Here is a 57,671-nt window from a genome sequence, read left to right as displayed (position 1 = left end):
GCTAATGGTTCTTCTTTTTTTGATTTGTTATTCAAAAAAAGTTTCTAATTAGATTATAGAATTATAAATATGGTACACTAAGAATAGAAAGAATACGACTAGATTACAGAAGAGAAAGAGGAGAAGTACATGATGAAATTAGCATCTCCGAAACCATTTACATTTGAAGGTGGAGACCGCGCTGTTTTATTATTACATGGATTCACAGGGAACTCAGCTGACGTACGCATGCTAGGGCGTTTCTTAGAGAAGAAAGGCTATACTTGTCATGCGCCAATTTACAAAGGACACGGTGTACCACCAGAAGAGCTTGTTCATACAGGCCCTGAAGACTGGTGGAAAGATGTAATGAATGCCTACCAGCATTTAAAAGATCAAGGTTACGAGAAAATAGCTGCGGTTGGATTATCATTAGGCGGAGTATTCTCATTAAAACTTGCTTATACATTACCGATTTTAGGTGTTGTACCAATGTGTGCACCGATGTACATTAAAAGTGAAGAAATTATGTACCAAGGTATATTGGCATATGCCCGCGAATATAAAAAGCGTGAGCAAAAATCACCAGAACGAATTGAGCAGGAAATGTTTGAATTTAAACAGACACCAATGAATACATTAAAAGCATTACAGGAGTTGATTCGTGACGTACGCAATAATGTTGATATGATTTATGCTCCAACATTCGTTGTACAAGCACGTCATGATGAGATGATTAATACAGATAGTGCTAACATTATTTATAACGGTGTAGAATCTACGTTAAAAGACATTAAATGGTATGAAGACTCTACGCATGTCATTACACTTGATAAAGAACGTGATGTGCTACATGAGGATGTATATAACTTCTTGGAGCAACTAGATTGGTAAGGTCTAGTTGCCTCTTTTTTTCATAAGGGAATTTTTATCCCGCTATTTGTGGGCTAATAATCAGTGGGGACGGACAAAAAACCACTGGTTAAAGTTACACTTTATGAAAGCTGTAAAAAATCATTGGGAGATGATTAAAGTTTCACTTTATACATCCCCCATCTTTCGGATACACTAAATAATATAAGGGTTTAAAGGAGGTATTTCTGCTTGGAAGAAATCATGCAAGAACATATTGATAAGTTGTTATTATTTATGAGGGAAGAAGCGTATAAACCGTTAACGATACAAGAATTAGAATCGGCATTTGGAATCGAAGGCTCTGAGGGCTTTAAAGATTTTGTAAAGGCACTTGTAATGATGGAAGAGAAGGGGCTTGTTATCCGCACACGTAGTAACCGCTACGGTCTTCCAGAAAAAATGAATTTAGTACGCGGTAAATTAATTGGGCACGCACGTGGTTTTGCGTTCGTCGTTCCAGAAGAGAAGAAAACAGGAGATGATGATCTTTTCATCCCGCCGACAGAATTAAATGGTGCACTTCATGGTGATACAGTATTAGCACGTGTTAGCGCACAATCAAGTGGATCACGCCAAGAAGGCGCGATTGTTCGTATTTTAGAGCGTGGAACGAAGGAACTAGTTGGTACATATACAGAGTCAAAGAACTTTGGATTTGTTATACCTGATAATAAACGCTGGACAAGTGACATTTTTATCTTGAAAAGTGCATCTATGGGCGCTGTAGAAGGCCATAAAGTAGTTGTGAAAATTACGGGCTACCCAGAGAACCGTTTAAGCGCAGAAGGTGAAGTTATTCAAATTCTAGGTCATAAAAATGACCCAGGAGTAGATATTTTATCTGTCATTCATAAACATCATTTACCTTTAGCATTCCCTGAAGAAGTGATGGAGCATGCAAACAGTGTACCAGAAACGATTTCAGAAGAAGATATAAAAGATCGTCGTGATTTACGTGATCAAATGATTGTTACAATTGATGGTGCGGATGCGAAAGACTTAGATGACGCTGTTACAGTAACGAAGCTTGAGAACGGTAACTATAAGCTTGGCGTTCATATTGCGGATGTAAGTCATTACGTTCAAGAAGGTTCTCCAATTGATGTTGAAGCAGCAGAGAGAGCAACGAGTGTATATCTTGTAGACCGTGTAATTCCGATGATTCCACATCGTTTATCAAACGGTATTTGTTCATTAAATCCGAAAGTAGACCGTCTGACACTATCTTGTGAAATGGAAATCAACAATCTAGGTGATGTTGTAAAACACGAGATTTTCCAAAGTGTAATTAAAACGACAGAGCGTATGACGTATGCTGACGTAAGAAGCATTTTAGAAGATGAAGACGAAGCACTAATTGAACGTTACGAGCCGCTAGTACCAATGTTTAAAGAAATGGGGCAGTTAGCACAAATTTTACGTGAAAAACGTATGAGCCGTGGTGCGATTGACTTTGACTTTAAAGAAGCGAAAGTACTAGTAGATGAAGAAGGAAAACCGACTGATGTTGTAATGCGTGATCGTTCTGTATCAGAGAAGTTAATTGAAGAGTTTATGCTTGTTGCGAACGAAACAGTAGCGGAGCATTTCCACTGGATGAACGTACCGTTTATGTACCGTGTCCATGAAGATCCGAAAGAAGATAAGCTTGAGCGTTTCTTCGAGTTTGTAACAAACTTCGGATATGCAGTAAAGGGACGTGCGAATGAAATACACCCTCGTGCATTGCAGCAAATTCTTGAAATGGTTCAAGGTCAGCCGGAAGAAATAGTCATTTCAACAGTTATGCTTCGTTCTATGAAGCAAGCACGTTACGATTCGAACAGCTTAGGACATTTTGGTTTATCAACTGAGTTCTACACGCATTTCACATCGCCAATTCGTCGTTACCCAGATACGATTGTTCATAGATTGATTCGTGAATACATCATTAATGGTAAAGTAGACAACGAAACGCAAGCGAAATGGCGTGAAAACTTACCTGAGATTGCAGAGCACTCTTCTAATATGGAACGCCGCGCTGTTGAAGCAGAGCGTGAAACAGACGAAATGAAAAAAGCAGAGTATATGGTCGATAAGATCGGTGAAGAGTATGACGGTATGATTAGCTCTGTAACAAACTTCGGTTTATTCGTAGAGCTTCCAAATACAATTGAAGGTCTTGTACACGTTAGCTATTTAACAGATGATTACTACCGTTATGACGAAAAACATTTTGCGATGATTGGAGAACGTACAGGTAACGTATTCCGCATCGGTGACGAAATTACAATTCGTGTTATTAACGTAAATAAAGACGAGCGTGCAATCGACTTTGAAATCGTTGGCATGAAAGGCACACCTCGTCGTAAGTTCAAAGATCGTCCAGTTGTGATTGAACAGCCAAGAACAGGCAGAAAGAAACGCGGTGGACGTAGCGAACGTAGTAATGAGCGCGGTGGTGAACGCGGCACAGGAAGAAAGTTTGATCGTGGTGGACAAGGAAAAGGAAAAGCATCTGCATCTGCATCTGCATCCACATCCGCTAGTCAGCCAGGGAAAAAAGATGGTAATAGTAATGGTAAGAAGAAAAAAGGATTCTTTGAAAATGTACCAGGATTCAAGAAGAAAAAGAAAAAGCGCAAGTAAGAAAAGAGTGGCTTCGCCTTACATTCTGAGCGAGCCACTTTCGCTTTTTGTTGAATCCAGCTACAGTGGCTAGAATGTTCGGTGGCTTCGCTTCTTTCCAGGAGGCAAAGAGCGCCTCAAGGTCAGAAGCTCCATCCACCTCACATTCTGAGCGAGCCACTTTCGCTTTTTGTTGAATCCAGCTACAGTGGCTAGAATGTTTGGTGGCTTCGCTTCTTCCCAGGAGGCAAAGAACGCCTCAAGGTCAGAAGCTCCATCCACCTCACATTCTGAGCGAGCCACTTTCGCTTTTTGTTTACATTTGTTACAATAGTAAAAATAGAGGAGGGACGTTATATGCCAAAAGGTACAGGTAAGGTTATTGCGCAAAATAAAAAGGCATTTCATGATTATTTCATCGAAGAAACATACGAAGTAGGGCTTGTCCTTCAAGGAACGGAAATTAAGTCGATTCGCGCTGGACGCGTGAACTTGAAAGATGCGTTTGCACGTATACATAACGGTGAAGTATGGGTTCATAATATGCATATTAATACATATGAACAAGGGAATCGTTTCAATCACGATCCGCTACGTACAAGGAAGTTACTTCTTCATAAAAAAGAAATTGATAAGCTAGCAGGTTACGCAAAAGAAACAGGATATGCATTAGTTCCAGTTAGAATCTATTTGAAAAATGGATTTGCGAAAATGGCACTTGGTTTAGCAAAAGGTAAGAAGCAATATGATAAGCGTCACGATTTAAAAGAGAAAGAAGCTAAACGTGAAATTGCACGCGTGTTCCGTGATCGTCAAAAGATGTAATACAGATATTTACATTTGTAAAACGGCGCGCGTATGATATAATAACTTATGTAAGATTGTTGCACATTGAAAAACAGCTCTTAGTAGCTATCACGATATTTCTTCGTATGCTCCATTTTTATCATGGGGACGTTACGGATTCGACAGGGATAGTTCGAGCTTAGGTTGCGAGTCGAGGGGATCGGCCTCGTTAAAACGTCAAAGCCTATAATTGGCAAACAAAACAATCTTTCTTTAGCTGCTTAATTGCACTAAAGGTTCCTCCCTCCATCGTCCATGTGGTAGGGTAAGGGACTCAAACTAAGTGGACTACGCCGGAGTTCGCCGTCTGAGGGCGAAGGAAGAGAACAATCAGACTAGCAACTTGGAAGCCTGTCGATAGGCCGAAGAGTTCGCGAAATGCTAATATATCGACTACACTCGTAGAAGCTTAAGTGCCGATATTTTTGGACGTGGGTTCGACTCCCACCGTCTCCACCAATACATAACTGTTTGGTGGTTTTTTATTTTGTATGATATGAACCATAACTTTGCCAGAGTGGCGGGGGGATGGTTCTTTTTGTTTTGTGGTTTTATAAAATGCTTAAGTTGAGGACGGTACCCTTGAAACAGAAACTGAGGGAATAGTTATTGATAATAAGCAGCTAGATAATATAGTTGCTCTTAATGATTAAATAATATGTATTTAAATCTTCATATATTTTGTGTTTTTATCCATATCTATTGTAAGATTATATAGAGTTCTCCTAATAAGCTGTTATAATGGCTTTTTTTAGGGATTTAATATTTATAAATCTTAAATTATTTTTTGGAGATAACTTTTTATCCAACTAAGTTATATTGAAGTAGAGGTGAACCATCGGTGAAGCAGGTGTTAGTAATTAAGAATGAACGGTCTTTTGCAAAGAAAATCGTAAGCGGTCTAACGCAAGAGGGCTATTTCATTTTAAAACTTCACAATGAAAACCAAGGTTTAAATATAGTATATGAACAAGATTGGGATATTATCATATTGGATTGGGATTCATTAAGTATATCGGGACCAGAAATTTGTAGACAAATACGACTTGTTAAAACGACACCGATAATTATTGTGACCGACAATATTTCTAGCAAGGATTGTATAGCAGGGCTACAAGCAGGAGCAGATGATTATATTAGAAAACCATTTGTGAAAGAAGAATTAGTAGCGAGGGTTCAAGCTATTTTAAGGAGAAGTGACTGTATCCAGCAAAATGAGACAAACTTTTTTCAGTTTAAAGATCTCTTTGTTGATGCATCTAGCAATATTGTGAAAAAAGGTGGTAAAAATCTCACGCTTACTAAGCGCGAGTACGATTTACTTGTATTTTTAATCAAGAATAAAAATACAATATTGAGCCGTGAAATGCTTTTGAACCAGGTTTGGGGATATAACGTAGTAGTCAATCCCAATGTAGTGGATTTATATATTGGGTATGTAAGAAAAAAATTAAAGTGCGAGAAGAGAGATAGATATATTCAAACGATACATGGCAGGGGCTATTCAATGATTGAATGATAAAATAAGATAATAGGTAAAGTACAGTTTTTTCTATTAAACCTGATAATCAAATAGTTTCTGTGAAATATTAAAAGACGGAAACTATAAAAAGAAGATTGCTACCAGGCAATGGATTATGAAAAAATTAGCTATTCATGGGCATTTTTTTTGCAGTAGAAATCATGGTTTATAAGGTGCCCAATCTATTGATTAGTACGTGTGGGGGATGACTCTGGTGCGCATTAGATGAGACTGTATCTAATGTATGTTTAATTTTATTAACTCACACCATTCACAAGATTTTCACATAATTAATGACTATACTTATTAACAGGATGTTCAAATGAAAATGATTATCAATAGCAATTTAGATGCATAAAAGTTACTATCTAATTTAATCTATGGACGTTATCATTTTCAAACTAAATTACATTATAAGGAGTATACGTATGAAAAAAACTATGCTTTTAAAATTAGTAAGTATTCTAGCAATTTTCACTTTAATGTTAGTAGCTTGCTCAGATTCAAGTAAGGAAACTTCGAAAGCTAATAAAGGTGATAGTAGTGATAAGCCAAAAACGGTTGAAATCACTGATGCACATGGAACTGTTAAAGTCCCTGTAAATCCAAAAAATGTAGTTGCTTTAGATAATAGAACTTTTGAAACTTTAGCTGATTGGGGAATTAAATTAGCGGCTGCTCCAAAGGATGTAATGCCTGCAGATTCAGCATATGTAAAGGATAGCAAAGTTCAAAATATTGGAAATCACCGCGAACCAAATCTTGAAATTATTGCAGCGGCAAACCCTGAACTTGTAATCGTTGGTCAAAGATTTGCTGGCCATTACGAAGAAATCAAAAAATTAGTGCCAAATGCAGCTGTTATTGATCTTAATGTTGATGTTTCTGAGAAAGCTACTAAGCCTGGAGAAAACTTAGTAAAAGGACTTAAAGATTCTACAATTTCTTTAGGAAAAATCTTTGATAAAGATAAAGAGGCTAAAAAATTAGTAGCTGATTTTGATAAATCTATTGAAAATGTAAAATCTGCTTATAATGGAAAAGATAAAGTTATGAGTGTTATCGTTACTGGTGGGAATATTGGTTTTGCTGCTCCTCACTCTGGTCGCGTTTGGGGACCAATGTATGAGATTTTCGGTTGGACTCCAGCACTAGAAGTGTCTAATTCTACTGCAGGTCATAAAGGTGATGACGTTTCTGTTGAAGCTATTGCACAAACAAATCCTGATTGGCTTTTCGTATTAGATCGTGATGCTGCAACATCTGATGCTGCTACTTCAGCTCCTGCTCAAGATGTTATTTCTAAATCACCTGCTCTTCAAAACACAACTGCTGTTTCTAAAAAACAAGTTATTTATGCACCAGCAGATACTTACACAAATGAATCAATTGAGACTTATATAGAGTTATTTGGAAATATCGCAAAAACTTTAGCTAAGTAGTGTAAAGGAGTACGAAACAGTGTCAAAAAATATGATTTCTAGGGTTGAGAATATTTCTCAACCCCAGTTTTATAATCACAATAAAATATGGACAAAACCTTTTATAATAGCGATTATAGTTGTTATAATTTTAGGGATTATATCACTGTTTACTGGAGTTTATGATATACGTGGACAAGAGGACGGAATGGAGATGTTTTTCATCACTCGTGTTCCGAGAACAGTTGCATTAATGCTTACTGGAGCTGCAATGGCGATGGCAGGGCTCGTAATGCAATTAATTACACAGAATCGTTTTGTTGAACCTACTACAACGGGGACTATTGAATGGTCAGGCTTAGGCCTGCTTTTTGTATATTTATTATTTCCTGCCCCGACGTTAGTTCAAAGAATGACTGGTGCAATCATTTTTTCTTTTATAGGAACTATGATTTTCTTTCTATTTTTAAGAAGAGTTAAACTTCGTTCGTCTTTAATCGTCCCGATTATTGGATTGATGCTTGGAGCAGTTATTTCTGCAGTGTCTACTTTTTTGGGACTCCTTTTTCAAATGACGCAAAGTATTGAAACTTGGTTCGTAGGTTCATTTGCTACCGTTCAGGTGGGAAGATATGAATATTTATGGCTGATTGTTATCGTTACTTTGCTTATTTTTATGTATGCTAATAGATTGACTTTAGCTGGACTAGGAGAAGATGTCGCAACAAGCCTTGGAGTTAATTACAATAGAATTGTTCTTTTTGGGACTGGCCTTATCTCTGTTGCAGTTGGAATTGTTGCAGCTGTTATTGGAAACTTACCTTTCTTGGGATTAATTGTTCCAAACATTGTTTCAATGTTTAGGGGAGATGATCTTAGGAGTAATTTACCTTGGGTATGTGTGATCGGAATGGGGACAATAACTGCCTGTGACATCATTTCTCGAACAATTATAAAGCCTTTTGAAGTACCTGTTTCTTTAATACTTGCAACAGTGGGAGCAGTCGTATTTATTACTATTTTATTGAGAAAAAGAAAACCAAGGAGGCTGCGATGATCACATTAGACTATAGAAATAAAGAAAATGTCGAAATCGATTCTAGCCTTCATAATGAAAGTAGATCAGCTAGCGCTTTTCGTTCTAAGAAGGAGGCAAGACGTTATTGGATTGTACTGATAACATTGATCGCTTTAGGTCTCCTTTCTTCATATGGACTTTTAGTTTATAACAATCCAGTTCCGATAGATTCACCTTCTTTTATCCCAGTTGTTAAGAGAAGGATAATAGCCATTGTTGCGATGATTATTGCTGCAGTTTGCCATAGCTTGTCGACAGTTGCTTTCCAATCTATTACGAACAATAAGATTATTACTCCTTCGCTTTTAGGTTTCGAATCACTTTATTCAGCAATTCATACGAGTACAATATTCTTCTTTGGTGCTAGTGCATTAATAAACTTTAATGGAATTGGATCGTTTGTATTCCAAGTTGTTGTTATGGTCTTCATGAGTTTGATACTTTATGGATGGTTACTTTCCGGTAAATACGGGAATTTACAACTTATGCTTTTAGTTGGAATTATTATTGGTACCGGACTAAATTCTGTGTCAACTTTTATGAGAAAGCTACTTGCGCCTTCAGAGTTTGATATTTTACAAGCGAAATTATTTGGTTCTGTTAATCACGCAGATCCTGCATATTTTCCTATTGTAATTCCTATGATCATAATTGTAGCAGTATTAATTTTTGCTCATTCTAAGAATTTGAATGTTTTGTCACTAGGAAAGGATGTTGCTACTTCTTTTGGAGTTAAATATCAACCTAGTGTAATTTATACGCTTGTATTAGTTGCTATTTTGATGTCCATTTCAACAGCTCTAATTGGGCCACTTACTTTCTACGGCTTTTTAGTAGCAACTTTGAGTTATCAGGCGGCGTCAACTTATGATCATAGATATATTTTTCCAATGGCTTTTGCAATAGGATTTTTGATAATGACGAGTGCATACTTTTTAATGTATCATGTATTCCATGCTCAAGGTGTAGTTTCAGTTATTATTGAATTATTTGGTGGAATAATATTCTTAACTATAGTTTTAAGGAAGAGGGCTTTATGATAAAAATTGATAATGTTAAAAAGTTCTATACTGATAAGGTGAAAATAGGACCTTTGGATATTGAAATACCAAAAGCGGGCTTTACTTCTTTAATTGGACCAAATGGCGCTGGAAAGTCAACGACACTATTGATGATTGGAAGACTTTTAGATATGGATGAAGGCCAAATTCAGGTAGCAAATATGGATGTTTCTGAATCCAAATCAAAAGACTTAGCAAAAGTTTTGACTATATTGCGACAAGAGAATCATTTTGTAACTAGGCTTACTGTTAGACAATTAGTTGGATTTGGGCGCTTTCCTTATTCAAAGGGAAGATTAACTAAAGAGGATGAAGCTATTATTTCTAAATATATCGATTTTCTAGATTTAACTAATTTAGAGAATAGATATTTAGATGAGCTTTCTGGTGGTCAAAGACAAAGGGCATATGTAGCGATGGTATTGTGCCAAGAGACTGAATATGTACTTTTGGACGAGCCTCTGAACAACCTTGATGTTGCTCGTTCTGTTCAAATGATGGAGCATTTGAGACGTGCAGCTAATGAATTTGGAAGAACAATTTTGACTGTTATGCATGACATAAATTTTGCAGCCAAATATTCGGATAAAATTTGTGCTATGAAGGATGGACAAATTGCTGCTTTTGGAACAGTAGAAGAGGTTATGGACCCGGAAATTTTGACAGATATTTTTGAAACAAAAATAGAAATTATCAATGGTCCTTATGGGCCAATTGCTGTTTATTAGTTACAAAGTGTAAAAAATGAGTATGTCAAAAAATACTGTAGCTTGCGTAAATCATGCCAGCTACTCTAGTTGAAGTTGCTGTCTGTATTTTATAGGCAGCAGCTTTTTTTAATGCGGTTGCCCATGATAACTCTTAATATTTCTGGCTGCTCGTAACAGTCCTGCATGTATTTCATTACTTCCGGTCCTGCGATGCTTCCAACAATAAACTTGTAAATTACTCATGAAATGCAAAGAACGCTTCGTATTTTCAAGTATTTACCAAACGTAAAATTTATCTTTGTATAACTTTTTATAAGAATTCAGCTTGTTTTTTTTGTATGTAATATTGCATATAAGAGTGTATTGATAAAAGTGTAAGGGGTCACTATAATGAGGGCATAAAGATAAATCACATTTTCGTAGCAATAAAAAAGGAGGAAATAATATGGAAATCGCAATGGCAGTTTTGAAATTTGTAGGTGGCGTAATCCCGTTAATTCAAGAACTTTTGAAAGCATTTATGTAGGTTTATTAGTTAGCTATCATTTATCAATCATTATCATATCTTACTAAAAAAGAACGGGGTGATTTTTCTGAATATTAAGAAAAACACTAAAAGAAGAAAGTTCCTTGCGTGTTTATTAGTTAGTCTATGCACTATTAATTATTCATCTATTTCCTTCGCAGAAACACAAGCAGGTAATACAACTGATGTAACCAAAAATGCTAGTGGCATTGATACTGGTATAGCAAATCTTAAATATAATAATCAAGAGGTTTTAGCTGTAAATGGTGATAAGGTAGAGAGTTTTGTTCCGAAAGAAAGTATCAATTCAAATGGTAAATTTGTAGTAGTGGAACGCGAGAAAAAATCACTTACAACTTCACCAGTCGATATTTCGATTATTGATTCTGTGGTGAATCGTACGTATCCAGGAGCGGTACAACTTGCAAATAAAGCTTTTGCAGACAATCAACCGAGTTTATTAGTGGCTAAGAGAAAGCCTTTGAATATTAGTATAGACTTGCCTGGCATGAGAAAAGAAAATACAATTACTGTCCAAAATCCGACATATGGTAATGTGGCTGGAGCAGTAGATGATTTAGTATCTACTTGGAATGAAAAGTATTCTAAAACACATACGTTACCTGCAAGAATGCAGTATACAGAATCTATGGTTTATAGTAAATCACAAATCGCAAGTGCCCTTAACGTTAACGCTAAATATCTTGATAACAGTCTAAACATTGATTTTAATGCGGTTGCAAATGGAGAGAAAAAAGTGATGGTAGCGGCATATAAGCAAATATTTTATACCGTAAGTGCTGAACTACCTAACAATCCATCCGATCTTTTTGATAATAGTGTTACTTTTGGTGAGTTAACTCGTAAAGGTGTAAGTAATTCGGCTCCACCTGTTATGGTCTCAAATGTAGCTTATGGTAGAACTGTTTATGTAAAATTAGAAACAACATCTAAGAGCAAAGATGTACAAGCTGCTTTTAAAGCCTTACTTAAGAATAACAGCGTCGAAACGAATGGACAGTACAAAGATATTTTTGAAGAAAGTACCTTTACTGCTGTAGTATTAGGCGGAGATGCGAAAGAGCATAACAAGGTTGTTACTAAAGATTTCAATGAAATCCGAAATATCATTAAAGATAATGCTGAATTAAGTCTTAAAAATCCAGCATACCCAATTTCATATACAAGTACTTTTTTAAAAGATAATGCAACTGCTGCTGTTCATAACAATACAGATTATATCGAGACGACAACTACAGAATATTCAAGTGCTAAAATGACACTGGATCATTACGGTGCTTACGTTGCGCAATTTGATGTATCTTGGGATGAATTCACATTTGATCAAAATGGTAAAGAAGTACTAACACATAAAACATGGGATGGTAGCGGCAAAGACAAAACGGCTCATTACTCTACAGTTATCCCTCTTCCACCAAATTCAAAAAATATAAAAATCGTAGCAAGAGAATGTACTGGTCTTGCATGGGAATGGTGGAGAACAATTATTAATGAACAAAATGTTCCATTAACAAATGAAATAAAAGTTTCAATTGGAGGAACAACATTATACCCAACTGCTAGTATTAGTCATTAGGTATAAAAAGGCGCCCTGTAAGCAGGGCGCTTTTTTACTTAGTCACAAATTTTACTCTTTCCAAAACTGTTCCAATAGAATGACAAGCATGGTACCCACAAGTAATCCATTACTTAAAACATATTGTAAGGAAGAAGGAATTCCGCTAAATGCACTTTCTGGAAGAAACATTATTCCCAAACTGATTAATAATGAAATTCCTAATATTGTTAATCGGCGTTGATTTAATTCTTCACGTAAAATGGATTGAAATGAAATGCCTATTACTTGGACAAATGTTGCTAAAAGTGCGGCATTAGCAATAGGACCTGGTAGTAAGGATATAAAGTTTACAATTGAAGGAATAAAAGAAATTCCTGCTAATATAAGACTTGCTATAAGGAACGACTTCACTTTTCTTTGTCCTGTTAGTTGAATAAATCCTGCTGATGCAGGTAATGGTACAATTCCAATTGTAGAAAACAACGACGAGATAATATGCGATATACCTCCGGCCCACACGCCGCGGTTCAGTATTTGCTTTTCATTTTCTTTAGATAACGGAGCCACTTGTTTTACAGCCGAAATAGCAGCGATTGTATTTGCAACTAAAAGAAATGTAAATAAAGTTGCAGTTAGAGCCATTCCAATATCGAACCTAGGCATGCCCCAAGCGAATATCTCTGGTAACTTAACTAACGGTGTGTGTGAAGGCAGATGAGATGATTTTCCTAATACAGCATACAAAAGCCAACCACATGAAATTCCAAGTAACACAGCGTAACTTTTCATCCATCCTTTCCCTTTAATTGATAAGAAAGTAATAAGCGCAAAAACAAAGAGCGCAATAGTAGCCGTTGTATAATCAGGATGAGTTACAGCTCCTTGTAATCCCATCATTCCTTTTAGTAACACACCACTAAGCTGAAGAGATAATATTAAAAGAAAAGTTCCTGTAACTAAAGGGGTAAATAAACGCAAGGTTCGATGTACAAGCCCTGTTATACCAAGCGTGAAGAGTAATATACCTGCAATAATTAATCCGCCTTCTAAAAGTTGTAATACATCCTTTGCACTTTGTCCCTGATGCATAGCGACTTGTCCCAATATGACAAATATACTTACCCATGAACCGGCTGGCCCATCCGCTATGGGATAGCGATGCCCAAACCATGCTTGTATAAATGAACTTACTCCTACAACTAAAAAAGTTCGTTGCATTAATGTTGAGATATCTTCTATTGATAAATGGAATATGCCACCAATAATGATAGGCAATGCAATTGCATTTGCTAATAAAAACACAAACCACTGTAGAATACTAAAGCTCGTATCGACGTATTTTTTATTCATATTATTCTCCCTTGTATAAAAAGAATCTCATAGTAAAAATCCATCCTTTCTATACAGCTAGATTAAAAAGGATGGATTTTATAAATCTATAAAATCACTTTAATTATATAGATAGATTTTTAATTAATTACCATGTACGGAACGGTAAGAATTTCCCGTTAAGTGTAATCACGATACGAGGGTCGCCACCTTTTGGATCTTCTTGTGTGTCCACACCTAGATTGAAGTTAATTGCACTCATTACACCTTCGCCAGCTTTTTCTAGAATTAATTCTCTAAGAGTCGGTGCGTATTGTAACATCATTTCATATAATCGATATAAGATTGGGTCAGTAGGAGGCATTTGCATTACTTGACCTCTAAGTGGAACTACTGTTAATGCTTGAACTACTTCTTCATCTAATTCTAATAGTTTACCGATTTTTTCTGCTTCTGGACGTGTCATTGTAGCTTGTCCTAATAACGCTGTTACAACCCAAGTCTCAGAGTTTTCACTTACTTTTGAAATTTCTTCCCATGTTAAACCTTTTGCAATTTTTGCTTCCATAATTTTTTGTGTAGCTTCTTGTCTATTCATATCTAATAACTTCCCTTCATTTAAGTAATAATTAATTTTTCATACCATTTAATGCTTTATATCCATCAACTATTAAGTCTAATTTACCTGTGTGAGGATCAATAACTAAACCATGTACAGGAACATCTTTTGGAATAAGTGGATGATTTCTTACTAAATCAACATTAGCCTGAGTTGAACCGTTGACATCATCGAATCCAAATAACCATTTTTCAAAGTCAACACCAGCATATTCAATCGCTGATAAAATTTCTGGTGAAGCTACTCCACGATCTAATATTTTTTGAAGTGTTCCTTTTGGATTAGTTTGGCTCGCACCACATCTTTGGTGTCCGATAAGGAAGATTTCATCTGCATTTAGATCATATACTGATGCGACAACACTTTGCATAACACTATCGAAAGCAGAAGCAATTTTACCACCTGCATTTCTGATAACTTTTGCATCACCATCGTGTATATCTAAAGCTTTTGGAAGTAGCTCAATTAAACGAGCGTCCATGCAAGAAACAACAACCATACGTTTTTTAGGCAGTTTTGTCGCTTCACGAGGAGCGTATTCTTTATTTTCTACAAATTGTTCATTGAACGATAAAATCTCTTGTAATAACATATTTGTAACCTCCTTTAAATCTAGATGTATTTTTTTGTTGCGTCCTCTGTGTTATAAGTAAATATAACTGATAAACAATGTGATGTAAGAGGATAAACTAAGTATAGTGAATTGTATCGACAAGCAGAATAAGTTGGCGAAACACTTTCTGGCTTTCTACTTTCACGATGAAAGGATTGGTTTATATCATTGATCAAACAGATTTTGAGATACTGAAATTATTAGGAGAAAACTCAAGAATACAATGGAAAGAACTTGGTCAAAAAATACATATGACGGGGCAGGCTGTAGGAAATCGAATTCGAAGATTAGAGGATTTAGGGATTATTGAACAATATACAATCGCAATAAACCGAATCAAATTAGGACAAGTAGTGACTGCATTTGTTACTTTATTCGTAACAACAGCTAATCATCAAGAGTTTATGAATTTCTTTCAAAAAGAAGAAGGGATTTCTGAAGTAGACCGTATAAGTGGTGAGGGATGTTATTTATTAAAAACACATTTTGCTTCTAATGAAGAATTGGATAACTTTCTGGGGCGACTATTAAAGTATGGGAATTATCGTGTTAACTTATCAATAGGAAAGTTAAAATAAGATTTCTTTTTTTGAGGTTATAGTAACATTATTTGCTAAACCTTATTTGTATAGAGATAATAAAATTTTTATCTTAAATAGTCGGAGCCTTACTACAATTTATGTGTAGTAAGGCTTTTTAAAGCTGTTAAAAAAATGAGAGATATTATATTCAACAATCGTGCTGAATTGTTGAGGGGGATATAAGACAATTTTTTTCAAGGGAATCATAAATGATTTTTCTTTAAAAAAATCCTGCAGCTCAGTACAGGATTTGTAATCAAACGTTTTTAAAAGCTAAATTGTGGTTTTATATCACCTTTATAAGGCTCATGTTCAACGAATATAGTTATGTCTTTACCCACTTGGTCTTTACCAGTTCTTTTATACGTAAATTTCTTATTATTCAGTTCAGTAAGTTCAAGAGCCGCACCATATTTATTATTTCCAATTGAAACATGAGCTCTTATTTTATTTTCATGTACAACATCGAAGTAGCCATAATCACTGCGGCTTTGACCTGTTTCGCTATTGAAGAACTCGTATTTATTAGACTTGTCATCAAATTTTGCTAGACTTATAAAATTCGAATTAAACTGCGTTACATCATTACCGGCTTCATCTAATACCTTTGTTCCATGCCAAAGGGTTCCGCCTAAAATTTTATCTCCATCCACGTTTTTAACGATATCACCTGTAGTAGAGTTTAGCTGCTTATCCGGATCCGTGAAAGAAAGCTCTTTTTCTTTATATGGAACATGTTCAACGAAAACTTCTACATCTTTACCGTTAGCATCTTTCCCTATTCTTTTATAGGTAAATACATTTTTATTTAGCTTTGTCATGTTAACAACAGCTTGATACTTCATTGATTCTGAAATTAATATTCTTTTCTTCCCATCATTTGTGACAAAGAAAGTTCCTTTATCGCCACGGCTTGCACCAGTCTTAGCATCAAAAAATTCATATCTTCCTGACTTCGCATCATATTTTGCAAGACCAATGAAGTTTGCATTTTCTTTCGTTAAGTCATTTTTATCTTTGTCATACACTCTTGTACCTTGCCAATTTGTCTCGCTAAGAATATTAGCCATTTTTTGCCCTTTAGTTAACTTATTTTCCTTTTTAGTATCTTTCGCAGCTTGTTCTTGTTTTTGTTTACTATGATTTTCTTCAGCTTTCGTGCCAGCGCAACCTGTTAATGCTAATGTGAATCCTAGCAGTATGGATGATAGTACTTTTGTTTTTTTATTCATTTTTATCGTCTCCTTATTGTATGATTTTAGTTAGTACGGTTTGCGATTATAGTAGCAGTTCGTCCTTTTAAATTTTTGTTATATGAAAAGATTCAGGTGGGAGCAACGAACTTAGTTACTACGTTTATCATGTTAATCCCCGAGTATAAACTCCCTCTAAATAAATCATTAAAAAAAGATAAACTAATTCCTAAAAAATTTTCATATTTATAAAAAACAATCGCTGGCTTACTGGATGGCCCTTTCGAACGCTTATCAATTTTTTTCTGATACCTACGAGTAATCGAAAAATACATAGTAAAGGAAGAAGGAAAGCTGTTAACAGTAATGTAATTCTTAATAGAGTTAATTGAGTGTATTATAAAAGTTTTTAAGATGAATTGTAGGGGAAATGATGATCTTATAGAAGGTGATTCCTATAGGAAGGGGATGTCCATGTTTGATTCAACAGATTTTAAAATTATAAAGTTACTACAAGAAAACGCTAGAATGAACTGGAAGGAAATTGGAGAGATAGTACATTTGACTGGCCAGGCTGTTGGGAAACGAATTAATAAATTAGAAGAGGCGGGTGTCATTCAAAAATATACGATAGATATCGACAGGGCTAAGTTAGAAGGGTCTATTATGACGTTTGTTACACTATTTCTGCATGCACCACATTATCATAATCAAATTCAAACTTTTTTTGAAAAAACGGACTTAATTACTGAAATGTATCGTATAAGTGGCGATGGGTGTTATATCATGATTCTTCACACATCTTCGCACCAGCAATTAGAAGAGACTCTTGCAGATGTTTTACATTATGGTGATTATCGTATAAATACTGTCATTAAGACAATCGAAAAAAAGAAAGAATAAGAGATGTATTCTTTCTTTTTTTATATGGAACTGTAATTCTTTATTTGCTCTTGTTTATAAAACAGTTTGCCGACATGATTTTCGCATAAATATCACCAAACTCTAACGAACTCATGAACGATTGATGAGCGTGTACTGCGGGGATCAGATTTCCTTGAAATTCTAAATCTCTTGTTGTACAAGCATCTTCAATTACAACACATTGAAATCCTAAATCACTGGCAGCACGTACTGTTGCATCAATACATACATGAGTCATCATACCGCAAATGACTAGTTGATCTATTTTTTCTTTCTTTAATGTTTCAAATAAATTGGTTCTTAAAAAACTGTTAGGGTGATGTTTTTGTATGACTCTTTCGTTAGCAATTGGCTGTACATCATCATGAATTTGAACACCTACTGTTTCAGGTAAGAAGAAAGTAGCTCCTTCATTGTTCGCAATATGTTGTACGTGAATAACTGTTTTATGTTTTTCACGAAATACTTTCAAGACTTCTTTCGCTTTTTGTGCGGCTTTTTCAGGTTGATGTAATTCCATATTGCCGCCTTCAAAGTAATCATTTTGTATGTCGACTAATAGTAACGCTTCGTTCATCATTAATCCCCCCACAATTATTTATACAGCAAGTTATTTGTACTGTACCGTTATTATATAAATTGCAACTATGTGGAAGTAATAACGTCATGAAAAGATTTTGACGTATATGGTTTCATTGTGAAAAAGCTAAAGGATGCAAAGAAAAGATGGGGACAATTTGTTTGTGGTTTTTTGATTTAGAAACAGAAAGTGGATGGGGAAGTAGATATTAACTTAATGATGCATCTAAGCAAACGTACTATTAGATGAATCATTAAGTAACAAAGGAGCTGGGTATTTTCATGCGTTGTTATCTGTGTTTAGTGATAGCTTTTGTTGCTCTTTTAATTTTTCAGGAGTCACGTCATTTCCTAAAGGATCTAATATTTTTAATCCTGTAACAGTGGTGTTGATTTGACCGCGAATAATTTGAAGATACTCCTCGCGTAATTCTGTGCGCTCATTTAATTCTGTTTTTGTTAAACTTTCTTCTTTTTGTTTTTTAGCTAATTCATTAATTCGATTTAAAACTTCAAGCATTGTTTTCTCCGCCTTTCTTTTTTGTATTATTCGATTAGATTGTAGTTTTGCATTATGATTATGGTTGCTACCATCATAGTTTCGTTAATAGTGTTTATCGTACTTTTATTCCTAAAGTACGATAAACACTGTGATTAAAACTCGCCATTCCAAGACGTTACTTCATCTACAGTTAATCGTACTGTTGGGAATCCTGGCTCTTTTGCTTTGCCTAATGCAATCATTAAGACGTCAGTTATTAAATGCTTTGCGGAATTCTTCAACGTTATAGCCAAGCATTGGGACTGTATCGTATCCTCTCGCTTTTGCAGCAAGCATAAATATCCGAATGGTGAAGTAATCGTGAAAGAGGATGATCATATATGATTTAACATTTCTGTAAGTATAATTTTGCTATAATGAATAAGTACTTACACGAAGGGGAGCTAAAAGAGAAAATGAAGTCATTTAATATCGATCATTATATAGCTAGCGTTTTACAGTGGATATTAAATATAGCATTAATCATATTATCCATTGTTTTATCGATTTTTTTAATTAACGAAACAATTACTTTTATTCAATACATATTTTCAGCGAAGAAGTATACATCTTATAAATTAGTTGAGAGTATCATCGTCTATTTCCTATACTTCGAGTTCATCGCATTAATTATTAAGTATTTTAAGTCGAATTATCATTTTCCGTTACGTTATTTTATTTATATCGGAATTACGGCGTTAATTCGTTTAATTATTGTGTCTCATGAGGAACCAATGGAGACGTTATTATATGCGGGATCCATTCTTGTTTTAGTTATTGCTTTATACATATCGAATATGAGAGATTTGAGAAAAGAGTAGTGCAGACATAAGTTTGCACTACTTTTTGTACCTTGACCTTCAAGTTACTTGAAGGTTTACAATGTAATTAGGGCGTTTGAAATCGAAAAAAATTGAGAAATTAAGTGAAGAGGTAATTTTACTTGGAGGTTATAGAAATGAGTCAGGAATTGAAATTACGTCCTTTAGAACGGGAAGACTTAAAGTTTGTACACGAACTTAATAATAACGCGCATATTATGTCGTATTGGTTTGAAGAGCCTTATGAAGCATTTGTGGAGCTGCAGGATTTATACGATAAACATATACATGATCAAAGTGAGCGCCGATTTATCGTTGAGAAAGATAATGAGATGGTGGGATTAGTCGAATTAGTAGAAATCGATTATATTCACCGTAGAACTGAATTCCAAATTATTATTGATCCGAGTTACCAAGGTTACGGTTATGCAGCTGATGCAACGCGTTTAGCGATGGATTACGCTTTTTCCGTATTAAATATGCATAAAATATATTTAGTTGTCGATAAAGAGAATGAAAAAGCTGTACACGTTTATAAAAAGGTCGGATTTATAGTAGAAGGTGAGTTGCAAGATGAGTTTTTCGTTGATGGCAACTACCATAATGCGATAAGAATGTGTATGTTCCAAAAAGAATATTTTAGAGTGAAGAGGCTATAGACAATGATTGTCTATAGTCTTTTTATTATTCAAGTCAACAATTATTTATCGTAAAACGATAAATAATTGTTGACTTGAAATTCGTCGGGACTTATTATGAGGTTAGCAAAAGTAATTGTGAAATTAAAGGAGAATATATTATGAAAAATAAATTTTTATTAGCTATCGTACTAATATCGTTAGGAGTTACCTGTTTATTAATGCACGGTACAACTAGTAAAGTGGCGGATAATGGGCTTCTTGTAGAACCTTTCTTTTTCCTAGTACCAGTAAGCTACCTATTGTTCTTTAGTGGTATTGGTGTGTTGCTAGTTGGATTTATCACTTCAAAGTTGAAAAAACAGCAATAGATAAATGCTGTTAGTTTAGGAGTGGATTTTTGTGAAACAAAACGAATTGTCATTATGGTTAAAGTTAATTATCATTCTTTGCGGATGTTTTGGTTTATTGTTCTGCATATATATTGGGCCAGAAACGGGAAGAGCGGTATTGTTAGTTTCAGAAAATTTGAAGGGACTATATAAGCCTTTAGTACTGTTCATTTGGATCACAGGAATTCCATTTTTTAGCGCTTTATTTTTGCACTGGAAGACAAGTAGGAGCAGCGATTACAGTGGCCGGGGCACAGATGACAATTCAGGCAGTGCATCAGGCCATTCAAATGCAACAACAAGCACAAGTAGCACAAATGATGCAGAGCCAGTATATGTCGTATGCACAGCTTCCTGTGCAAAGTATACATTATGATGTGTATCCAGCTGGTTTATCCCGCATTAACGAGCAGTAAAACTCCCACCTCAAAATTCGGCAGGAGCAAAGAAGTTAGGTGGGAGATCAACTGCCCGTAAACGCCCGATTGGTGAAGGCTAATAATCAGTGGGTAAGAACAAAACCCCCACTGATTAAAGCTTCACTTTATTTTCCATTCCATATGGCGGGACATACTTCTTATGAAAGAAAGCGACTCAATAGAGTCGCTTTTTTATATTCCACCGAGCTTCATTCCAAGGAATGCGAATAGGATACCAATTATGTAAGTAGTACTTAAATATAAAAGGAATGTGTAAATTTTTTTGCGATTGAGAAGCTGAATGGACTCTAATTTAAGTGTCGAAAATGTGGTGAATGCGCCCATAAATCCAGTTCCTAATAATAATTGCCATCCTGTAGAGACTCCGTTGCCAATTATATACCCGAGTAAAAATGCTCCTGTTATATTAATAAGGAATGTAGCAATTGGAAAGGGTGTTTTATTTCTTTTTTTAAACCAATTGCTAATTGCAAATCGTGTAATCGCACCGAAAAACCCTCCAGTTGCCACTAATAAAGCTTCCATCATAAGTGATCACCTTCCGTAAGTGATTTCTTAATTAAGAAGTCACCTAGTGTATAGCCAAGTCCAGACATAATGAGACCGCCAAGTATGCTACATGATACATATAAGAAAGCCGTGCTCCATTCAGAATGATTGATTAATTGCACAGTTTCTACACTAAATGTTGAAAACGTCGTAAAGGAACCGATGAATCCAGTCCCGATGCCTGTGATAACCTCTGAAGGTAAGATGTTTAGCCGGGCGATATACGTAGTTAGCCATGCTAATAAGAAGCAGCCGGCTAAGTTAATGAGTAATGTAGCTAATGGAAAAGAATGATGCCAAAATGTATGAATAGTAAGACCTAAATAATAACGAGAAAGGGCTCCTAATATACCGGCTATACCGACGATAATATAAATCAAATTCCTCACCTCTTTAAATAGCTTGCTCAAAAAAATAGACTCCTACCAGTAGTTATACTGGTAGGAGTCATTAGCTAAGCAGCGGTTATGGCGAACTCCATCGCCTATGATTATTACATATAGTGTACTAAACATTGTGTTTAATTTCCAGTGGAGAAGTTTGTGCATTTTGTATTTATATAATAGTTTAAGATAAGGAATCCTTACTTATAAACTAAATATAGTGATATAAGGTTTTCAGTGTGATAAAATATTTCGTATGTCTGTCATTTTCTTTATTTAACTGAAAATAAAGAAAAGTAAAATCGTATGTTTTAGAAAAGGAGTCGTTTGTTTGAAAAAGTTATTAAAAATAGTACTTATATGTATTTTAGTAGGTGTGGGAGTTGTAGGTGGGTTTTTAGCTTATATGACACTTACAAAAGAACAGCCGGCTGATGTTATAAGCTTGAAGGTGGAAAACAATAAGGAGCGCGTAATTGCGCATGAAAATGAATTTAAAGTTACAACATTTAATATTGGATATGCTGGACTAGATAAGGATCAAGACTTCTTTATGGATGGGGGAAAAGGGTCTGGTTCAAGTAGTAAAGAACAAACGGAAACTAACTTAAAGAATATGCTTTCGTTTTTACAAAATGAGAATAGTGATTTTGCGCTATTACAAGAAGTAGATATAAAATCAATGCGATCATTTGATGTAAATGGGCATGAATTTTTGAAAAAAGGACTGCCTGATTATACTTCTTCGTTCGGAAAGAACTATGATACAAAATGGGTTCCTGTACCAATCACAAGTCCAATGGGATATGCTGAAGCTGGATTAAGTACATTTTCTAAATATACGGTTCAAACAGCGAAGAGATTTCAGCTTCCTGGAATGGAGCCGTGGCCAAAGCGTTTATTTGATTTAGACCGAGCGATTGTTGAACATAAAATTCCTGTTAATAATGGGAAATTTGTTAGACTCGTAAATTTACATTTGTCTGCTTATGATGAAGGCGGAAAAATTAGAAAGCAGCAAGTGGAGTATTTAAAAGAATATATGAACAAGCATTATAAAAATGGTGATTATGTAATAATGGGCGGAGACTGGAATCAATTAATTTCTAGCGCTCAGTTAAGTGATCCAAAGTTCGTGAAAGAGCGTCCTGAGTGGTTAGTAGAGTTACCAAAGGACTTTACTGATGGTGGCTTTAAGTGGGCTGTAGATCCGTCTGTTATGACTGTGAGAGATGATGTGAAGAAATATGTGGAAGGTGAAAATTTCGTCACGATTATTGATGGCTTTATCGTTTCACCGAATGTTGAAATTGTAAATGTACAAGGGAAAGATTTGAAGTTTGAAAATAGCGATCATAACCCAGTGAGTGCGGTATTCAAGCTGAAGTAATCGATACGTATGAGTAGAAGGTGGGGCTTCATATATGGAGTGGTTAAAGAGAACTTGTTTTTCTAACCTTGAGAAAGAATCACAGAAAAATCATTTATTGCTATTTATCACGATGTGTAGTTTCTTCCTTGGGATAATCGCGATTGGGTATTACGGATATATTTTTACAGAGAGAGCAATAGCATTTTGGATGTGTGGTATTTCTATCGTAGTATTTGGAACGCTGCTTACTTTTATAGAAAGTATGGAAGCAATGTATAAATACATCATGACATGTATGCTACTTATTATGTCTTTCATTATGGTACAAGCATTTAATGAAAGCCCAGCTGTATTTCAAATGGTCTATTTTACATTAGCGGTTTCACTTATTTATTTGAGTGAACGTCTTATTTTAATTCTTGGCGGGGTAGCAGTTGTTGTTACATTTATACTTTGTAGTTATTGGCCAAATCAATTTTTTGCGTATACAGCGTCATCTGAAGCTGCAAATTTCGCAAGCTTGTTAGCGATTGTAACGATTGCAATGTGGGGTGTAACGAAGATTGGTTCTAATCTGTTGACTCGTTTAAGTGATGAGAAGCAAGCGGTGATGAAGAAAGCTCAGGAGTTAGAAGAAACGCAAAGACTTATTGAGAGAACAGTTGTGAAACTAGATAGTAATTTCAATCATTTAAGACAAAATATGAATACATCAATGGAGTCAATGAGTGAAATTAACTTTGCTTTTGAAGAAGTAGCAGTGGGAACCCAATCGCAATCAGAGATGATGTCTCGTTCAGTAGAAGTATTGAATGATATGGAGGGAAATATTGAACAAATCATCTCTCAAGTAAGAAATGCTTCGATTCGTGTTGATGAAAGTTTAGAAATTTCAAAGGGTAGTGTAAGTACTTTAAGAAATTTTGAAGCTAACATGAGAAGTTTAAATGATGTTGTTTCACAATCAGGAACTATATTTAGAGAATTGATGACACAATCGAAACAAATTAATGAAATTGTAGATGTAATCACGAATATTTCAAGTCAGACGAGTTTGTTAGCTTTAAATGCAAATATTGAGGCTGCAAGGGCAGGCGAGCATGGAAAAGGTTTTGCTATTGTAGCGAATGAAGTATTAAAGCTTGCTGAAGAATCGAATCGTTCTGCGGGGAGAATTCAAGGGATTTTGAAGGAGTTTAGTAATCAAGCAAGTAAAGTAGAAGTGCAGGTAGAGAAGTCAGAAAGAGTACAAGAAGAATGTAACGAAATGTTAGCAAGTGTTTTGACGAATGTAACGGATTTAGGGAAGTTTATTGATGCGATTAATGATGTAATGAGGGAGATTGTTGGTCATCAAGAAAGTTTCCAAGCTAAAACGACGAATATCGTAAAGGACGTTACACATGCTTCTAACGTAATTCAACAAACTTCTGCAGCTACGGAAGAAGTGTTAGCGAGTGTTGAAGAAGAAAAGCATCGAAATGATACATCGGTGAAGACGTTACATACTGTTAGCGAGCAAGTGAAGTTGCTAGAAGATATTTTAGAAAAGTAATATCTCTTAAAAAGGGTACACCATGTGTGCTCTTTTTTCATTTAAATGAATACTTGATAGTAATTTAATTGCTTTTCTGCGCGTTTTCTGCCAAGCTTAAGGAGATAAACTGAGACTTTAATTAGTGGGGCTATACGCTACTGATTATTAGTTGAACCCCGCAAATAGCGGAATAAAATACTTCAAAGAAAGAATTATATAGGTGACGCATATGATCGAAGTTAAGACTTCTGAACTTAGTGATGGAGAATTTAATAGAGGGGTATTTGCAACTCGTGATATTAAAAAGGGTGAGTTGATTCACTCAGCACCAGTTATCTCTTATCCGAATGAACAGCATGAACACATTGAGAAAACGTTACTTGCTGACTACGCATTTGAGTATGGGGTAAATCATACGGCATTCCTGTTAGGATACGGCATGTTATTTAATCATGCATATAATCCGAATGCAACGTATGATATTGTCTTCGAGAATCATACGTTTAACTTCTTTGCTTACAAAGATATAAAAGCGGGAGAAGAGATTCTAATCAATTATAATGGTGAAGTTGATGACGATGAGCTATTATGGTTTGATAAGGAAAAAGAAGAGAACGAAAAATAAGTTAAAAAGTATAGAAAGGGCACATTCTGTGGGATGTGCTCTTTTTTATTGATGAAAATAAAGTAAAGATTACAAAAAAATACCACTTTTCTCTCGTATGGTATAGTAAGATATTGAAGGGTATTACTTTGAAAAACCTATATATTTTACAAATTGTTGTCTATATGGTTACATGTCAAGTTTAGTAGCCCATTTGGGTTGCTTTATTATGCGATATATATTTTAATATGAGTGGAACCTCTTATAATTTAAGAGGTTTATAGGTGTGCTTTATGTGCACTGTATTCACCACGTTAGCTGTTGTTTTGTAATGCATTTTTATGTGGGGATATTATGGACCCGTATATAGCGGGATAAAAAGATTATAGAAATAGAGGAATCGTAAAATGAATATGCACGAGGTTTATAAATATTTAAGTACAGTATTGCCTGAAGGTCATGTGAAGCAAGATGAAATGTTAAAGAATCATACGCATATTAAAGTGGGCGGGAAAGCGGATGTGTTCGTTTCTCCTACGAATTATGATGAAATTCAAGAAGTTATAAAGTATGCGAATCAATACAATATTCCAGTTACGTTTTTAGGAAACGGCTCTAATGTTATTATTAAAGACGGTGGTCTGCGCGGGATTACAGTAAGTTTAATTCATATTACAAATGTTACTGTAACAGGGACAGCGATTGTTGCGGGGTGTGGTGCAGCAATTATTGATGTGTCACGAATTGCATTAGATCACTGTTTAACAGGACTTGAGTTTGCTTGTGGTATACCAGGTTCAGTTGGCGGAGCGTTATATATGAATGCTGGTGCATATGGCGGTGAGGTTGCATATGTGCTAACAGAAGCTGTCGTAATGACAGGTGATGGAGAGCTACGTACTTTAACGAAAGATGCATTTGAATTTGGATATCGTAAGAGTGTATTTGCGAACAATCATTACATTATTCTTGAAGCGAGGTTTGAACTTGAAGAAGGTGTGCGTGAAGAGATTAAGGAAAAGATGGATGATTTAACGTATAAGCGTGAATCAAAACAACCTTTAGAGTATCCTTCATGTGGCAGTGTATTTAAGCGTCCACCAAATAATTTTGCGGGTAAGCTTATTCAAGAATCAGGACTGCAAGGTAAGCGAATTGGCGGAGTTGAAGTTTCTTTAAAACACGCTGGATTTATGGTGAATGTTGATAACGGAACTGCACAAGATTATATCGATTTAATTCATTTCGTACAAACAACTGTTGAAGAAAAATTCGGTGTGAAATTAGAGAGAGAAGTAAGGATTATTGGAGAAAATCTACAGTAATCTTTGAATAAAAAACGTATAAAAGTATGAATTATTTCGAAATAACATTTGGTTATTGTTGACAATTTGATTTGGATTCAATATAATGGCTAATAATTTAACAAATAAAATATACGTTGAAAGAGCCCAGTAGCAGTTTGTCACTGTTATCAAAGAGAGCTAGGGATTGCTGGAACCTAGCACAAACAAACTTGTGAATTACACTCTGGAGTATCTTAGGTAACGCTAAGCGGACTAGCAATCGATATTATTGCTAAGAGTGGTATGAATAGCTATGCTATTTATGCAAACTGGGTGGTAACACGGTGAATAATCGTCCCTATGTCTATTGTAGACATAGGGGCTTTTTTGTTTTCAAAAAAATAAAGGGGATGACAAAAGATGAATATTATTGATGAATTAGAATGGCGCGGTGCTGTGAATCAGCAGACAGATGAAGAAGGTTTACGTAAGTTAGTAGAAGAGAAAAAGATTTCACTATACTGCGGAGTTGATCCGACTGGTGATAGTATGCATATCGGACATTTGATTCCGTTTATGATGATGAAGAGATTCCAATTAGCTGGTCATCATCCGGTTATTTTAATTGGCGGGGCAACAGGAACAATTGGTGATCCAAGTGGACGTCAATCAGAGCGTCAACTGCAAACTTTAGAAGTGGTGCAGCATAATGTAGATGCGTTAACAGCGCAAATGAAAAAGCTATTTGACTTTGGCGGGAATAGCGAAGTGAAGATGGTAAATAACTATGACTGGACACATAAAATAAACATTATCGAGTTTTTACGTGATTACGGAAAAAACTTTAGCATAAATAGCATGTTAGCGAAAGATATTGTCGCAAGTCGTTTAGATACAGGGATTTCTTTCACAGAATTCACGTACCAAATCTTGCAAGCGATGGATTTTCATCATTTATACACAAAAGAAGATGTTCAATTGCAAATTGGTGGTAGTGATCAATGGGGAAATATTACGAGTGGTTTAGATTTAATTCGTAAGTTAGAAGGTCATGAAGCGAAAGTATTCGGATTAACGATTCCATTATTATTAAAATCAGATGGTACGAAGTTTGGTAAATCAGCAGGTGGTGCTATTTGGCTTGATCCGGAAAAGACAACACCGTTTGAATTTTACCAGTTCTGGGTGAATACAGATGACCGTGATGTAATTAAATACTTGAAATACTTTACGTTCTTAACGAAAGAGCGAATTGATGAATTAGCAGCGAAGGTAGAAACAGAGCCTCATAAACGTGAAGCACAAAAAGTATTAGCGGAAGAAATGACGAAATTCGTTCATGGAGAAGAAGCATTTTTACAGGCAGTGAAAATTACAGCAGCGTTATTTAGCGGAGATATTAAGTCGTTAACAGCTGATGAAATTGAACAAGGCTTTAAAGAGATGCCGACATTCCAATCTTCAAAAGAGACGAAAAATATCGTAGAGTGGCTAGTTGATTTAGGAATTGAACCTTCTAGACGTCAAGCGCGTGAAGATATTAATAATGGGGCTATATCTATGAATGGTGAAAAAGTAACGGATGTGGGTACAGATGTTACTGTAGAAAATTCATTTGATGGACGATTCATCATTATTCGTAAAGGGAAGAAGAACTACAGCTTAGTGGAATTAGGAGAATAGTTCTTGTGAAAGAGCGGAAGTAGGGAAGATATCTACTTCCGCTCTTTTCATATACACAATTTTGACATAAAAAAAGTCAGTATATTTTGATAATTAAAGAGGTTATATTATTCTTTTGTCGAATAAATAAGTTAGAGAAAATTACGGATAAAGTGAAACTTTAATCAGTGGGGGGTTTTGTACATCCCCACTGATTATCAGCCCGCAAATAGCGGGATAAAAATAGCCCGAACCATGCAGGGCATGATTCGGGCTTATATTCAGATTAGTATGCTAAGCTGAATAGACCTTTAATGTGTGATAAGTAACGAACGTTACTTGCTTCTTTCATTAATGATGCTGGTAAACCTTTAAGCGGAGTATTGCTTGCTCCGATTGTAGCAACAGCATCTTTACGTCCTAGACTAGCAAGTGTTCCAGAGTTGATAGGTGCGAACTCTTCGAATGCTTTGCCTTCTAGTGCTGCGTATAAGTTGTATCCAATTAACTCACCCATTTGCCAAGCGATTTGTGCAGTTGGTGGGTATGGACGACCGTCTGGAGAGAAGACAACAGCGCTGTCTCCAGCAACGAATACGTCTTTGTGAGAAGTAGATTGTAGATGTGCATCAACAGTTGCACGACCGCGGTTTACTTCAAGACCTGATTCACCAATTAATGGATTACCTTGTACGCCGCCTGTCCAAACGAATGTGTTAGCAACGATTTTTTGACCGTCTTTTAAGTCGATTTCATTACCAGCAACGTTTGTTACAGGAAGACCTGTTAAGAATGTAACACCGCGTGCTTCTAAGCTAGCAGTTGCACGTTCGATTAAGTGGTCTGGTAATACTGGAAGGATTTTTGGACCTGCTTCAACAAGAAGAAGTTTAACTTCTTTTGGATTTACGCCGTGGCTTTTTGCAAGTTTAGGCATAATGTCAGCAAGCTCACCAACTAGCTCAACGCCAGTTAATCCGCCACCACCGATTACGATTGTAGCATCAGCTTCGTTTTTCGTTTTAGCGTATTCACGAATACGGTCTTCAACGTGTTTGTAGATTTTGTTTGCATCAGCAGCAGATTTTAATACCATGCTGTTTTCTTCTAGTCCTGGAATACCGAAGTAAGCAGTTTTACTTCCTAAAGCAACTACAAGTGCATCGTAAGATAGCGTAGTGCCACCAGCTAGTTTGATTTCTTTGCTATCAACTGAGAATGACTCAACTGTTGCAATTTTAAGATCGATGTCTTTACCTTTGAAAAGCTTTGTAAGTGGCATTGCAATTGCTTGCTCAGCAACGTTACCAGCTGCAAGGCGGTGTAGTTCAGTGATGATTTGGTGCGTTGGGTATTGGTTAATCACTGTAACTTGTGCTTCTGATTTGCTGTAATATTTACGTACGTTTAAAGCGGCAAGAAGACCGCCATAACCAGCGCCTAAGATGACAATTTGTTTTGACATAGTATGATATCCCCCGTCTTTACTAATTGTTGTTATAAGTTAAATTATTTATTGTTACGTTCTGCACTAATTTGAAGGTATGCGTTCACAAAGCGGAACATTTTTTGTGCTTGTGGGTCTTTTAGTAATTTTAATAGACCGAACAGGCCGATAACTTCGTTGCTTTCATCAGCACGATCTTTCGCTTCGATAGCAGTTGCAGCCATGCTTTTCACTGTATCCTTTACAGGTTCTACAAGCTCTGTGATTGCACTAACAGTGTCGCTTTTTAATACTTCATCAGTAGCAACAGTTTGAGCGAAGTCATAAGACTTAGTTAAAATGTTAACAAGCTCAGTTAATTTTGGAAGCTGTTCTACTAGTGTTGTTAATGATTCTTGTACCTCAGGTTTTAACAACTGATCAAGTACATCAAGTTGTCCTTGGCTAGCAGAAATTTGTACAGTTTCTTGTTCTGGCTTTGTTTGAGTCATAGTTTCTGGCATCTCCAATTCTCCTTTACGATAGCAATACTCTTATTTTTGATAGATAAGATAGTAAACACTTGCGAAACTTTATACAAAGTTTCACAAAGCACAATAAAATGCCTTTAAATTTATGACAGCAAGTAAGCTGAAATCATAAATCCAAAACCATAATGTCCTACCTATTATTTATGAACTGTCCGATACATGGCTTGTCCGCATAATGGAAAGTTCCCTTATCGGAAAGTGTATATAATATATATCCTATATTATATACTATATACACGTATGTTAACATAAAAATGATTCCTAATTATTTGATATTGATTCTGTAACCTAGTACTGACAAGGCATGAAAGCGCATAAATTATTTTATCTATCTTAAAAATGTACATATATATAAAGAAAAAAAGGAGGAAATGGACAAATTTATGTTCATTTTTTCCTTTTTTTATTGTTCACCTTCTGTAATTAGCATTGATGTGTTACCGCTTTTTTCAAGGTGGCATTCGCCCCAAGTACAAAGAGAATCAAGAATGGATTCTAAAGACCAACCGTAGTCTGTAAGAGAATATTCTACTTTCGGTGGTACTTGATTGTATACCTTTCTTTGAATAACTCCGTCTTCTTCTAATTCGCGTAATTGCTGTGTTAACATCTTTTGTGTAATACCAGGCATGAGACGTTTTAATTCACTCGTTCTCTTTGTACCTTTCGTTAAGTGGCAAAGAATAACGACTTTCCATTTTCCGCCGATAACCTCTAAAGTCGCTTCAACGGGAATATTATATTTCTTCATATAAAAATCTCCTTTGATGAATGTAGATTTCAGTTCTCCAACAAAAGAAGCCAAATAATTTAAATGTTACTAAAAAGTACCTATAGCACTTTAAAGTACGTACTTTTTATTATGTTGAATATGTTCCATAATAGCATACGTAAGAGGGAAATGAGTAGTACGGTACTAAAAAGTGCCTATGTTACTTTTTGGTACCTATCGTACTTTAAAGTGCGTTCTTCAAAAAAAGAGTGAAGCCATTCATAATAGCATATATCAGCAGTAACATTATTTTTGTAGAAGATAAAAAGGCCTTTTTATCACACTATTATGATTGGATTTCTCGCATTAAGGAGGAGTTCAATTGAATTCATATACAGTATCTTCTTCAGCGGTACAGACGAATCGAAGAAGTATGTTTGCTTTATTAGCGCTAGCAATTAGTGCATTTGGAATTGGTACAACCGAATTTATTAGTGTCGGTTTATTACCATCTATTTCAGAGGATTTACATGTTTCTGTTACAACAGCGGGTTTAACCGTTTCTTTATATGCATTAGGGGTAGCGTTTGGTGCCCCAGTATTAACGTCATTAACAGCTAGTATGTCGCGAAAGACGTTATTAATGTGGATTATGATTATTTTCATTATTGGTAATGGAATTGCGGCAGTGGCAACAAGTTTTACTGTGTTGCTTATGGCGAGGGTTGTATCTGCGTTTGCACACGGCGTTTTTATGTCGATAGGATCCACAATTGCGGCTGCGCTTGTACCAGAGAATAAACGTGCAAGTGCAATTGCATTTATGTTTACTGGTTTAACTGTTGCGACGATTACAGGTGTACCAATTGGAACGTTTATTGGTCAACAATTTGGCTGGAGAGCATCTTTTATGGTGATTGTGGTCATTGGAATTGTTGCCTTAGTCGCAAACAGCATGTTAATTCCGTCTAACTTAAAAAAGGGTACACGAGTATCATTTCGTGATCAATTCAAACTTATCACGAACGGAAGACTCTTACTTGTTTTCGTCATTACTGCATTAGGATATGGAGGAACATTCGTAACATTTACGTATTTATCTCCGCTATTACAAGAAGTAACAGGATTTAAATCGAGTACCGTTACAATCATTTTGTTAGTGTACGGGATTGCAATTGCGATTGGGAATATGGTCGGCGGAAAATTATCGAATCATAATCCAATTCGTGCACTATTTTACATGTTCTTTATTCAAGCAATTGTATTATTCGTACTAACATTTACAGCGCCGTTTCAAGTGGCGGGGCTTATCACAATTATTTTTATGGGGCTATTCGCGTTTATGAATGTTCCAGGACTACAAGTGTATGTCGTTATATTGGCTGAGCGTTTCGTGCCGAGTGCCGTTGATATCGCATCAGCAATGAATATTGCAGCATTTAACGCAGGAATTGCTCTTGGGGCTTATTTGGGCGGTATTGTAACGAACTCGTTAGGATTAATTCATACAGCTTGGGTAGGCGGCATTATGGTAGTAGGCGCTGTTATTTTAACAGCTTGGAGTATGAACTTAGAAAAAAGAGATCAAGCAAAATAAAGGAGAGAAAAATATAATGAAAAATTTACAAAGTAAAACAACATTGCATAACGGTGTGGAAATGCCTTGGTTCGGTTTAGGTGTATTTAAAGTAGAAGATGGACCGGAACTTGTAGAGGCTGTGAAAGTAGCCATTAAAGAAGGATACCGTAGCATTGATACAGCTGCGATTTATGGAAATGAAAAAGCAGTTGGAGAAGGCATTCGCGCTGGTATAAAAGAAGCAGGAATTTCTCGAGAAGATTTATTCATTACTTCAAAAGTGTGGAACGCAGATCAAGGATATGAAACGACACTTGCTGCATACGAAGAGAGCTTAAAAAAATTAGAACTAGATTATTTAGATTTATATCTTGTCCATTGGCCTGTTGAAGGGAAATATAAAGATTCGTGGAGAGCGTTAGAAACACTTTATAAAGAAGAACGCGTGCGTGCAATTGGCGTAAGTAACTTCCAAATCCATCATCTGAAAGACGTACTGGAAGGTGCGGAAATTAAGCCGATGATTAACCAAGTAGAGTATCACCCGCGTTTAACGCAGAAAGAACTACAGGCTTTCTGTAAAGAACAAGGAATCCAAATGGAAGCATGGTCACCACTTATGCAAGGGCAATTATTAGATAATGAAACTTTACAAGAAGTTGCTGATAAGTACGGTAAAACAACAGCGCAAATCATTTTACGTTGGGATCTTCAAAATGAAGTTGTAACGATTCCGAAATCAACGAAAGAACAGCGTATTATTGCGAATGCTAATATATTCGACTTCGAATTAACAAAAGAAGATATGGAAAAGATTGATGCTTTAAATCAGAACCACCGCGTTGGTCCAGATCCTGATAACTTTGATTTCTAATAGAGGTAAGTTCAAAGGGTGCAAAAAAGTTTGCACTCTTTTTTGTTTTGTCTATGCATAAAAAACTTTTCTAACTAAATAATACATAGTAGTAAATTTGTTATTTTATAAGGGGTTGTAGACATGAATATAAAACGATCGTTCAAGCTAATGGCCGCTTTTTTGAGTGTTTTATTTGTATTTGCGAACTTATTATTCCCACTTCAAAAGGCATCCGCAGAGGTTATGGATCACACGAAGTATCAAATGGATTGGAGTTATAGTAAGTCAAAGAAAAAACCAATTCGAACAGAGCTTATTAAAACAGCAGATGGCAAAATTGCTTTTTGCTTAAATGTGGATTTGAAATCTCCGAGCGGCCAAGATTTACCTGAAATGGGTAAAGTAGATATTAACGTATACCGTGTACTATTAAACGGGTATCCGCAGAAGAGCCCACAAGAATTAGGTGTTTCCGATTGGAGAGAGGCACATTACGCAACGCAGCTTGCGGTGTGGAATGCGTTAAAACAAATTGATATTAACGATTTAGATTTCCGTAATAAAAATGTAGAAAAAGTAACGAAAGATATAGTTGCAAAAGCAAGCGCTAGTGAGGAACTACAAGAAATTACGATGAGTGTAGTACCATCAGAAGAACAAGAGGCAGTATTAAAAAATGAGTTTTTTGAAACAGGTTTATACACAGTGCAAACAAATGCAAAAAGTGGAACGTATAAAGTGCAAGCAACAGGTGCACCAGAAGGCGCGAAGTTCGTAAATGAAAAAGGCGAGGGAAAAACAGAATTTAATGTAGGAGAAAAGTTCCGCATTTTAATTCCGAAACAAACACCATCGGGTGGATTTAGCTTTAAAGTATCAGGGAATTTAACGAAACTACAAGGAATTGCACATAAAGGAACACCGACAATTCAAAATGCAGTTGTATTATTAGAGCGTAGTGAAGAGAAAACAAGTCCAGAGTTGGCGGTAAGTTGGAAAAAAGCAAATGGTCATGATAATAAACCAAATAAACCCTATACACCAAATGAACCACATAAACCGAATCAAATTAAAAGATAGTGGAAAAAGCATTGGCGTTTGCCAGTGCTTTTTTCTTATCTGAGTAGAAGTTAAATTATATGTTAAAAATAATAAACGGGTATAGATAACATGAAAACAATATTGGGACAGTTTAAACTATATTTTAGAATAATATAAAATATGTTAAAATCCAAACGTTACGATTAATGGATTATATTCACAAAATTGTAACATTATTCTGATTGAAAATGCTATCAAACAAAATAGAAAGCGTGTAAAATTCAGTTGGAAAAACTACCTATAGATGGTCATATATGAATAAAATGTAAGTTTCTATTGTTTTTCACATTTTTAGATGTATAGATGACAAGACTGAAGTACATCTTTTACTATTCTCTTTTTATGTAGGAAGAGAACTCATCACAAGTAGAAAGAAGTGAGGAGGATACAATACATAAAAATTTTATAATGTAGGAAATTGAATACATTGAGAGGAATGCGGTAGTAATGGATACAGGTGCGCGAGGTGTTAGTCTATTCATTAAATGGTTTTATAAAAATAATAGGATTTTCAATTAAATGAATGTATAGGGTAGTTTGTCTAAAAAAAGGAATAGGGGACACAGATTATGTCAAAGAAGAAAAAGAGTAGGGTATTAGTAGCTGGAGTTTTTTTAGCTACGTTATTAACTCCGTATGGTCTTGAAGTGCCTAAGGTATATGCAGAGATGACGATTGAAGATAAGGAGAAACAGCAAGAAGAACGAGTGTATCAATTGCTGCCAAAAGGTGATGTAGAAGAGATACGTGAGTTGCATCAGCGTCGAATGAGTTTTTCTCCCTATGAACCAACTGGTATTTATGTAAAGCCAGGTGAAGAAGTAGTTATTCAAGTAGATGGGAATCAAAAGATTAAAGCTTATATTGGCACATATTCTTATGAAAAAGAAGAACCTAAACAATTCAATTTAAATCCTGGTGAAAATAAAATTTCTTCTCCGAATGGAGGGCTATTATACTTTTATAATTATCACAACACAGGAGAAGTAGTTGCTAAAGTAAAAAAAGGTGGTATACCAAATCCTTTATTTATTTTAGGTAAACATACGACAGAAGATTGGAAACGTATGTTGAAGGAATCACCGAATTCATATGCAATCGAGATGAAAGGGGAAAATAGTTTACTAACTATGCATCCTGAGACTGTGGCGGAACATTTGAAGCAAGAAGATCCAGCTGCGTTATTAAAGAAACATGATGAAATAATTAATATAGAACATAAGATATCTGGTTTATCAAAAGATGGTGTGGGTGTTGCGAATCAAGGCAAACATTCCATTCATTATGTTGAAGACTGGTATACGGACAATTATATGTATGCGACTTATTATCGAACAGCTTATAGTAAAGGGAATTTAGAGTCAGTACTAAATCTAGAAGAGTTAACTGCGGATGGATGGGGACCTTGGCATGAAGTGGGGCATCAACATCAACAGGACACTTGGTTATGGGAGGGGCTTGGAGAAGTAACCGTTAACATTTATTCTTTAGCAGTTCAAACTGCATTTGGACATAAAACAAGGTTAGAGCAAGAAAATCGTTATGAAGCCGCATTTGCTTATCTAGGTAAACCGAATGCGCAAGAGAAGATGAATGAATTCGAAAAATTAGTTATGTTTTGGCAGTTGCATTTAGCTTATGGAGACCAGTTCTATCCGAAATTACATCAAATGTATCGTGTGTTACATGATACAGAAATGCCTAAATCTGATGAAGAGAAAAAGCAGATGTTTATTTACATGACGTCAAAAGTAGCTGGGCAAAATTTAATTCCTTTCTTTGATAAATGGGGAATAATTCCAAATGATGATACTAGAGAGAAGATTGAAAAATTAAATTTACCAAAATTAGAAAAGGAAGTTTGGTTATCTACAGATAGCAATCCAATTCGTGAAAAACAAACTGAGTTATATGAAATTCCATATGGCGAGCCAAATAATGAAAAAATACAAAATGTAGTAATTGGTACTACATATGATGAGAAAAAAGCAAAAGAACTTGTACAGAATTTAGGAGAAGGTGTAAAAACAACAGGTGTGATTATGCAAGATAAGCCTGAAGTTGGAGAAAAAACTGTAAAAGTAGAAATTATAGATGAAAAAGGGAATAAAAATTTAATTCCTGTTGTAGTAAATGTTGGTTATGGTGATAGCTTAGTATTCAAAGGACTCAATTATAGTACTGATATTAAATCGATTGTAACACTGCAACACGATCAGAAAAAGTTTAGTGCGACAGCTGATTCTAATCAAGTGCATTATTATTTTAAAGAAGATGCGTATTTTGAATTCACATTACTAGATCCAAATGGAAATGAGAAAAAGAAAGCAACTGTAAAAGGTGTTGAAAATGCGGAAGAATTCGCAAAATCGATTAATGGGTTAGAGTTCGAGTATGGTGACGTTGTAAAAGTGTATCACGCAGAATCAGATCGCTTTAATTGGTATCAAAATAATAACTTTATCGGCCAAGGTAGGGCGAAGGTAGAGGAAGAATTATTATTTAAAGTAACAGAAAAGGGCTTTGAGAGAATGGAAGCTCAACAAGAAGTAACAGTAGTACCGCAAAAAGTAGTAATCGGAACAGATGCTGAAAGATTAGAAGCAAAAGATTTTGTTCAAGTGAAAGATGGAGAAGTAATCGGATTTGTAGAAAAACCGAATACAACAAAAATCGGTGAACAAAAAGTAAAAGTAGAAACGAAAGATCGTTTTGGAAATAAGAAAGTGACAGAAGTGCCATTGGAAGTAATGTATGGCGATAGTTTAGTCTTCCAAGGTGATGGTAATAAAACGCGTTCTGTCGTAACTGCGGATCATAATACGAAAAAGCTACAGGCAACATTTACGGATTCTAAAGTTCATTATCGTTTTGAGAATGAAAAATATATGGGAATCACGCTATATGATCAAAATGGAAATGAAAAGAAAGTTATTTCGGTAGAAGGGCAAGAGACTTCTGAAAGTTTTGCAGAACAGTTGAATGGTGTAGACTTCGCATATGGTGATGTTATTAAGGTATATCATGCAGAATCAAATCGATTAAAGTGGTATCAAAAGAATGAGTTTGTAGGTAACGGTAAAGGGAACGTGGAACAAGAGTTGTACTTTAAAATAACGGAAAAAGGTTTTGAAAAACTGGAAAGCTTACAAGAAGTAACAGCAGTACCACAAAAAGTGACAATCGGAACAGAAGCTGAAAAATTAGATGCAAAAAACTTTGTTCAAGTAAAAGGTGGAGAAGTAGTTGGTTTTGTGGAAAAACCTAGTACAACAAAAATCGGTGAGCAAAAAGTAAAAGTAGAGACGAAAGATCGTTTTGGGAATAAGACAATAACAGAAGTACCGATTGAAGTGACGTATGGAGATAGCCTGGTGTATCAAGGTGTGTCCAATGTTACACGTTCTATTGTTACGTTAAATCATGACGAAAAGAAATTACATGCAACATTTACGAATGATGTGATTCATTATCGTTTTGTGAACGAACAGTATTTAGGTTTTACGATTTATGATCAAAATGGAAATGAGAAAAAGCATATATCAGCAGACGGTCAAGAAACCTCAAAGAATTTTGCAGAACAAGTAAATGGTACTCCATTTGAGTATGGGGATGTTGTAAAAGTGTATCATGCAGAACCAAGTCGTCTGAAATGGTATAAAAAGAATGAGTTAGCAGAACAAGTAGCTTCAGCAGAAGTTGTATTTAAAATCACTCAAAGTGGATTAGAACTAGTAAAGGGGACATTGTAATAAAAAATGCGCGTAGATATTGGGTCTACGCGCATTTTTTTCTATTACTCAGCTTCAGAAACAACTGTGAAGCGTTCGTTTACATGTTTTGGATTTTCGATTTCATCAAGTGCTGCTACCGCAAAGTCTTCGTAACTTACGTAGCTATCACCTTTCGCATTAACAAGAAGGTTGTCTTTGCCAGCTGTATAAGAGCCAGTGCGTTTTCCTAATGCGAATAGTGCAGAAGGGCTAATGAATGTCCAAGTAATATCATTTGTTTGATTTAGGATTTCTAAGTTTTTACCTTGGTTTTGAGCTGTTGCAAGATATTCATTTGGGAATCCTGGTGTATCAAATACACGTGTTGTTTTCTCTTCGTCTACAAATAAGCTACCAGCGCCGCCAACAACAAGTAATTTTGTATTAGGTGCACCTTTCATAGCTTCGATAAGTACGTTTCCTGCATCTACGTGAAGGTGTTCTTGTCCGGCTGGAGCACCGAATGCATTTACAACTACATCGAATGCTTGTAGGTCGTTAGATGTAAGAGTGAATACATCTTTCTCTAAAATCTTTACATTTTCTTCTGTAATTTTTGCAGCGCTTCTTACGATTGCAGTTACTTCATGTCCGCGATCTAATGCTTCTTTTAAAATACGACTTCCTGCTTTACCAGTTGCTCCGATGATTCCGATTTTCATAATAAATCCCTCCAAAGTGTTTTGTTAAAGTGTATATCTGAAAGTAAATGAATTTGTTGTAATAAGGTTTGTTACAACTTGATGTAATCATTATAGTTACAGGTTGGTATTTTTGTCAATGGGGTAGTTTGTAGATTTACTTTTTGTTTTAGTATGCACAGTTAGAGGGAGGAGAGTCATAAAGATATTGTTACTTCGTGTCTGGCTAATATTTGGAAAATGCAAATTGTCGAAAAATGTTGATTTTTAAATGTTTTTTAAATATAATTCGTTTTATGGAGAAAAGGAGGGGTTAATTGTATGGATATTTTAGAGCAATTTGTTTCATCAACGAATACAATTCTTTGGTCATATATTCTTATTGCAATGTTAATTGGTTTAGGTCTTTATTTTTCTATTAAATTGAAATTCGTACAAATTACTCATTTAGGGGAAATGGTTCGATTAATGAGTGATGGATTAACTGGAAAGACACGTAAAAAGGGAAGTGTATCGTCATTCCAAGCATTTTGTATGAGTTCAGCAGCTCGTATTGGTATCGGGAACTTAGCTGGTGTAGCGCTAGCTATTTCTATGGGAGGACCTGGAGCTGTATTTTGGATGTGGGTTATTGCGATTATTGGGGCGTCTTCAAGTTTCGTAGAAAGTACGCTTGCGCAAATTTATAAAATAAAAGATGGCAGTGGCTTCCGTGGTGGTCCTGCTTATTATATGGAAAAAGGTTTAAATAAACGTTGGATGGGAATTTGGTTCTCTATCCTTATTACAATTAGTTACGGTTTAATTTTCAACTCAGTACAAGCAAATACAGTGACATTAGCATTTAAAAATGCATTTGGTATTGAGCGTTATGTTGTAGGGATTGTGCTTGCGGTATTGGTTGCGGTTATTATTTTTGGTGGTGTGAAAAGTATTGCGCGTATGTCAGAAATGATTGTTCCGCCGATGGCAATTATTTATATTGCAGTAGCTGTGTTCGTTGTTATTAAAAATTATTATTTAATACCGGATATGTTTACAGAAATCTTTAAAGGTGCATTCGGTTTAGATTCAGCTGTAGGTGGCGGTATTGGTGCTGCAATGAAGTTTGGTATTCAGCGCGGATTATTTGCGAATGAAGCAGGTATGGGTAGTGCGCCAAACGCGGCTGCAACAGCTGATGTAACGCATCCAGCTAAACAAGGATTTATTCAAACAATTGGAGTATTAGTGGATACATTCTTAGTATGTACATCAACAGCGTTTATCGTACTATGTTCTGGTGCGTATAAGGCAACAAATTTAGAAGGTATTGAATTAACGCAAGTCGCGCTAAGTTCACAAATCGGTTCGTGGGCAAGTAGCTTCTTAGCGATTATCATTTTCTTATTTGCTTTCAGCTCATTACTAGGAAACTATTATTATGGTGAAACGAATATTGAATTTATTAAACGAAGTAAAACTTGGTTAACGATTTATCGTATTGCGGTTGTAGGAATGGTACTATTCGGCTCTGTTGCGACGCTTCAAGTTGTATGGAATATGGCAGACTTATTTATGGGTCTAATGGTAATCACAAACTTAATTGCGATTACACTTCTTGGCCGATTTGCGTATGCTGCGTTGGCGGACTATGTGAAACAAAAGAAACAAGGAAAAGATCCGGTATTCAGTGCAGATTCTATTCCTGGTTTAACGAACACAGAGTGTTGGGATAAGCCGGCGGTAACAGATAAAGAAAAAGCAGTATAATAAAAAGGCGAGCATCGAGATGAATTCGATGCTCGCCTTTTTTGTTGTAGTAAATGATAAAAAGGGTGAGAGGTAATTATTAATATAATTTTTGTTTGTTCATTCCTCTCGTTATTTGTAGGGAACGTACTGTCTTAAAAGTATGACTGGTCGAATAGGATGAGTGATTGAGTATTGGATAAATGCACGTACTAGTTATATTTTCACGTAAAAAAACATGTATGTTAAGAACCTTCACGCATCCATGTAATGAAACCTAACATAAAGTTCTTGATTACTAAAAGTTTTTAGAATATAATTTTCTTATTGTCATGAAGAGGGGGAACGCAATGATGGATTTTTTAACTCAGGTTATTGGGGATATAAATAATGTTCTATGGTCATATATTATTATTGCGATGCTAATTGGACTTGGACTTTATTTTTCTTTCCGAGTAAAGTTTGTTCAAATACGTTACTTTGGAGAAATGATTCGCTTACTTGGGGATGGAGCGAGTTCAAAAACAAGAAAAGCGCAAAAAGAAAAAAGTGGTGTATCGTCATTCCAAGCATTTTGTATGAGTACAGCATCTCGTGTAGGAACTGGTAACTTAGCTGGTGTGGCAATTGCGATTTCAGCAGGAGGACCAGGAGCTGTATTTTGGATGTGGTTAATCGCGGTAATTGGAGGAGCTTCTGCATTTGTAGAGAGCACATTAGCGCAAATTTATAAAGTGAAAGATGGGAACGCATTCCGCGGTGGTCCAGCGTATTATATGGAAAAGGGTTTAAAGAAACGCTGGCTAGGAGTTGTCTTCTCTGTTCTAATAACAGTTAGTTTCGGATTAATTTTCAACGCAGTGCAGTCAAACACAGTAGCCGCGGCTTTTGATGGAGCATTTAACACAGATGGTAAGTTTGTAGGTCTGTTTATGGCTGGTTTACTTGCAATCATTATTTTTGGCGGGGTTAAGCGTATTGCACGTGCGGTTGAAATGATTGTTCCAGTAATGGCAATTATATATGTAGCAGTGGCATTATTCGTTGTTGTAACAAACATTACGGCAATTCCATATGTATTTAAAGAAATTTTCTTACATGCTTTCGGAATTAAAGAAGTAGTGGGCGGGGGATTAGGAGCTGCGATTTTACTAGGGGTAAAACGTGGATTATTCTCAAATGAAGCAGGTATGGGTAGTGCGCCAAACGCAGCTGCGACTGCAAACGTAACGCACCCAGTTAAACAAGGTTTCATTCAAACTTTAGGGGTATTTACAGATACATTATTAATTTGTAGTTGTACAGCATTTATCATTTTATTATCAGATGTGCCTGGAGCGGCTGATTTAAACGGAATTCAATTAACGCAACAAGCATTAAGTCAACATATCGGACCGTGGGCTTCTATATTTGTAGCAGTTGCAATCTTCTTGTTTGCATTTAGTTCATTAGTAGGTAACTACTACTATGGTGAAACAAATATTGAGTTTTTAAATGGAAGTAAAGTTTTACTAAATGTTTATCGAATCGCGGTACTTGGTATGGTTATGTTAGGTTCTGTAGCAACAATTCAAATTGTTTGGGACTTAGCAGATTTATTCATGGGTATCATGGCTATTATTAACTTAGTGGCGATTGTATTCCTTTCTAAGTATGCTTTCGCGGCATTATCAGATTACGTAAAACAAAAGAAACAAGGAAAAGATCCAGTCTTTTATGCGGAGTCTATTCCAGGTTTAAACAATACAGAGTGCTGGGATAAGCCAGCAGTAGCAGATAAAGAAAAAGCTGTATAATAAAAAGGAACGAGCATCAGAGAAATTTGATGCTCGTTTTTTTTATGGTGATAAACTAAAGGAAGAGGGAAAATACGAACATTAATGAGTGTTTTATAATAAAATGTATTTTTTTAAGAAAAGTGCGGATGTGAGTTATAATTTGTGTTAGAATGGAAAATGGCTTTGAGACAAGAGATTTTATGGTTTTTCATATCCGATTGAAGGTTTTGGAGGAGAAATGGAAAGTTCGGATTATTCCTTGTTTCGAGTAGTCAGACGTTCAACGTTAATGAAGAGTTAAATGGAGGATTTTATTAATGAAGTTTGTTATGTTTCTTGTAGGACTACTAGTTGTATTCGTACTCGGCTTTCTTATAAGTTCTGATCGTAAGAAAATCAAGTATAAACCAATCGCAATTATGCTTGTTATTCAGCTAGCGTTAACGTATTTCTTATTAAATACGCCAATTGGTTATATTTTAGTAAAAGGAATTTCAGATGGATTTGGAGCACTTCTTGGATATGCGGAATCTGGAATCGTTTTCGTATTTGGTGGTCTTGTTAATAAAGGAGAGGTTTCATTCTTCTTAACAGCTTTATTACCAATCGTATTCTTTGCAGTGTTAATCGGAATTCTGCAACACTTTAAAATTTTACCGATATTTATTCGTGCTATTGGTACTATGCTAAGTAAAGTAAATGGTTTAGGAAAATTAGAATCATATAATGCAGTAGCGGCCGCAATTGTTGGGCAAGCAGAAGTATTTATTACAGTAAAAGATCAATTAAGTAAAATCCCAAAACATCGTTTATATACACTATGTGCATCTTCCATGTCGACAGTATCGATGTCGATCGTTGGTTCTTATATGAAAATGATTGAACCAAAATATGTAGTAACAGCACTTGTATTAAATTTATTTAGTGGTTTCATTATTATTCATATTATTAATCCGTACGATATTACGGAAGAAGAAGATACACTGAAGTTAGAAAATAAGAAAAAACAGTCATTCTTTGAAATGTTAAGCGAATATATAATGCTTGGTTTCACGATTGCGATTACGGTAGCAGCAATGTTACTTGGTTTCGTAGCATTAATTACAGCAATCAATAGCTTGTTTGATTCAGTGTTCGGTATTACATTCCAAGCTATTTTAGGATATATTTTCTCTCCATTAGCATTCGTAATGGGTATCCCGCAAGCAGAAATGGTAACAGCGGGACAAATTATGGCAACAAAATTAGTATCAAACGAGTTTGTTGCGATGCTTGATCTAGGAAAAGTAGCTGGTGATTTATCAGCTCGTACAGTCGGTATTCTTTCTGTATTCCTTGTATCATTCGCGAACTTCTCATCTATCGGAATTATCGCAGGCGCAACGAAAGGGATCGATGAAAACCAATCAAACGTTGTTTCATCATTCGGATTACGACTTGTATACGGTGCGACATTAGTAAGTCTTTTATCCGCGATTATCGTTGGTGTTATGTTATAAAGTGAAACTTTAATCAGTGGGGGGCTTTATCCCCCGCTGATTATTAGCCTTCACCAATCGGGCTTTTACGGGCAGTTAATCACCCACCTAACTTCTTTGTTTTCGCTGAATTTTGAGGTGGGGATCTTACTGCCCGTTAAAGCGGGGTAAAAAGGGAGGCCCTAGCTCATAGCTAGGGCTATTTTTTATGGTGAATTTACATAAAAAAACCAATCGGTTAGGAATATATTAACATATAAAAATCTTTTAAAATTTATATTGCATTTCGATTAGATAACGCTTACAATTTGATTTGTAGGTGGTATCCATTTCAGACGTTAAATACGGTAGAGAAGAAGAGACTACCTGTTATAAATTGCAATTTATGCAAACGCTTACCTATTTTAGAAGACAGTTCAAAAAATTTTAGGGGTTCATATTTTTTAACATTAATGGTCAGACGTCATTCGTTATACGACTGATAACTCATGGAAGTGGAGGATTCACATATGAAGTTAGTAATGTTTCTAGTCGGTTTACTTGTAGTATTTGTACTAGGGTTCCTTATAAGTTCAGATCGTAAGAAAATTAAATATAAACCAATTGCAGTTATGCTTGTAATTCAATTGGTACTTGCGTATTTCTTACTAAATACAAAGGTCGGATTTGTATTAGTAAAAGGGATTGCAGATGGATTTGGCGCTATTTTAAAATTTGCGGAAGCAGGGGTTAATTTCGTATTTGGTGGTCTAGCAAATGATGGACAAGCACCATTCTTCTTAACAGTATTATTACCAATTATTTTCTTAGCAGTACTAATTGGAATCTTACAACATATTAAAGTTTTACCGATTATCATTCGTGCAGTCGGTTTCGTATTAAGTAAAATTAACGGTTTAGGAAAACTTGAATCATATAATGCAGTAGCAGCGGCAATTGTCGGCCAAGGTGAAGTATTTATTACAGTAAAAGATCAATTAAGCAAATTACCGAAAAATCGTTTATACACACTTTGTGCATCATCAATGTCAACAGTTTCGATGTCAATCGTTGGTTCTTATATGAAGATGATTGATCCAAAATATGTAGTAACAGCACTTGTACTAAACTTATTTAGTGGATTTATTATCATTCATATTATTAATCCGTATGATGTGAACGAAGAAGATGACATTTTAGAATTACAAGAAGATAAGAAACAAACATTCTTTGAAATGTTAGGCGAATATATTATGCTAGGTTTCTCTATCGCTGTAACAGTAGCGGCGATGTTAATCGGTTTCGTAGCATTAATTACAGCAATTAACGGTGTATTCGATTCAATTTTCGGAATCACATTCCAAAGCATTTTAGGATACATCTTCTCACCATTAGCATTCGTAATGGGTATTCCAACATCAGAGATGCTAACAGCAGGACAAATTATGGCGACGAAATTAGTAACAAACGAATTTGTTGCGATGCTTGATCTTGGAAAAGTAGCTGGCGATTTATCAGCTCGTACAGTAGGTATTTTATCAATCTTCCTTGTATCATTTGCGAACTTCTCATCTATCGGAATTATCGCAGGTGCAACGAAGAGTATCGATGGAAAACAAGCAAACGTTGTATCTTCATTCGGATTAAAACTTGTATACGGTGCAACGTTAGTAAGTATATTATCAGCGGTTATCGTTGGGGTTATGCTTTAATAAATAACAAAGAAGTCGTTTATCTCTCACTTCGGGGGATAAACGACTTTTTGTTTAACTTGCTTTATCCAAGTCCTTCTTAAACCGTGGTTTCTCTAAATAAGTTCCCAATCTCCACACATATTCCACAGGCCCCATTCGGTATTTCTGTAGCCAATAGGTACTAACGAATAATTGAATCGTATAAATTCCAATGGTTAAAAGAATACCGAAGAAATAGCCAATTTTACCGTATAAGCCAAATCCATATGCGTAAAAAATAGTTGTTGCGATAATAGATTGCGCTAAGTAATTACTAACCGACATTTTTCCCATGTTCGCCATGTATGTTAGTAAACGCGCTACCTTTTTGTAATGGAATAATAAAATAATCGTGCTTCCGTAAAAGAAGGTCATGGTTACTGGTGTAAGACTATCTTGTAACATAATTAAAATCGGATGCTTTACGAACATGGTTAAAATTTTGATTGTAAAAGAAAAAATACCAGTAATAAGCCAGATTTTTTTGACAGCAGGTATATGTTTATCAATCTCAAATAGCCATCCCTTTTTTCCTACGTACATGCCGAGTAAGAAGAGTGGAGACATAAAAATTAATGCGAAAATTGACAGGATAACTAATCCGAAGATACCGTTAATTCCCATGTAATCAAAAGGATTTTCAGTTAATCTAAAGTTGATATGATCCATATAGCTTCCAGTTTCATGAACTTTATGCTCTTTTTCAATATAAGGTGCGACATCATTGAATGTGTTTGATGTTGGTTCAGATTGATAAGATGCGAACATAATGAGTGCTAATAAAATGGATGCCCAAATGAGTAACGTTTTTGGTTTTCGATTGATGAACATCATTAAGAAAATCCCGACAATCCCGTAGGCAAATAAAATATCTCCCTCCCAAACAAAAGTGCCGTGAATGTAGCCTAGTAGTAAAAGAATGCTAATACGCCTTATATATGTAGGGAAAAACTTTTTTCCTTTTGCGATAATACTTTTTTGTAACAAAATAATGCTAAGCCCAAATAAAAAAGAGAATAGGGAAATAAAATTCTGTGTGCCGAAAAATTGAATAAACCAATTAGCACTTTCATCGAGTTTTCCGAAAATATAAGTGGGTTTTTCATTAGCGAATAACCCGAATTGAATTAATGTTATATTAACAAGTAAAATGCCAAATAAAGCGAAACCACGAATGGCGTCAACAAATTCTACACGTTGGTTCATTTTTTCTCTCCTCATATATTGTTTTATATTGAAAATAATACCATTTATTTACTGGTACTATTTCAAATACAAGGAAATTTAAGGTGATTTTAAGCTAGAGAGAAAATAAAAAAATCACCTTAATACATTCATTAAGGTGATTGAAATATTATTCAGCTGGTGGCGTAAATGTACGTTTCTCTAATTCAGCATCTAGCATAAATAATGCGTTTGAATCGCTTGTAATACGTTTTAATTTTTGGATGATGCTATCAAATGAAGCTTCTTCTTCTACTTGCTCGTCAACGAACCATTTTAAGAAGGTAATTGTTGCGTGTTCACGCTCATCCCAAGCGATATCAGATAAGTGATAAATGCGCTTCGTTACTTCACGCTCGTGCTCAAGTGCTACTTCAAAAGCATTCAATACAGACTCATATTCGTTATTAGGATGATCAAATCCAGTAATAATAGCGCGCTCGCCGCGGTCATTAATGTAGTTGTAAAGTTTCATTGCGTGGAAACGCTCTTCTTCAGCTTGTACAAGGAAAAAGTTAGCGAATCCATCGTAGCTTTCCGCTGTACAGTAAGCAGCCATTGCCATATAAGCGTGGGCAGAGTAAAATTCAAAATTCATTTGTTCATTTAGTGCGTCGTGCAATTTTTTAGATAACATAAAATCCCCCTTATTATTTTGACAAGAACATTATATCACAATTGATAATGTTCTCATTTAGATGTTTCGAATCTTTTTGAAAGCTTTGTAACGTGTGTTTCCATAATGTCTTGTAAATCCAAATCATATTTTTGTGAAAGAACAATAAGATTAGATAGTACATCACCAAGTTCTTCTTTTAGTTCTTGTTTTAGCTCTTCTTGTGTTTTCGTTTGTTCATCAGGGCGATCACGACCGATTTCAATTGCGCGAACAACGCGTGAAACTTCCCCAACTTCCTCAGTTAAGAAATTTAAGCGAATAAAGGAGTTGTACTGTGACCAGCTTCGTTTTTCGTAAAATTCCTCCACCCATCTTTGAAATGCGACGATATCCATTTCTTCCTCATCCCTTCAATATGTTGTACAATACTCATTGTATCATAACAATATATAGTTTCGGGGTGTAGGAATGAGAAAGATTTGTGTGTTTGCAGGTTCAAATTTAGGGGGAAGACCAGAATTTAAAGAGCAGGCAATAGAGTTAGGGAAAATGTTTGTTGAGAACGATTATGAGCTTGTATACGGCGGTTCATGCGTTGGATTAATGGGAGAAGTAGCAAACGAAGTTCTTCGTTTAGGTGGACGTGTAACAGGTGTTATGCCGCGTGGTTTATTCCGTGGTGAAATCGTTCATACAGGATTAACAGAATTAATTGAAGTAGAAACGATGCACGAACGTAAAGCAAAAATGGCAGAGCTTGCGGATGCTTTCATTGCATTACCAGGCGGATACGGAACATTTGAAGAGCTATTTGAAGTTGTATGTTGGTCACAAATTGGTATACATGATAAGCCAGTTGGTTTATTAAACATTAAAGACTTCTACGGACCAATTCTGCAAATGGTTGATCGCGCAGCTGAAGAAGGCTTTATGAACCCGTCGAATAAAGAGTTGATTGTTTCAGCTGAGACGGCAGCTAAATTAATTCATGAAATACAAAATTACGAGCGTCCTGTTTTGGGAACTAAGTGGAAGCAGTTATCATAGTACATTTTTATAGTGGATTTTGGAAACACATGTCTTTTTATCGCAAAAAGACATGTGTTTTTAATTTGGTTAAATATATTGATAGTGAGATGTGAAATCGTTCCAAGAGGGGAAGTAGATGGAGGTATGTTTTGCTGATTTAAAAAAGAACATCTGAATAAAAGGTGAGTAAGAAATTATTGAGTGATATAGAATTGTTCCGTTAAAGGGTCAGATTGTGGAAGATGGCGAATGTTTTTTATGAAGTTAATAGAGGTTTTTCTAATCGGAATCAGAATAAATTTTATAAATCTAATCCTTTGGGAATTTTTAAGCAGCTATGTATCATAATCTAATCAGTAAAATGAAAATTGGAGGAGAAATGAGCATGGGGCGTTCGGTATTAAAAATGTATAACTACCACTTATGGGCAAATGAAGTTATTTTAAATCGCTTAAAAGAACTACCGCAAGACATTTTCCATAAGGAAGTTAAGAGTGGTTTTTCTTCGGTGGCAAAAGTAATGTCTCACATATACCTCACAGATTTAGCCTGGCTTGAGATTATTTCTGGTAAAAGTATGAGTGATGCAATGGTACACACAGACCAATTGAAAGAACAGCTAGAAACAAAAAATATTGAGGAAATGGAAACTAGTTTTTATGAATTATCTAAACGATATAAAGAACTTTTAAGTAGTCAACAAGATTATGAAAAAGTGTTTGAGGTTGATAATCCGTATGCTGGGCTCCTGGATACGACGGTTTCTGAAACAATAATACACGTCGTCACCCACGGAGCATATCACCGTGGGAATATAGCCACAATGTTGCGGCAAATGGGGCATACCTCTGTTATGCAAGATTTTGGACTATTTCTATATTCAAAATGAATTCTTTTTATTTACCATAGAATATGGATTGTATGATGTTTTTGGGGACTGCTTTTATTAGTGGTTTAAGCTTAATTATGTATTAGAGAAAAAAGGCATTCCATATTATTTCGGAATGCCTTTATCATTTTGATTACTTTGTTTTTTATACAGGTACCAGCCACCCCAACCGCCACCAATAGCTACAACAACGAGGAAAGCATAGTCTTTAACCTCGACACGTATGTTGAAAATATTAGCTATAAGTAAGAGAATCCCAACTGTTATTAACGCAAAAAATGCTCTAATTAAGTAGTCTTTCAACTGAACCACTCCCGCCATTTAAGTAGTAAATGATGAATATGGAAAAGCTTTTTTGGATCTATTTTACTAAAGGGTGTTACCTATATTTTAACATAAAAGGGATTGTAATATATTGATAAAAGTAGTGGAGGGGAGTGCTATTATTGTCGTGATTTGTTGGTAAAGCGATATTCTTTGTCGAAACGTTGATATATCGTGAGTTGCGATCGATATAATTTTATGTATTATCAAGTGCGACCAATCAATAGAAAAAAGCGACTCTGAACGAGCCGCTTCCGCTTTAAGTGTTATCTAGCCCCAGCGGCTAGAATCTCCGGTCATTTCGCTCTCTCGCTCGAAGCAAAAAGCGCTTCAAGGTCGAGAGCTCCAATGTCCTGCGATTCTGAACGAGCCGCTTCCGCTTTTAGTTGATATCCAGCTCCAGCGGCTAGAATGTTCGGTGGCTTCGCTTTTTTCTGCGAGGCAAAGAGCGCCTCTACGTCAAAAGCTCCATCCCCCTCACATTCTGAGCGAGCCGCTTCCGCTTTTAATGATATCCAGCTCCAGCGGCTAGAATCTCCGGTCATTTCGCTCTCTCGCTCGAAGCAAAAAGCGCTTCAAGGTCGAGAGCTCCAATGTCCTGCGATTCTGAGCGAGCCGCTTCCGCTTTAAGTGATATCCAGCTCCAGCGGCTAGAATCTCCGGTCATTTCGCTCTCTCGCTCGAAGCAAAAAGCGCTTCAAGGTCGAGAGCTCCAATGTCCTGCGATTCTGAGCGAGCCGCTTCCGCTTTAAGTGATATCCAGCTCCAGCGGCTAGAATCTCCGGTCATTTCGCTCTCTCGCTCGAAGCAAAAAGCGCTTCAAGGTCGAGAGCTCCAATGTCCTGCGATTCTGAGCGAGCCGCTTCCGCTTTAAGTGATATCCAGCTCCAGCGGCTAGAATCTCCGGTCATTTCGCTCTCTCGCTCGAAGCAAAAAGCGCTTCAAGGTCGAGAGCTCCAATGTCCTGCGATTCTGAGCGAGCCGCTTCCGCTTTAAGTGGTATCCAGCTCCGGTGGCTAGCTCTTCGTGTCTAAGAACCTTCCACATAAGAAGGCAAAAAGCGCCTTCTATGTGAAAGAACCTTAGCCAGTCAGAGCTGAACGAGCCACCTCCGCTTTTAAATATATTATTGATTCAAGAATGCACGTAGCATCCAAGCGTGTTTTTCTAGTTCTGTGTAGATGCCTAGCAATAGGTCAGATGTCATTTCGTCGTCAGATTCTTGAGCGATTACCATGCCTTTTTTTAGTTCGACTAGCATCATTTCGTAGTCTTTCATGATTGCTTCGACCATCCCTTCTGCAGTTTCTCCGTAAGCTGCTTCTTGAATAGAAGATAGTTCTAAGTATTCTTTCATTGTTGCTACTGGTTTGCCGCCAATTGCTAAAATACGTTCTGCGATTTCATCGATGTGAGTAGCTGATTCTGTGTAAAGCTCTTCAAATTTTTCATGTAGTGTGAAGAATTGAGGTCCTTTTACGTACCAATGGAAGTTGTGTAGTTTTGTAAATAAAACGCTCCAGTTTGCTACTTGTTTGTTTAATGCTTCGATTACTTGTGTATTCATTATGATCAATCTCCTCTTGAGTTATTATTTTATATGAATTACTAATTTATAATTATTATAATCTAGTAATTTGTATAAATCAACCCTTTTGCTGGAATTAATTTGAACAAATTATGAACTGTTGTAAATAAAAAATCCCTATTACTATGAAGTAATAGGGATTTTTTATTATATAGCTCCAGCGGCTAGAATATTCGGTGGCTTCGCTTTTTCCTACGAGCCTCTTCCGCTTTTAGTTGTTATCCAACTTGTTTCTTCTCTTCTAAATCTTGCCCATCCCAACACTCTGTATTCTTTAAGCCAGGGATAGAACTTGCAATGAAAACAGGATCTTTTCCTTGTTTCTTTTGTTTTATATAGTCTACTAATGCCGCATAGGCGAACTTGCTAAGGAATGAGATGGCAATTAAGTTTGTAAATACCATTAGTCCCATAAAGAAATCAGCTAAACTCCAAACCGTTTGAAGGGCAGCGATAGATCCGAAGAACACCATTCCGACAACTGCAACACGATAAATCAGTAACCATGTTTTGCTTTCTTTAATGAATGCGATATTTGTTTCACCATAATAGTAGTTTCCTAGTAAAGAACTGAAAGCGAATAGGAAAATAATAATCGCTAAGAAAGTGCTTGCCCACGGTCCAATTTGTGAACTTAATGCTTGTTGTGTTAATTCAATACCTTCTAAATTAGATCCTTTGTAAAGTCCAGAACATAATACGATAAACGCTGTTGATGTACATACTAAGAATGTATCTACGAAAACACCTAATGCTTGAACAAGTCCTTGTTTTACAGGGTGAGATACATCTGATGTTGCTGCTGCATTAGGAGAGCTACCCATACCTGCTTCTGTCGCGAATAAACCGCGCTGAATTCCGAATTTGATTGCTGCTCCAATACCACCAGCGATAGCTTGGTCTAAACCAAATGCGCTGTTAAATATTTCTGTAAAAATGCTTGGTAACATAGTGAAGTTGTTAATTACGACAAAAACAGCTACGCCGATATAAATGATTGCCATTGGAGGAACAATCATTTCTGTAATACGTGAAATGCTCTTGATACCACCAAAAATAATAACTGCAACTAATAAAGCTAATAGAGCTCCTACGATCGTTCGCTCTAGTCCAAAAGCATTTTCAAATGCTATTGTTACCGTGTTTGCTTGTACAGAATTGAAAATTAATCCGTACGCAACTGTAATAAGAAGTGAAAACCAAACACCCATCCAGCGTTTGTTTAACCCTTTTTCCATGTAATACGCTGGTCCACCACGGAATCTGCTTCCATCTTTTACTTTATAAATTTGCGCGAGCGTACATTCTACGAAACTAGTAGCTGCTCCAAGGATAGCGATAAACCACATCCAAAATATTGCGCCAGGTCCACCCATTGAAATGGCTAATGCTACACCAGCTAAGTTTCCGATACCGATACGTGCCGCTGCACTTAAGCAAAATGCTTGGAATGGAGAGATGCTATCTTTCTTTTTTTCTTTTCGATTAAATCCTTTACTAATTAAACTGACCATCTCACGGAAATGAGTAATTTGGACAAATTTTAATTTGAAAGAGAAATAAAGACCGAAGCCGATTAACATTGCAATAAGAATATATGACCATAAAATATTATTCGTTACCTCAAGGAATCTGCTAAAGATATCAACCATATAATACACTTCCTTTTTTTCATAATAAGAAAATTATATGCAAAAAATATACCAGAATCAATTTTTCTAAAAAATCATGTTACTTAAACGTGCTTTGTGTTATGATTATGTTACATCGTAATATTTTTAGAATTATTTACATTTTAAAAAACTAAATTTAAAGCGAAAAAGAGGGGATAATTTGAAAGAAGAATCTTTATTGAAAGTAAGTCTTAAGAGTTTGAAAATAAGAAGTAATTTATTTTTTATCATTACATCTTTAAGTATCTTTTTAGGAGCCACTTATTATTACAATAAAAGATTTCCAAGTCATAGGTATCCTGAATGGTTAGAATTTCTAAAATTGATTGGATGAACAAAAGACAGAAAAACAGAAAATTAAAATAAAGAAGTTATGGAGGAGCTAAATATGAATATTAGAGAAAGTGAACTTCCGGGTATTGGTTATAAATTTCAAATCGTTACGAAAGGTAACGAAAAGATGGTGATCGTCATTCATGATGATGGGCGTAGAGAAATGTATCATTTTGATTCAGATCATGAAGAAAGCATCTCAAGTATTTCATTACGTGACTCAGAGGCGAGACAAATTGCAGCAATATTAGGTGGAATGGTATACAAACCTAGAGCATTAGAAAATGTTGAGATGGTCTTTGAAGGTTTAGCAATTGAGTGGTTTAAAGTGGAGAATGCAGCTCCGGCAATCGGAAAAACAATTGGCGACCTTGAAATAAGAAAAACATATAGCGTAACGATAATTGCAGTTATGAAAAAGAATATGAAAAAGCTATTTAATCCAGGTCCAGACACGGTGATTGAAGAAGGAGATATGCTTGTAGTTTCTGGTGAGAGAGAAGAAATTAAAAAGATTATTAATGAATTACTTTCGAATAGGGGGACTGACTAGATGGATACTTTAATTTTTGAAGTTGGTACAGCTTTAGTTTTAGTAGCAATTGCGGCGGTAATTGCTGGAAAGTTTAAATTCTCAGTAATTCCTTTTCTAATCGTTCTTGGCATGTTAGTAGGTCCGCACGCGCCGACAATAGGTGTTATCGATCTCAAATTTATTGAAAGTGCAAGTGTGATATCCTTCCTTGGAAGGATTGGTGTTCTGTTCCTTCTTTTCTATCTGGGATTAGAGTTTTCGATGAAAAAACTAATTAAATCTGGACGTTCTATCGCGATTGGCGGAACAATCTATATTTTGATTAACTTTTCACTAGGATTATTATACGGATTTATAATGGGATTCCCGTTACTCGAAATCTTAATTATTGCGGGTATTATTACGATTTCTTCTAGTGCTATCGTTGCAAAGGTATTAGTTGATTTAAGAAGAACTGGTAATAATGAAACCGAATTAATTTTAGGAATTATTATGTTTGAAGATATATTCCTTGCTGTATATTTATCAGTAGTTTCTGGCTTAGTTCTTGGGGATCACGCTTCCTTCTTAGGTGCCCTTACTTCAATTGGAATTGCTTTAGGATATATGCTTCTATTCTTTATTGTGGCTAGAAAAGCAACGCCGTTATTAAATAGATTGCTCAATATTAGTTCAGATGAAATTTTTATTATTGTGGTATTTGCTTCGTTGTTCTTTATTGCAGGTTTTTCAGAAACAATTCACGTTGCAGAAGCAATCGGGGCACTTCTTTTAGGGTTAGTTTTCTCTGAGACAGAGCATAGTGATCGAATTGAACATCTTGTTGTCCCATTTAGAGACTTCTTCGGAGCTATCTTCTTCTTCAGTTTCGGATTAAGTATCGATCCGTTTTCATTGGGCGGAGCAATATGGTTAACGTTAGGTGCTGTACTTCTGACGATAATCGGAAACTTTGTAGCAGGGATGATTGCAGGAAGACAAGCTGGATTATCTCATAAAGCATCAACAAATATTGGATTAACAATCGTTTCAAGGGGAGAATTCTCAATCATTATGGCTAATATCGGTATCGCGGGTGGGTTAATGTCGGTATTGAAACCATTCTCAGCACTATACGTGCTTATACTATCGATCTTAGGTCCACTTCTGACGAAAGAGTCAAAGAATGTATATAAATTTTTAAATAAAATCTTTAAGTGGGATACGAAGACTAGATAAATTTTGAAAAAATAAAAGTACAAGATATTTACTGCTTGTACTTTTATTTTTTGCAATGAAAACAGTAAAGAGAGGTAAATGATGTTAGGAGAGTTGATTCATTCAGTTTTAGTTTTTCTAGAAGGACTTGGTTATTGGGGAATTATGCTGGGATTAATGATAGAGGTTATCCCAAGTGAAATCGTATTATCTTATGCAGGTTATTTAGTATCAACAGGAAGCATTACATTTTGGGGGGCTGTCGCGTTCGGTACAATTGGTGGTGTAATCGCACAACTATTCATTTATTGGATCGGTCGATACGGAGGAAGACCTGTTCTTGAGCGATATGGAAAATATATTTTGATTCAGAAGAAACATATTGATTATGCTGAAGCGTGGTTTAATCGTTATGGAACTGGTGTTATTTTTACAGCGCGTTTTATTCCTGTTGTGCGTCATGCTATTTCGATACCAGCGGGTATTGCGAAAATGTCACATGCTAAGTTTATTACGCTAACTACACTAGCTGTTATTCCATGGTCAATTGTATTTGTATATTTAGGTTTTAAATTAGGAACAGAGTGGGAAAGTATTAATAAAGTAGCTGGGCCATATGTGAAATACTTTGCACTTGCTGCTATTGTTTGTGCAATTGGTTATTTTATATTAAAAAAAATGATGAAAAAAAAGTGATTACGGAAAAAGAATCTATGCTGACATAGATTCTTTTTTATTGTCATTTTTTAAAGGATGAAAGTGTATGTTTAATATTTACCATATTGTGGCATATATATAGGAAAAGGGAGTTTAGGAAGGGGATTATTGAGAAATGGAACTCCAGTTTCAAAATGTATATCAACAAGTTGAGAATTGGTATGTGTTGGATTCGGAGCTTCCTTGGGATGTCAAAAAGTTAAGAAATGATTTGTTTTCTCTTATTGAAGTAAGTGCAACGCCAGTTATTTTTTGTGATACGTGTGATGCGAATCATGTACTTTTATCATTAGGAGAAGAAGAAGAGGAGTTTTTATTCCCAGTAGGTGGTTTTTATCATAAAGAAAAACAATTAATTTTCATTTGTATGTGGGAAGAGTATGAGCAAGTGCTCAAAACGCTATTGCATGAATTCAGGCATGCGATGCAGCATAAGGACGATGTACTATATGTTGGAAATGAACTATACGAAGAAAGATGGATCGAGAAAGATGCGAGGCATTTCGCGGAGAGGAAGCTAGATGAATATAAAAATAGAAATTTAATCTGAAGCATAGTGGAGGAAAATCACTGTGCTTTTATTTATTGCTAATTAAAAATAAGTAGTTGACCTTTAATAAGTTTAGTTCTAAACTAATAGTATCAAATGAGCGAGGTGATGGAATGAAAGCTGGGGAAAGACTTGGAGTACTATTATGGTTTCGTTTATCACGCTTTTATAATAGAAGTATTCGTGAGACGAATCAGCATTTGAAAAAGTGGAATGTATCTGCCGCTCAGTTTGATGTATTAGTTCAAATTGGAGGAAACGATCGTTTAACGCAGCAAGAACTTGGAAATAAGTTGTTTGTTACGAAAGGAAATATTACTCAACTTTTAAATAAGATGGAGCAACTAGATTGGATTCAGCGTGAACAAGAAGGCACTACGAAATATATTTCATTAACAGAAAAGGGAAAGGTTCTATATGAAGAAATAGTCCCGCCGCAAGAAACATTTCAAGCAGAGCAATTTGATAAGTTAAATAGAGAAGAACAAAAACAATTATTAGAATTGCTGAAGAAGTTGCAGTGATAAAATTAAAAATAAATATCTCGATTTCGAGATAATATGAGGTGAAGGATATGTTTAGAAAAGTTGATCATAAAAATATGGGAAGAGCAAATCACGGTTGGTTAAATACACATTTTCATTTTTCCTTTGCAAATTATTATAATCCAAACAACATGAATTTTGGAGCAGTACGTGTTATGAATGATGATTTAATAGCGCCACAAACTGGTTTTGATATGCATCCGCACCGTGATATGGAGATTATCTCTTACGTTATAGATGGTGAATTAACACATGAAGATAGTATGGGGAACCGCGGGACAATTGAGCGTGGGCATGTTCAATATATGAGTGCAGGTACTGGTGTATTTCACAGTGAGCATAACTTAGGAAGTGAAACATTACGTTTATTGCAAATTTGGATTTTACCAGACCGCGACGGTCATAAACCAAACTATGGTGAGTTTAAATTTGATTGGAGTAAACGTGAAAATGAGTGGTTCCATATGGTATCTCCTTCTGATGGAGATGCACCAATTCATATTCACCAAGATGCAAATTTATATTCTTTATCATTAGAAGCTGGTAAAGAAATTCATTTCCCTGTTAAAGAAGGACGTCAATTGTACATTGTACAAATTGAAGGTAGCAGCGTTGTAAACGGTGAAACACTCGTAATGCGTGATGCAGCGGAGGCTGTAGAAGAATATATTCGCATTCAAGCGAAAGAGAAGTCTCACTATTTAGCAATTGAAATGAAAATGCAATAAAGTGAGGCTTTAATCAGTGGTGGCTTTCCAGCATATAAATAGCGGAATGAAAAGTTATAGGAAAGAGGACATCGT

54 protein-coding genes, 1 other RNA gene, 1 pseudogene, 1 riboswitch and 1 other annotated feature are annotated in these 57,671 nt (G+C 35.7%); of the genes and pseudogenes, 37 read left to right on the top strand and 19 right to left on the bottom strand.

Features of this window, described 5'->3' with window-relative positions:
• Positions 1 to 132 precede the first annotated feature (132 nt).
• The 10 genes from LCF45_RS25160 (at position 133) to alo (ending at position 12,262) form a co-directional block, all read left to right on the top strand.
• Positions 133 to 873 carry an alpha/beta hydrolase gene (locus LCF45_RS25160; protein WP_162836430.1) on the top strand — a complete coding sequence of 247 codons (741 nt, stop codon included), beginning with the start codon at positions 133 to 135 and terminating at the stop codon, positions 871 to 873.
• A gap of 222 nt (positions 874 to 1,095) precedes the next feature.
• Positions 1,096 to 3,522 carry a ribonuclease R gene (gene rnr / locus LCF45_RS25155; protein WP_412838330.1) on the top strand — a complete coding sequence of 809 codons (2,427 nt, stop codon included), beginning with the start codon at positions 1,096 to 1,098 and terminating at the stop codon, positions 3,520 to 3,522.
• 336 nt (positions 3,523 to 3,858) lie between these two features.
• Entirely contained in the window at positions 3,859 to 4,326 is a 468-nt protein-coding gene (gene smpB, locus LCF45_RS25150; protein ID WP_002034685.1) for an SsrA-binding protein, read from the top strand.
• Positions 4,327 to 4,451: 125 nt separating this feature from the next.
• Positions 4,452 to 4,806, top strand: a transfer-messenger RNA (tmRNA) gene (gene ssrA, locus LCF45_RS25145).
• Between the two features lie 382 nt (positions 4,807 to 5,188).
• Complete coding sequence (locus tag LCF45_RS25140; RefSeq protein WP_002034688.1) at positions 5,189 to 5,866, top strand: response regulator transcription factor; 678 nt, start codon at positions 5,189 to 5,191, stop codon at positions 5,864 to 5,866.
• Between the two features lie 431 nt (positions 5,867 to 6,297).
• Positions 6,298 to 7,311, top strand: a complete 1,014-nt coding sequence (locus LCF45_RS25135) for a siderophore ABC transporter substrate-binding protein (RefSeq protein ID WP_044439325.1) — start codon at positions 6,298 to 6,300, stop codon at positions 7,309 to 7,311.
• Between the two features lie 19 nt (positions 7,312 to 7,330).
• The gene (locus tag LCF45_RS25130) at positions 7,331 to 8,347 is read left to right on the top strand and encodes an ABC transporter permease (protein WP_002166486.1); all 1,017 of its coding nucleotides are present in this window, start codon (positions 7,331 to 7,333) and stop codon (positions 8,345 to 8,347) included.
• A complete protein-coding gene (locus LCF45_RS25125; RefSeq protein WP_002089519.1) occupies positions 8,344 to 9,408 on the top strand; it encodes an iron chelate uptake ABC transporter family permease subunit in 1,065 nt (354 codons plus the stop codon). The genes LCF45_RS25130 and LCF45_RS25125 overlap by 4 nt, the downstream gene beginning before the upstream one ends.
• Positions 9,405 to 10,157, top strand: coding sequence for an iron ABC transporter ATP-binding protein (locus LCF45_RS25120; RefSeq protein WP_002139178.1), 753 nt, complete (start codon positions 9,405 to 9,407; stop codon positions 10,155 to 10,157). Before LCF45_RS25125 ends, LCF45_RS25120 begins: the two co-directional genes overlap by 4 nt.
• Positions 10,158 to 10,723: 566 nt before the next feature.
• Complete coding sequence (gene alo / locus LCF45_RS25115; protein ID WP_002016038.1) at positions 10,724 to 12,262, top strand: anthrolysin O/cereolysin O family cholesterol-dependent cytolysin Alo; 1,539 nt, start codon at positions 10,724 to 10,726, stop codon at positions 12,260 to 12,262.
• 51 nt (positions 12,263 to 12,313) lie between these two features.
• On the opposite strand, the gene LCF45_RS25110 is transcribed toward alo, so the two are convergent.
• From LCF45_RS25110 to LCF45_RS25100, 3 genes are all read right to left on the bottom strand, one after another.
• A complete protein-coding gene (locus LCF45_RS25110) occupies positions 12,314 to 13,594 on the bottom strand; it encodes a purine/pyrimidine permease (protein ID WP_078177986.1) in 1,281 nt (426 codons plus the stop codon).
• Between the two features lie 127 nt (positions 13,595 to 13,721).
• Positions 13,722 to 14,171, bottom strand: coding sequence for a cyanase (cynS, locus tag LCF45_RS25105; RefSeq protein WP_001081567.1), 450 nt, complete (start codon positions 14,169 to 14,171; stop codon positions 13,722 to 13,724).
• A gap of 31 nt (positions 14,172 to 14,202) precedes the next feature.
• The gene (locus tag LCF45_RS25100; protein ID WP_263894354.1) at positions 14,203 to 14,784 is read right to left on the bottom strand and encodes a beta-class carbonic anhydrase; all 582 of its coding nucleotides are present in this window, start codon (positions 14,782 to 14,784) and stop codon (positions 14,203 to 14,205) included.
• Positions 14,785 to 14,951: 167 nt separating this feature from the next.
• On the opposite strand from LCF45_RS25100, the gene LCF45_RS25095 reads away from it, so the two are divergent.
• Positions 14,952 to 15,383 (top strand): Lrp/AsnC family transcriptional regulator, encoded by a 432-nt coding sequence (locus LCF45_RS25095; RefSeq protein WP_002016035.1) that lies wholly within the window; start codon positions 14,952 to 14,954, stop codon positions 15,381 to 15,383.
• Positions 15,384 to 15,652: 269 nt separating this feature from the next.
• Here LCF45_RS25095 and LCF45_RS25090 read toward each other — a convergent pair whose 3' ends face one another.
• The gene (locus LCF45_RS25090) at positions 15,653 to 16,618 is read right to left on the bottom strand and encodes a DUF4822 domain-containing protein (RefSeq protein WP_078204127.1); all 966 of its coding nucleotides are present in this window, start codon (positions 16,616 to 16,618) and stop codon (positions 15,653 to 15,655) included.
• Positions 16,619 to 17,047: 429 nt separating this feature from the next.
• On the opposite strand from LCF45_RS25090, the gene LCF45_RS25085 reads away from it, so the two are divergent.
• On the top strand, positions 17,048 to 17,482 hold the full coding sequence (locus LCF45_RS25085; protein ID WP_002099310.1) for an Lrp/AsnC family transcriptional regulator: 435 nt from the start codon (positions 17,048 to 17,050) through the stop codon (positions 17,480 to 17,482).
• Positions 17,483 to 17,522: 40 nt separating this feature from the next.
• Here LCF45_RS25085 and LCF45_RS25080 read toward each other — a convergent pair whose 3' ends face one another.
• From LCF45_RS25080 to LCF45_RS25070, 3 genes and pseudogenes are all read right to left on the bottom strand, one after another.
• Entirely contained in the window at positions 17,523 to 18,080 is a 558-nt protein-coding gene (locus LCF45_RS25080; protein ID WP_033707919.1) for a cysteine hydrolase family protein, read from the bottom strand.
• Between the two features lie 282 nt (positions 18,081 to 18,362).
• Positions 18,363 to 18,602: a DUF896 domain-containing protein gene (locus LCF45_RS25075; protein WP_033729536.1), complete on the bottom strand. Its 240-nt coding sequence runs from the start codon at positions 18,600 to 18,602 to the stop codon at positions 18,363 to 18,365.
• Between the two features lie 134 nt (positions 18,603 to 18,736).
• A pseudogene (locus tag LCF45_RS25070) lies at positions 18,737 to 18,923 on the bottom strand (nitroreductase family protein); the annotation flags it as partial.
• Positions 18,924 to 19,039: 116 nt separating this feature from the next.
• Between LCF45_RS25070 and psiE the strand changes: the two are divergent.
• The 4 genes from psiE to LCF45_RS25050 all read left to right on the top strand — a co-directional run bounded on the left by psiE (position 19,040) and on the right by LCF45_RS25050 (position 20,890).
• The gene (gene psiE / locus LCF45_RS25065; protein WP_002129862.1) at positions 19,040 to 19,444 is read left to right on the top strand and encodes a phosphate-starvation-inducible protein PsiE; all 405 of its coding nucleotides are present in this window, start codon (positions 19,040 to 19,042) and stop codon (positions 19,442 to 19,444) included.
• 137 nt (positions 19,445 to 19,581) lie between these two features.
• Positions 19,582 to 20,103, top strand: coding sequence for a spermidine N1-acetyltransferase (gene speG, locus LCF45_RS25060; protein WP_002112781.1), 522 nt, complete (start codon positions 19,582 to 19,584; stop codon positions 20,101 to 20,103).
• Positions 20,104 to 20,243: 140 nt separating this feature from the next.
• The gene (locus LCF45_RS25055; RefSeq protein ID WP_002129860.1) at positions 20,244 to 20,453 is read left to right on the top strand and encodes a DUF3955 domain-containing protein; all 210 of its coding nucleotides are present in this window, start codon (positions 20,244 to 20,246) and stop codon (positions 20,451 to 20,453) included.
• A 257-nt stretch (positions 20,454 to 20,710) separates the two neighbouring features.
• Positions 20,711 to 20,890, top strand: a complete 180-nt coding sequence (locus LCF45_RS25050; RefSeq protein ID WP_080019790.1) for a DUF3947 family protein — start codon at positions 20,711 to 20,713, stop codon at positions 20,888 to 20,890.
• A 195-nt stretch (positions 20,891 to 21,085) separates the two neighbouring features.
• Here the strand turns inward: LCF45_RS25050 and crcB (LCF45_RS25045) are convergent, their stop codons facing one another.
• Both crcB (LCF45_RS25045) and crcB (LCF45_RS25040) read right to left on the bottom strand, forming a co-directional pair.
• Positions 21,086 to 21,442 (bottom strand): fluoride efflux transporter CrcB, encoded by a 357-nt coding sequence (crcB, locus tag LCF45_RS25045; RefSeq protein WP_002167412.1) that lies wholly within the window; start codon positions 21,440 to 21,442, stop codon positions 21,086 to 21,088.
• Complete coding sequence (gene crcB, locus LCF45_RS25040; protein ID WP_002143706.1) at positions 21,439 to 21,843, bottom strand: fluoride efflux transporter CrcB; 405 nt, start codon at positions 21,841 to 21,843, stop codon at positions 21,439 to 21,441. The genes crcB (LCF45_RS25045) and crcB (LCF45_RS25040) overlap by 4 nt, the downstream gene beginning before the upstream one ends.
• A gap of 54 nt (positions 21,844 to 21,897) precedes the next feature.
• Positions 21,898 to 21,957: riboswitch (Fluoride riboswitch) on the bottom strand.
• Between the two features lie 220 nt (positions 21,958 to 22,177).
• On the opposite strand from crcB (LCF45_RS25040), the gene LCF45_RS25035 reads away from it, so the two are divergent.
• The 5 genes from LCF45_RS25035 (at position 22,178) to tyrS (ending at position 28,328) form a co-directional block, all read left to right on the top strand.
• The gene (locus tag LCF45_RS25035; RefSeq protein WP_002143705.1) at positions 22,178 to 23,236 is read left to right on the top strand and encodes an endonuclease/exonuclease/phosphatase family protein; all 1,059 of its coding nucleotides are present in this window, start codon (positions 22,178 to 22,180) and stop codon (positions 23,234 to 23,236) included.
• A gap of 34 nt (positions 23,237 to 23,270) precedes the next feature.
• A complete protein-coding gene (locus LCF45_RS25030; protein ID WP_263894353.1) occupies positions 23,271 to 24,773 on the top strand; it encodes a DUF4077 domain-containing protein in 1,503 nt (500 codons plus the stop codon).
• A 211-nt stretch (positions 24,774 to 24,984) separates the two neighbouring features.
• A complete protein-coding gene (locus tag LCF45_RS25025) occupies positions 24,985 to 25,380 on the top strand; it encodes an SET domain-containing protein (RefSeq protein WP_000573650.1) in 396 nt (131 codons plus the stop codon).
• A gap of 386 nt (positions 25,381 to 25,766) precedes the next feature.
• Positions 25,767 to 26,684: a UDP-N-acetylmuramate dehydrogenase gene (murB, locus tag LCF45_RS25020; protein WP_061673699.1), complete on the top strand. Its 918-nt coding sequence runs from the start codon at positions 25,767 to 25,769 to the stop codon at positions 26,682 to 26,684.
• Between the two features lie 107 nt (positions 26,685 to 26,791).
• Positions 26,792 to 27,008: a binding site (T-box leader), on the top strand.
• Between the two features lie 57 nt (positions 27,009 to 27,065).
• Positions 27,066 to 28,328, top strand: a complete 1,263-nt coding sequence (gene tyrS / locus LCF45_RS25015) for a tyrosine--tRNA ligase (protein ID WP_002129849.1) — start codon at positions 27,066 to 27,068, stop codon at positions 28,326 to 28,328.
• Between the two features lie 265 nt (positions 28,329 to 28,593).
• On the opposite strand, the gene LCF45_RS25010 is transcribed toward tyrS, so the two are convergent.
• The 3 genes from LCF45_RS25010 to LCF45_RS25000 all read right to left on the bottom strand — a co-directional run bounded on the left by LCF45_RS25010 (position 28,594) and on the right by LCF45_RS25000 (position 31,035).
• Entirely contained in the window at positions 28,594 to 29,772 is a 1,179-nt protein-coding gene (locus LCF45_RS25010; RefSeq protein ID WP_002016002.1) for an NAD(P)/FAD-dependent oxidoreductase, read from the bottom strand.
• Positions 29,773 to 29,816: 44 nt separating this feature from the next.
• Positions 29,817 to 30,257, bottom strand: coding sequence for a DUF1641 domain-containing protein (locus LCF45_RS25005; RefSeq protein WP_002016003.1), 441 nt, complete (start codon positions 30,255 to 30,257; stop codon positions 29,817 to 29,819).
• 430 nt (positions 30,258 to 30,687) lie between these two features.
• Positions 30,688 to 31,035: a winged helix-turn-helix transcriptional regulator gene (locus LCF45_RS25000; protein WP_000760478.1), complete on the bottom strand. Its 348-nt coding sequence runs from the start codon at positions 31,033 to 31,035 to the stop codon at positions 30,688 to 30,690.
• A 394-nt stretch (positions 31,036 to 31,429) separates the two neighbouring features.
• On the opposite strand from LCF45_RS25000, the gene LCF45_RS24995 reads away from it, so the two are divergent.
• The 4 genes from LCF45_RS24995 to LCF45_RS24980 all read left to right on the top strand — a co-directional run bounded on the left by LCF45_RS24995 (position 31,430) and on the right by LCF45_RS24980 (position 38,284).
• Positions 31,430 to 32,593, top strand: a complete 1,164-nt coding sequence (locus LCF45_RS24995; protein WP_161939635.1) for an MFS transporter — start codon at positions 31,430 to 31,432, stop codon at positions 32,591 to 32,593.
• A 16-nt stretch (positions 32,594 to 32,609) separates the two neighbouring features.
• Positions 32,610 to 33,449, top strand: coding sequence for an aldo/keto reductase (locus tag LCF45_RS24990; RefSeq protein ID WP_002068247.1), 840 nt, complete (start codon positions 32,610 to 32,612; stop codon positions 33,447 to 33,449).
• A gap of 123 nt (positions 33,450 to 33,572) precedes the next feature.
• On the top strand, positions 33,573 to 34,511 hold the full coding sequence (locus tag LCF45_RS24985; RefSeq protein ID WP_002129843.1) for a thioester domain-containing protein: 939 nt from the start codon (positions 33,573 to 33,575) through the stop codon (positions 34,509 to 34,511).
• A gap of 590 nt (positions 34,512 to 35,101) precedes the next feature.
• On the top strand, positions 35,102 to 38,284 hold the full coding sequence (locus tag LCF45_RS24980) for a putative mucin/carbohydrate-binding domain-containing protein (protein ID WP_263894351.1): 3,183 nt from the start codon (positions 35,102 to 35,104) through the stop codon (positions 38,282 to 38,284).
• 44 nt (positions 38,285 to 38,328) lie between these two features.
• Here LCF45_RS24980 and LCF45_RS24975 read toward each other — a convergent pair whose 3' ends face one another.
• Entirely contained in the window at positions 38,329 to 38,967 is a 639-nt protein-coding gene (locus tag LCF45_RS24975) for an NAD(P)-dependent oxidoreductase (RefSeq protein WP_002129841.1), read from the bottom strand.
• A gap of 300 nt (positions 38,968 to 39,267) precedes the next feature.
• Here LCF45_RS24975 and LCF45_RS24970 point away from each other — a divergent pair, with 300 nt between their 5' ends.
• The 4 genes from LCF45_RS24970 to LCF45_RS24955 all read left to right on the top strand — a co-directional run bounded on the left by LCF45_RS24970 (position 39,268) and on the right by LCF45_RS24955 (position 45,624).
• The gene (locus LCF45_RS24970) at positions 39,268 to 40,698 is read left to right on the top strand and encodes an alanine/glycine:cation symporter family protein (protein WP_002167417.1); all 1,431 of its coding nucleotides are present in this window, start codon (positions 39,268 to 39,270) and stop codon (positions 40,696 to 40,698) included.
• 332 nt (positions 40,699 to 41,030) lie between these two features.
• Positions 41,031 to 42,473: an alanine/glycine:cation symporter family protein gene (locus tag LCF45_RS24965; protein ID WP_033713841.1), complete on the top strand. Its 1,443-nt coding sequence runs from the start codon at positions 41,031 to 41,033 to the stop codon at positions 42,471 to 42,473.
• A 299-nt stretch (positions 42,474 to 42,772) separates the two neighbouring features.
• Positions 42,773 to 43,954, top strand: coding sequence for a NupC/NupG family nucleoside CNT transporter (locus LCF45_RS24960; protein WP_002089478.1), 1,182 nt, complete (start codon positions 42,773 to 42,775; stop codon positions 43,952 to 43,954).
• 488 nt (positions 43,955 to 44,442) lie between these two features.
• Entirely contained in the window at positions 44,443 to 45,624 is a 1,182-nt protein-coding gene (locus LCF45_RS24955) for a NupC/NupG family nucleoside CNT transporter (RefSeq protein ID WP_002129840.1), read from the top strand.
• A 54-nt stretch (positions 45,625 to 45,678) separates the two neighbouring features.
• Here the strand turns inward: LCF45_RS24955 and LCF45_RS24950 are convergent, their stop codons facing one another.
• The 3 genes from LCF45_RS24950 to LCF45_RS24940 all read right to left on the bottom strand — a co-directional run bounded on the left by LCF45_RS24950 (position 45,679) and on the right by LCF45_RS24940 (position 47,883).
• Complete coding sequence (locus tag LCF45_RS24950) at positions 45,679 to 46,851, bottom strand: DUF418 domain-containing protein (RefSeq protein WP_078206612.1); 1,173 nt, start codon at positions 46,849 to 46,851, stop codon at positions 45,679 to 45,681.
• Positions 46,852 to 46,999: 148 nt separating this feature from the next.
• On the bottom strand, positions 47,000 to 47,506 hold the full coding sequence (locus LCF45_RS24945) for a ferritin (protein WP_002015996.1): 507 nt from the start codon (positions 47,504 to 47,506) through the stop codon (positions 47,000 to 47,002).
• A gap of 53 nt (positions 47,507 to 47,559) precedes the next feature.
• Entirely contained in the window at positions 47,560 to 47,883 is a 324-nt protein-coding gene (locus LCF45_RS24940) for a MazG nucleotide pyrophosphohydrolase domain-containing protein (protein ID WP_002089472.1), read from the bottom strand.
• A gap of 88 nt (positions 47,884 to 47,971) precedes the next feature.
• On the opposite strand from LCF45_RS24940, the gene LCF45_RS24935 reads away from it, so the two are divergent.
• Both LCF45_RS24935 and LCF45_RS24930 read left to right on the top strand, forming a co-directional pair.
• Positions 47,972 to 48,535, top strand: a complete 564-nt coding sequence (locus LCF45_RS24935; protein WP_002089471.1) for an LOG family protein — start codon at positions 47,972 to 47,974, stop codon at positions 48,533 to 48,535.
• Positions 48,536 to 48,902: 367 nt separating this feature from the next.
• Entirely contained in the window at positions 48,903 to 49,406 is a 504-nt protein-coding gene (locus tag LCF45_RS24930) for a DinB family protein (RefSeq protein WP_002131303.1), read from the top strand.
• 105 nt (positions 49,407 to 49,511) lie between these two features.
• On the opposite strand, the gene LCF45_RS24925 is transcribed toward LCF45_RS24930, so the two are convergent.
• From LCF45_RS24925 to LCF45_RS24915, 3 genes are all read right to left on the bottom strand, one after another.
• Positions 49,512 to 49,709 carry a hypothetical protein gene (locus tag LCF45_RS24925; protein ID WP_000656312.1) on the bottom strand — a complete coding sequence of 66 codons (198 nt, stop codon included), beginning with the start codon at positions 49,707 to 49,709 and terminating at the stop codon, positions 49,512 to 49,514.
• A 1,147-nt stretch (positions 49,710 to 50,856) separates the two neighbouring features.
• Positions 50,857 to 51,297 carry a Dps family protein gene (locus LCF45_RS24920; protein ID WP_002015990.1) on the bottom strand — a complete coding sequence of 147 codons (441 nt, stop codon included), beginning with the start codon at positions 51,295 to 51,297 and terminating at the stop codon, positions 50,857 to 50,859.
• A gap of 239 nt (positions 51,298 to 51,536) precedes the next feature.
• Entirely contained in the window at positions 51,537 to 52,970 is a 1,434-nt protein-coding gene (locus LCF45_RS24915) for an alanine/glycine:cation symporter family protein (RefSeq protein WP_002129834.1), read from the bottom strand.
• A gap of 409 nt (positions 52,971 to 53,379) precedes the next feature.
• On the opposite strand from LCF45_RS24915, the gene LCF45_RS24910 reads away from it, so the two are divergent.
• The 6 genes from LCF45_RS24910 to LCF45_RS24885 all read left to right on the top strand — a co-directional run bounded on the left by LCF45_RS24910 (position 53,380) and on the right by LCF45_RS24885 (position 57,596).
• Positions 53,380 to 53,877, top strand: a complete 498-nt coding sequence (locus tag LCF45_RS24910) for a cation:proton antiporter regulatory subunit (RefSeq protein WP_001026068.1) — start codon at positions 53,380 to 53,382, stop codon at positions 53,875 to 53,877.
• A complete protein-coding gene (locus LCF45_RS24905) occupies positions 53,878 to 55,077 on the top strand; it encodes a cation:proton antiporter (protein ID WP_002129832.1) in 1,200 nt (399 codons plus the stop codon). It abuts the gene before it with no gap.
• Positions 55,078 to 55,158: 81 nt separating this feature from the next.
• Entirely contained in the window at positions 55,159 to 55,752 is a 594-nt protein-coding gene (locus LCF45_RS24900; protein WP_000900199.1) for an undecaprenyl phosphate transporter UptA, read from the top strand.
• Between the two features lie 136 nt (positions 55,753 to 55,888).
• Entirely contained in the window at positions 55,889 to 56,323 is a 435-nt protein-coding gene (locus LCF45_RS24895; RefSeq protein WP_263894350.1) for a DUF3920 family protein, read from the top strand.
• 113 nt (positions 56,324 to 56,436) lie between these two features.
• Positions 56,437 to 56,847, top strand: coding sequence for a MarR family winged helix-turn-helix transcriptional regulator (locus LCF45_RS24890; protein ID WP_088044965.1), 411 nt, complete (start codon positions 56,437 to 56,439; stop codon positions 56,845 to 56,847).
• A gap of 50 nt (positions 56,848 to 56,897) precedes the next feature.
• A complete protein-coding gene (locus LCF45_RS24885; RefSeq protein ID WP_033730855.1) occupies positions 56,898 to 57,596 on the top strand; it encodes a pirin family protein in 699 nt (232 codons plus the stop codon).
• The last annotated feature ends 75 nt before the right edge of the window (positions 57,597 to 57,671 follow it).

The organism is Bacillus sp. 41-22, from assembly GCF_025809295.1.
In the GTDB taxonomy this organism is placed as follows: Bacteria; Bacillota; Bacilli; order Bacillales; family Bacillaceae_G; genus Bacillus_A; species Bacillus_A mycoides.
This window is presented reverse-complemented; position numbering and strand designations above follow the sequence as displayed.

What these genes read in the sequence shown, in the direction of transcription:
- LCF45_RS25160 (WP_162836430.1), top strand. Translation starts at nt 133, where the DNA reads ATGAAATTAGCATCTCCGAAACCATTTACATTTGAAGGTGGAGACCGC.
- rnr (WP_412838330.1), top strand. Translation starts at nt 1,096, where the DNA reads ATGCAAGAACATATTGATAAGTTGTTATTATTTATGAGGGAAGAAGCG.
- smpB (WP_002034685.1), top strand. Translation starts at nt 3,859, where the DNA reads ATGCCAAAAGGTACAGGTAAGGTTATTGCGCAAAATAAAAAGGCATTT.
- LCF45_RS25135 (WP_044439325.1), top strand. Translation starts at nt 6,298, where the DNA reads ATGAAAAAAACTATGCTTTTAAAATTAGTAAGTATTCTAGCAATTTTC.
- LCF45_RS25125 (WP_002089519.1), top strand. Translation starts at nt 8,344, where the DNA reads ATGATCACATTAGACTATAGAAATAAAGAAAATGTCGAAATCGATTCT.
- LCF45_RS25120 (WP_002139178.1), top strand. Translation starts at nt 9,405, where the DNA reads ATGATAAAAATTGATAATGTTAAAAAGTTCTATACTGATAAGGTGAAA.
- LCF45_RS25110 (WP_078177986.1), bottom strand. Translation starts at nt 13,594, where the DNA reads ATGAATAAAAAATACGTCGATACGAGCTTTAGTATTCTACAGTGGTTT.
- cynS (WP_001081567.1), bottom strand. Translation starts at nt 14,171, where the DNA reads ATGAATAGACAAGAAGCTACACAAAAAATTATGGAAGCAAAAATTGCA.
- LCF45_RS25100 (WP_263894354.1), bottom strand. Translation starts at nt 14,784, where the DNA reads ATGTTATTACAAGAGATTTTATCGTTCAATGAACAATTTGTAGAAAAT.
- LCF45_RS25095 (WP_002016035.1), top strand. Translation starts at nt 14,952, where the DNA reads ATGAAAGGATTGGTTTATATCATTGATCAAACAGATTTTGAGATACTG.
- LCF45_RS25090 (WP_078204127.1), bottom strand. Translation starts at nt 16,618, where the DNA reads ATGAATAAAAAAACAAAAGTACTATCATCCATACTGCTAGGATTCACA.
- LCF45_RS25085 (WP_002099310.1), top strand. Translation starts at nt 17,048, where the DNA reads ATGTCCATGTTTGATTCAACAGATTTTAAAATTATAAAGTTACTACAA.
- LCF45_RS25080 (WP_033707919.1), bottom strand. Translation starts at nt 18,080, where the DNA reads ATGAACGAAGCGTTACTATTAGTCGACATACAAAATGATTACTTTGAA.
- LCF45_RS25075 (WP_033729536.1), bottom strand. Translation starts at nt 18,602, where the DNA reads ATGCTTGAAGTTTTAAATCGAATTAATGAATTAGCTAAAAAACAAAAA.
- psiE (WP_002129862.1), top strand. Translation starts at nt 19,040, where the DNA reads ATGAAGTCATTTAATATCGATCATTATATAGCTAGCGTTTTACAGTGG.
- speG (WP_002112781.1), top strand. Translation starts at nt 19,582, where the DNA reads ATGAGTCAGGAATTGAAATTACGTCCTTTAGAACGGGAAGACTTAAAG.
- LCF45_RS25055 (WP_002129860.1), top strand. Translation starts at nt 20,244, where the DNA reads ATGAAAAATAAATTTTTATTAGCTATCGTACTAATATCGTTAGGAGTT.
- crcB (WP_002167412.1), bottom strand. Translation starts at nt 21,442, where the DNA reads ATGATGGAAGCTTTATTAGTGGCAACTGGAGGGTTTTTCGGTGCGATT.
- LCF45_RS25030 (WP_263894353.1), top strand. Translation starts at nt 23,271, where the DNA reads ATGGAGTGGTTAAAGAGAACTTGTTTTTCTAACCTTGAGAAAGAATCA.
- LCF45_RS25025 (WP_000573650.1), top strand. Translation starts at nt 24,985, where the DNA reads ATGATCGAAGTTAAGACTTCTGAACTTAGTGATGGAGAATTTAATAGA.
- murB (WP_061673699.1), top strand. Translation starts at nt 25,767, where the DNA reads ATGAATATGCACGAGGTTTATAAATATTTAAGTACAGTATTGCCTGAA.
- tyrS (WP_002129849.1), top strand. Translation starts at nt 27,066, where the DNA reads ATGAATATTATTGATGAATTAGAATGGCGCGGTGCTGTGAATCAGCAG.
- LCF45_RS25010 (WP_002016002.1), bottom strand. Translation starts at nt 29,772, where the DNA reads ATGTCAAAACAAATTGTCATCTTAGGCGCTGGTTATGGCGGTCTTCTT.
- LCF45_RS25005 (WP_002016003.1), bottom strand. Translation starts at nt 30,257, where the DNA reads ATGCCAGAAACTATGACTCAAACAAAGCCAGAACAAGAAACTGTACAA.
- LCF45_RS25000 (WP_000760478.1), bottom strand. Translation starts at nt 31,035, where the DNA reads ATGAAGAAATATAATATTCCCGTTGAAGCGACTTTAGAGGTTATCGGC.
- LCF45_RS24995 (WP_161939635.1), top strand. Translation starts at nt 31,430, where the DNA reads ATGTTTGCTTTATTAGCGCTAGCAATTAGTGCATTTGGAATTGGTACA.
- LCF45_RS24990 (WP_002068247.1), top strand. Translation starts at nt 32,610, where the DNA reads ATGAAAAATTTACAAAGTAAAACAACATTGCATAACGGTGTGGAAATG.
- LCF45_RS24985 (WP_002129843.1), top strand. Translation starts at nt 33,573, where the DNA reads ATGAATATAAAACGATCGTTCAAGCTAATGGCCGCTTTTTTGAGTGTT.
- LCF45_RS24980 (WP_263894351.1), top strand. Translation starts at nt 35,102, where the DNA reads ATGTCAAAGAAGAAAAAGAGTAGGGTATTAGTAGCTGGAGTTTTTTTA.
- LCF45_RS24975 (WP_002129841.1), bottom strand. Translation starts at nt 38,967, where the DNA reads ATGAAAATCGGAATCATCGGAGCAACTGGTAAAGCAGGAAGTCGTATT.
- LCF45_RS24970 (WP_002167417.1), top strand. Translation starts at nt 39,268, where the DNA reads ATGGATATTTTAGAGCAATTTGTTTCATCAACGAATACAATTCTTTGG.
- LCF45_RS24965 (WP_033713841.1), top strand. Translation starts at nt 41,031, where the DNA reads ATGGATTTTTTAACTCAGGTTATTGGGGATATAAATAATGTTCTATGG.
- LCF45_RS24960 (WP_002089478.1), top strand. Translation starts at nt 42,773, where the DNA reads ATGAAGTTTGTTATGTTTCTTGTAGGACTACTAGTTGTATTCGTACTC.
- LCF45_RS24955 (WP_002129840.1), top strand. Translation starts at nt 44,443, where the DNA reads ATGAAGTTAGTAATGTTTCTAGTCGGTTTACTTGTAGTATTTGTACTA.
- LCF45_RS24950 (WP_078206612.1), bottom strand. Translation starts at nt 46,851, where the DNA reads ATGAACCAACGTGTAGAATTTGTTGACGCCATTCGTGGTTTCGCTTTA.
- LCF45_RS24945 (WP_002015996.1), bottom strand. Translation starts at nt 47,506, where the DNA reads ATGTTATCTAAAAAATTGCACGACGCACTAAATGAACAAATGAATTTT.
- LCF45_RS24940 (WP_002089472.1), bottom strand. Translation starts at nt 47,883, where the DNA reads ATGGATATCGTCGCATTTCAAAGATGGGTGGAGGAATTTTACGAAAAA.
- LCF45_RS24930 (WP_002131303.1), top strand. Translation starts at nt 48,903, where the DNA reads ATGGGGCGTTCGGTATTAAAAATGTATAACTACCACTTATGGGCAAAT.
- LCF45_RS24920 (WP_002015990.1), bottom strand. Translation starts at nt 51,297, where the DNA reads ATGAATACACAAGTAATCGAAGCATTAAACAAACAAGTAGCAAACTGG.
- LCF45_RS24915 (WP_002129834.1), bottom strand. Translation starts at nt 52,970, where the DNA reads ATGGTTGATATCTTTAGCAGATTCCTTGAGGTAACGAATAATATTTTA.
- LCF45_RS24910 (WP_001026068.1), top strand. Translation starts at nt 53,380, where the DNA reads ATGAATATTAGAGAAAGTGAACTTCCGGGTATTGGTTATAAATTTCAA.
- LCF45_RS24905 (WP_002129832.1), top strand. Translation starts at nt 53,878, where the DNA reads ATGGATACTTTAATTTTTGAAGTTGGTACAGCTTTAGTTTTAGTAGCA.
- LCF45_RS24900 (WP_000900199.1), top strand. Translation starts at nt 55,159, where the DNA reads ATGTTAGGAGAGTTGATTCATTCAGTTTTAGTTTTTCTAGAAGGACTT.
- LCF45_RS24895 (WP_263894350.1), top strand. Translation starts at nt 55,889, where the DNA reads ATGGAACTCCAGTTTCAAAATGTATATCAACAAGTTGAGAATTGGTAT.
- LCF45_RS24890 (WP_088044965.1), top strand. Translation starts at nt 56,437, where the DNA reads ATGAAAGCTGGGGAAAGACTTGGAGTACTATTATGGTTTCGTTTATCA.
- LCF45_RS24885 (WP_033730855.1), top strand. Translation starts at nt 56,898, where the DNA reads ATGTTTAGAAAAGTTGATCATAAAAATATGGGAAGAGCAAATCACGGT.